At 41.0% G+C, this 57671-nt stretch carries 46 protein-coding genes and 1 pseudogene (1 of these 47 running past the window's edge); 28 read left to right on the top strand and 19 right to left on the bottom strand.

All coding sequences use genetic code 11. The features are described 5' to 3' along the window. From AC5WJX_RS16660 to AC5WJX_RS16675, 4 genes are all read right to left on the bottom strand, one after another. A partial coding sequence (locus AC5WJX_RS16660) for an IS1182 family transposase (RefSeq protein WP_494485428.1) occupies window positions 1-996 on the bottom strand: 996 nt, incomplete at its 3' end. Window positions 997-1153: 157 nt separating this feature from the next. Next, window positions 1154-2488, bottom strand: a complete 1335-nt coding sequence (locus AC5WJX_RS16665) for an OmpA family protein (RefSeq protein WP_494485429.1) — start codon at window positions 2486-2488, stop codon at window positions 1154-1156. Between the two features lie 240 nt (window positions 2489-2728). After that, window positions 2729-4123 carry an MBL fold metallo-hydrolase gene (locus tag AC5WJX_RS16670; RefSeq protein WP_494485430.1) on the bottom strand — a complete coding sequence of 465 codons (1395 nt, stop codon included), beginning with the start codon at window positions 4121-4123 and terminating at the stop codon, window positions 2729-2731. Between the two features lie 145 nt (window positions 4124-4268). Continuing rightward, complete coding sequence (locus tag AC5WJX_RS16675; protein ID WP_440432089.1) at window positions 4269-4475, bottom strand: cold-shock protein; 207 nt, start codon at window positions 4473-4475, stop codon at window positions 4269-4271. A gap of 96 nt (window positions 4476-4571) precedes the next feature. Here AC5WJX_RS16675 and AC5WJX_RS16680 point away from each other — a divergent pair, with 96 nt between their 5' ends. Both AC5WJX_RS16680 and AC5WJX_RS16685 read left to right on the top strand, forming a co-directional pair. Beyond that, window positions 4572-4829: a hypothetical protein gene (locus AC5WJX_RS16680; RefSeq protein WP_494485431.1), complete on the top strand. Its 258-nt coding sequence runs from the start codon at window positions 4572-4574 to the stop codon at window positions 4827-4829. Between the two features lie 62 nt (window positions 4830-4891). After that, window positions 4892-5374 carry a YMGG-like glycine zipper-containing protein gene (locus tag AC5WJX_RS16685; RefSeq protein WP_494485432.1) on the top strand — a complete coding sequence of 161 codons (483 nt, stop codon included), beginning with the start codon at window positions 4892-4894 and terminating at the stop codon, window positions 5372-5374. A gap of 77 nt (window positions 5375-5451) precedes the next feature. Here AC5WJX_RS16685 and AC5WJX_RS16690 read toward each other — a convergent pair whose 3' ends face one another. Then, window positions 5452-8028 carry a response regulator gene (locus tag AC5WJX_RS16690; protein ID WP_494485433.1) on the bottom strand — a complete coding sequence of 859 codons (2577 nt, stop codon included), beginning with the start codon at window positions 8026-8028 and terminating at the stop codon, window positions 5452-5454. 401 nt (window positions 8029-8429) lie between these two features. Here AC5WJX_RS16690 and AC5WJX_RS16695 point away from each other — a divergent pair, with 401 nt between their 5' ends. From AC5WJX_RS16695 to AC5WJX_RS16740, 10 genes are all read left to right on the top strand, one after another. Beyond that, on the top strand, window positions 8430-8804 hold the full coding sequence (locus AC5WJX_RS16695; protein ID WP_494485472.1) for a response regulator: 375 nt from the start codon (window positions 8430-8432) through the stop codon (window positions 8802-8804). Next, complete coding sequence (locus AC5WJX_RS16700; RefSeq protein ID WP_494485434.1) at window positions 8801-9883, top strand: sugar transferase; 1083 nt, start codon at window positions 8801-8803, stop codon at window positions 9881-9883. Before AC5WJX_RS16695 ends, AC5WJX_RS16700 begins: the two co-directional genes overlap by 4 nt. Window positions 9884-9930: 47 nt before the next feature. Beyond that, the gene (locus tag AC5WJX_RS16705) at window positions 9931-10611 is read left to right on the top strand and encodes a TolC family protein (protein WP_494485435.1); all 681 of its coding nucleotides are present in this window, start codon (window positions 9931-9933) and stop codon (window positions 10609-10611) included. Between the two features lie 7 nt (window positions 10612-10618). Continuing rightward, a complete protein-coding gene (locus tag AC5WJX_RS16710) occupies window positions 10619-12763 on the top strand; it encodes an exopolysaccharide transport family protein (protein WP_494485436.1) in 2145 nt (714 codons plus the stop codon). Between the two features lie 5 nt (window positions 12764-12768). Continuing rightward, window positions 12769-14034: an O-antigen ligase family protein gene (locus AC5WJX_RS16715; protein ID WP_494485437.1), complete on the top strand. Its 1266-nt coding sequence runs from the start codon at window positions 12769-12771 to the stop codon at window positions 14032-14034. Between the two features lie 106 nt (window positions 14035-14140). Further along, window positions 14141-14755, top strand: coding sequence for an acyltransferase (locus AC5WJX_RS16720; protein WP_494485438.1), 615 nt, complete (start codon window positions 14141-14143; stop codon window positions 14753-14755). 23 nt (window positions 14756-14778) lie between these two features. Next, on the top strand, window positions 14779-15978 hold the full coding sequence (locus AC5WJX_RS16725) for a glycosyltransferase (RefSeq protein WP_494485439.1): 1200 nt from the start codon (window positions 14779-14781) through the stop codon (window positions 15976-15978). Between the two features lie 31 nt (window positions 15979-16009). Next, a complete protein-coding gene (locus AC5WJX_RS16730) occupies window positions 16010-17179 on the top strand; it encodes a glycosyltransferase (protein WP_494485440.1) in 1170 nt (389 codons plus the stop codon). A gap of 11 nt (window positions 17180-17190) precedes the next feature. Further along, window positions 17191-18327, top strand: a complete 1137-nt coding sequence (locus AC5WJX_RS16735; RefSeq protein ID WP_494485441.1) for a glycosyltransferase family 4 protein — start codon at window positions 17191-17193, stop codon at window positions 18325-18327. 34 nt (window positions 18328-18361) lie between these two features. Further along, a complete protein-coding gene (locus tag AC5WJX_RS16740) occupies window positions 18362-19726 on the top strand; it encodes an oligosaccharide flippase family protein (protein ID WP_494485442.1) in 1365 nt (454 codons plus the stop codon). A gap of 466 nt (window positions 19727-20192) precedes the next feature. Here the strand turns inward: AC5WJX_RS16740 and AC5WJX_RS16745 are convergent, their stop codons facing one another. Next, a complete protein-coding gene (locus AC5WJX_RS16745; protein WP_494485443.1) occupies window positions 20193-21506 on the bottom strand; it encodes a hypothetical protein in 1314 nt (437 codons plus the stop codon). 170 nt (window positions 21507-21676) lie between these two features. Here AC5WJX_RS16745 and AC5WJX_RS16750 point away from each other — a divergent pair, with 170 nt between their 5' ends. The 4 genes from AC5WJX_RS16750 to AC5WJX_RS16765 are packed head-to-tail and all read left to right on the top strand — an operon-like array spanning window position 21677 to window position 26057. Further along, complete coding sequence (locus AC5WJX_RS16750; RefSeq protein WP_494485444.1) at window positions 21677-22261, top strand: gluconate 2-dehydrogenase subunit 3 family protein; 585 nt, start codon at window positions 21677-21679, stop codon at window positions 22259-22261. Between the two features lies 1 nt (window position 22262). Beyond that, window positions 22263-23960, top strand: coding sequence for a GMC oxidoreductase (locus AC5WJX_RS16755; protein ID WP_494485445.1), 1698 nt, complete (start codon window positions 22263-22265; stop codon window positions 23958-23960). A gap of 7 nt (window positions 23961-23967) precedes the next feature. Further along, entirely contained in the window at window positions 23968-24882 is a 915-nt protein-coding gene (locus AC5WJX_RS16760) for a glycosyltransferase family 2 protein (protein WP_494485446.1), read from the top strand. Between the two features lie 2 nt (window positions 24883-24884). Then, on the top strand, window positions 24885-26057 hold the full coding sequence (locus AC5WJX_RS16765; protein ID WP_494485447.1) for a glycosyltransferase family 2 protein: 1173 nt from the start codon (window positions 24885-24887) through the stop codon (window positions 26055-26057). A 4-nt stretch (window positions 26058-26061) separates the two neighbouring features. Here the strand turns inward: AC5WJX_RS16765 and AC5WJX_RS16770 are convergent, their stop codons facing one another. Beyond that, window positions 26062-27354, bottom strand: coding sequence for a glycosyltransferase (locus AC5WJX_RS16770; protein WP_494485448.1), 1293 nt, complete (start codon window positions 27352-27354; stop codon window positions 26062-26064). 91 nt (window positions 27355-27445) lie between these two features. Between AC5WJX_RS16770 and AC5WJX_RS16775 the strand changes: the two genes are divergently transcribed. Then, window positions 27446-28405: a hypothetical protein gene (locus AC5WJX_RS16775; protein WP_494485449.1), complete on the top strand. Its 960-nt coding sequence runs from the start codon at window positions 27446-27448 to the stop codon at window positions 28403-28405. 19 nt (window positions 28406-28424) lie between these two features. Here the strand turns inward: AC5WJX_RS16775 and AC5WJX_RS16780 are convergent, their stop codons facing one another. The 12 genes and pseudogenes from AC5WJX_RS16780 to AC5WJX_RS16835 all read right to left on the bottom strand — a co-directional run bounded on the left by AC5WJX_RS16780 (window position 28425) and on the right by AC5WJX_RS16835 (window position 49191). Then, window positions 28425-29276, bottom strand: coding sequence for a beta-1,6-N-acetylglucosaminyltransferase (locus AC5WJX_RS16780; RefSeq protein ID WP_494485450.1), 852 nt, complete (start codon window positions 29274-29276; stop codon window positions 28425-28427). Further along, on the bottom strand, window positions 29277-30281 hold the full coding sequence (locus tag AC5WJX_RS16785) for a UbiA family prenyltransferase (protein ID WP_494485451.1): 1005 nt from the start codon (window positions 30279-30281) through the stop codon (window positions 29277-29279). A gap of 15 nt (window positions 30282-30296) precedes the next feature. Continuing rightward, complete coding sequence (locus AC5WJX_RS16790) at window positions 30297-31265, bottom strand: glycosyltransferase family 2 protein (RefSeq protein WP_494485452.1); 969 nt, start codon at window positions 31263-31265, stop codon at window positions 30297-30299. Next, on the bottom strand, window positions 31255-32439 hold the full coding sequence (locus AC5WJX_RS16795; protein ID WP_494485453.1) for a glycosyltransferase family 4 protein: 1185 nt from the start codon (window positions 32437-32439) through the stop codon (window positions 31255-31257). Before AC5WJX_RS16795 ends, AC5WJX_RS16790 begins: the two co-directional genes overlap by 11 nt. After that, a complete protein-coding gene (locus AC5WJX_RS16800) occupies window positions 32439-34247 on the bottom strand; it encodes an ABC transporter ATP-binding protein (protein WP_494485454.1) in 1809 nt (602 codons plus the stop codon). Before AC5WJX_RS16800 ends, AC5WJX_RS16795 begins: the two co-directional genes overlap by 1 nt. 138 nt (window positions 34248-34385) lie before the next feature. After that, window positions 34386-35108, bottom strand: coding sequence for a 4'-phosphopantetheinyl transferase family protein (locus AC5WJX_RS16805; protein ID WP_494485455.1), 723 nt, complete (start codon window positions 35106-35108; stop codon window positions 34386-34388). Then, window positions 35101-40338: an amino acid adenylation domain-containing protein gene (locus tag AC5WJX_RS16810; RefSeq protein WP_494485456.1), complete on the bottom strand. Its 5238-nt coding sequence runs from the start codon at window positions 40336-40338 to the stop codon at window positions 35101-35103. The genes AC5WJX_RS16805 and AC5WJX_RS16810 overlap by 8 nt, the downstream gene beginning before the upstream one ends. A gap of 10 nt (window positions 40339-40348) precedes the next feature. Next, a complete protein-coding gene (locus tag AC5WJX_RS16815) occupies window positions 40349-45700 on the bottom strand; it encodes an aminotransferase class III-fold pyridoxal phosphate-dependent enzyme (protein ID WP_494485473.1) in 5352 nt (1783 codons plus the stop codon). 24 nt (window positions 45701-45724) lie between these two features. Continuing rightward, window positions 45725-46924: pseudogene (locus tag AC5WJX_RS16820) on the bottom strand (amino acid adenylation domain-containing protein); the annotation flags it as partial. Window positions 46925-47346: 422 nt separating this feature from the next. After that, window positions 47347-47556, bottom strand: coding sequence for a hypothetical protein (locus AC5WJX_RS16825; protein ID WP_440432034.1), 210 nt, complete (start codon window positions 47554-47556; stop codon window positions 47347-47349). Between the two features lie 437 nt (window positions 47557-47993). Next, on the bottom strand, window positions 47994-48635 hold the full coding sequence (locus AC5WJX_RS16830; RefSeq protein WP_494485457.1) for a hypothetical protein: 642 nt from the start codon (window positions 48633-48635) through the stop codon (window positions 47994-47996). Window positions 48636-48939: 304 nt separating this feature from the next. Further along, window positions 48940-49191 carry a hypothetical protein gene (locus tag AC5WJX_RS16835; protein WP_494485458.1) on the bottom strand — a complete coding sequence of 84 codons (252 nt, stop codon included), beginning with the start codon at window positions 49189-49191 and terminating at the stop codon, window positions 48940-48942. Between the two features lie 104 nt (window positions 49192-49295). On the opposite strand from AC5WJX_RS16835, the gene AC5WJX_RS16840 reads away from it, so the two are divergent. The 11 genes from AC5WJX_RS16840 to AC5WJX_RS16890 form a co-directional block, all read left to right on the top strand. Further along, the gene (locus tag AC5WJX_RS16840) at window positions 49296-49772 is read left to right on the top strand and encodes a GAF domain-containing protein (protein WP_494485459.1); all 477 of its coding nucleotides are present in this window, start codon (window positions 49296-49298) and stop codon (window positions 49770-49772) included. Further along, window positions 49765-50367: a DNA-3-methyladenine glycosylase gene (locus AC5WJX_RS16845; RefSeq protein ID WP_494485460.1), complete on the top strand. Its 603-nt coding sequence runs from the start codon at window positions 49765-49767 to the stop codon at window positions 50365-50367. Before AC5WJX_RS16840 ends, AC5WJX_RS16845 begins: the two co-directional genes overlap by 8 nt. Before the next feature lie 52 nt (window positions 50368-50419). After that, the gene (locus AC5WJX_RS16850; RefSeq protein ID WP_440429618.1) at window positions 50420-50908 is read left to right on the top strand and encodes a pyridoxamine 5'-phosphate oxidase family protein; all 489 of its coding nucleotides are present in this window, start codon (window positions 50420-50422) and stop codon (window positions 50906-50908) included. A gap of 105 nt (window positions 50909-51013) precedes the next feature. Further along, on the top strand, window positions 51014-51922 hold the full coding sequence (locus tag AC5WJX_RS16855) for a histone deacetylase family protein (protein ID WP_494485461.1): 909 nt from the start codon (window positions 51014-51016) through the stop codon (window positions 51920-51922). Next, window positions 51919-53751, top strand: coding sequence for a DNA topoisomerase III (topB, locus tag AC5WJX_RS16860; RefSeq protein ID WP_494485462.1), 1833 nt, complete (start codon window positions 51919-51921; stop codon window positions 53749-53751). Before AC5WJX_RS16855 ends, topB begins: the two co-directional genes overlap by 4 nt. A gap of 55 nt (window positions 53752-53806) precedes the next feature. Further along, entirely contained in the window at window positions 53807-54193 is a 387-nt protein-coding gene (locus tag AC5WJX_RS16865; protein ID WP_494485463.1) for a response regulator, read from the top strand. A gap of 50 nt (window positions 54194-54243) precedes the next feature. Continuing rightward, window positions 54244-54567 (top strand): hypothetical protein, encoded by a 324-nt coding sequence (locus tag AC5WJX_RS16870; protein WP_440429610.1) that lies wholly within the window; start codon window positions 54244-54246, stop codon window positions 54565-54567. Next, window positions 54558-55385 carry a hypothetical protein gene (locus AC5WJX_RS16875; RefSeq protein WP_494485464.1) on the top strand — a complete coding sequence of 276 codons (828 nt, stop codon included), beginning with the start codon at window positions 54558-54560 and terminating at the stop codon, window positions 55383-55385. The genes AC5WJX_RS16870 and AC5WJX_RS16875 overlap by 10 nt, the downstream gene beginning before the upstream one ends. Before the next feature lies 1 nt (window position 55386). After that, window positions 55387-56349, top strand: coding sequence for a tRNA (adenosine(37)-N6)-dimethylallyltransferase MiaA (gene miaA / locus AC5WJX_RS16880; protein ID WP_494485465.1), 963 nt, complete (start codon window positions 55387-55389; stop codon window positions 56347-56349). A gap of 111 nt (window positions 56350-56460) precedes the next feature. Further along, window positions 56461-56997: a hypothetical protein gene (locus AC5WJX_RS16885; RefSeq protein ID WP_494485466.1), complete on the top strand. Its 537-nt coding sequence runs from the start codon at window positions 56461-56463 to the stop codon at window positions 56995-56997. Window positions 56998-57198: 201 nt separating this feature from the next. Further along, a protein-coding gene (locus AC5WJX_RS16890; protein WP_440429602.1) for a DUF3347 domain-containing protein crosses the window boundary here: on the top strand, window positions 57199-57671 show its 5' portion. It continues 58 nt past the right edge of the window; only the first 473 of its 531 coding nucleotides appear in the window; its start codon is at window positions 57199-57201; its stop codon lies beyond the right edge, outside the window.

Raw genomic sequence — 57671 nt, forward strand, 5'->3', positions numbered from 1 at the left:
TCCAGCATCTGCGGTAAGGGTTTCAGGCGCTTTGCCGAAGCTACGCTCATGCTGCTCCAGATGGGCTTTTAAGGTTAGTGTGTCTGTAGGATTTGGATGGATGGTGTAATTAACGATATACTGATTGGAGGTGGATATCTGCACGTTGTATCCGGGCTTTAATTGGCCATTCAACATGTGGTCCTCTTTCATGCGCATGAAAGTAGCATCTGTGTCTGTCTTGCTGTAACTATTGCGTTCTCCAAGAATAGCTTCCTGTTCTTCATATTTGGCAATGTTTTCCGGGAAGGTCTTATTGATATACCTCAGCTTGGCCTTCACCTTCTTATCAACCTGGTCATTTTCTGCAAGCAGTTTATTGAGCTTTTCAACGGTGGCATTCACACTTTCCGGATTGACGGTACTAAGGTCAGGTGGTTCAGGCATCCGATCTTCATCAGCAGCGACATGCTGGGCGTAGTTCCAGATATCCTCCAGCTGCTTTTTCATTTTCTCTTTATTGCTCTGGATTGATTTCTTCCAAACAAAGGTGTATTTGTTGGCATTTGCCTCAATCTTAGTTCCATCGGTATAAACCTGATCTATGCTTAACAGCCCTTCGGTGGCCAGTAATTGAACAACTTCTTCAAACACCGAGCGAAGTGCATGCTTCAGACGAACCCCACGAAAACGGTTGATGGTATTGTGGTCAGGCTTGCTCATGCCGCTAAGCCACATAAAAGGAACCCTTTCCCGGCAGGCTTCAGCAAGCTTCCGACTGGAATAGATATTGGTTACATAACCATAAACCAGCACCTTCAAAAGCAATAAAGGATGATAATTGGATCCACCCCGAATGTGATAAGCTTTTAAAAGCGGCTCAAGATTGATCCGATTAATCACATCATTGACAACGCGGACAGAATGATCCGCAGAAATTAAGTCGTCCAGACTCGGGGGAAGCATCACCAATTGATTTTGGTGATAGGGCCTGAAAGTAGGTCTCTTAACTGCCATTTCCTGATATGTTTTATACTTAAAAATAAGAAAAACAGACCTTTTAAAGCAACTATATAGCGCCTAAAAAAACACCTGTAGAAAAAACCATTATATAAAAAAAGAGCCTGATCATGATTTATGATACAGGCCCTTTTTTGTTAGATTCGGTTCTAATTTAGAACAACGTGAACTCAACGCGTCTGTTCTGTTGGCGGCCCTCCGCAGTTGCATTGGATGCAATCGGCTGATTCGGACCGTAGCCTGTCGCTTCAATACGTGAAGCATTTGCGCCTTTATTAACCAGGTAGGCTTTAACAGCCTCAGCACGTTCCTTAGACAATCTAAGGTTCAGCGCCATTGACCCACTATTATCAGTATGGCCAGCTAACTTCAAGCTAAAGTTCTTCTCTACTAAAAGTGCGGCTACCTTATCTAGCGTCGAGAATGATTTCGAACGAATAGTTGCTTTTCCTAAGTCGAACTCAAGATTCTTGATGGCTTCGTCAACGACTTTGCGATCAGCTTCAGTTACGATAACACGCTCTCTTACAACCTGAGCAGGAGCTTTTAGCGGGCAACCTGATCCGTCAACCACAGTACCTGCGGCTGTATTTGGGCACTTGTCAAATTTGTTTGCTACGCCATCGTTATCATCATCTGCAAGATCCTGCATCAAAGCTTCTCTGTCTCTGGCTGCATTTTGTTCCTGAGTGGATAGTGCTCTTCTTAGTTCGGCGCTTTCTGCTTCAGAGGCCTCACGAAGTGCAGCTACGGCACTATAGTTAGCTAACTGAGACGAACCCTTTTTACCAAGTGCGATCTCAATACCAGCATGTGCGTAGGAGAAGTTGTCGTTACGACTTCCTGCGACATATCCATCAAAGTTATCATCTTTAACAAAGTTAACCGTATAGCCAAGATCCAGGTTCACCGCTTTGGTTAATCCAAACTTAATACCTGCACCAACCGGTACAAACCAATCTTCGGTATATCCTTTACCGCCGCCCGGTACATTTGTAGTCTCTGCATTAGAAGACATATATCCGATACCACCAGTTAGGTAAGGCGAGATCACGCTGCGCTTCTGGTTCATGCTTAAATTCGCAATTGTAAAGTTACCGCTTACGCTTGCAGCCCATTCAACATGCGATTTGAATCTTGAATCTGCAATTTCAGTTCCTGTATTTGCAGTGGTTGATGGTGTGGTGGCTCTTAGTCCTTCAACATGACCAGCGAGAAAATCTGCTTGTATACCGAATGAAGGTATTATTTGTTTTTTGATATAACCACCGTATCCCCAGTTCTCTGTAGGTGTACTGAAGTCGTTATTCTTTCCACGGAAGATTGTATGAGGGGTTAGCATACCGCCATGAAGACCAATAGACCAAGTGCGGAAATCTTTCTTAGAAAATCTATCAGTAGTTTCAGGAGTTGATTCCTGAGCGAATAATCCGGACGATAATCCAACCAAGGATAAAATCATTGCCGATTTTGTAATTTTTGAATTCATGTTTTAACAGTTAGATGTGCATTAATAATCTTTACTGTTCTGCTATATGTAATAACCCTGCCAAATAAAAAGCAAGTTTTTTTATAAAAATAACTTGCTAATATGCAGGTTGTTACCTTGTAATATTTCAAAAAGACGCAAAATCGCAGGTTTGAACTGGCATTCGGATTTGTGTATAAATTTTAGTACAATCACCTGTGGAATTTGGATTTGTCTTGAAAAAATCTTATATAAATAATACTATATACGATAAGTGGTGCCCTTAATAGCAATTGTAGCATTATACTGAAGTTCGGTAAGGGCATCACGGAGATGCTCCATGTTTTTTCTTTCACCGTGTACTAAAAAGATATTTTTCAGTTTTTCTGGATCCTGGGTGATTAAAGTATCAATCAGATCCTGGTGGTCACCATGGCCGCTTAAAAGATCTGTTTGCTTAATACTTGCATATACCATTAAATCTCTGCCCCTCAACCGTACAATTGGGTCGCCCCGTAGCAGACGATTACCTAATGTTCCTGGTGCACAGTACCCAATGAATAATATCGTGCAGTAGTAGTTCTGGATGTTGTGGAAGAGGTGATCCTGTATTCTTCCGCCTTCCAGCATACCTGCTGAGGAAATGATGATGCAGGGTTCGTGATAGTTCGATATCGTTACACTTTCCTTTTTATCTGTGACGTACGATAGAGCCTCGAAGTCAAATTCATCACCTTCGGTACGATAAAACTCCTTAGCATCATCATTGACCAGGTCATGATGTTTTCTATAGATATCGGTCGCAAAGTTAGCCATTGGACTATCGACAAATATCTGGACCCTCGGTAGCAGTCCTTTACTGAAGATCTTGTTCAACGTAAATACAAGGGCTTGGGTTCTTCCGATGCTGAATGCCGGAATAATTAGTCGGCCGGGATACTTTATACATGCTTCCTGGATGGTCTGGACGAGCTTCTCTTCAAGGGATTCATCTTTGGTGTGGAATTTCCCGCCGTATGTGGATTCAAGCACAAGATAGTCGAGTTGCGGCAATACTTCTGGGTCTACCAGTACGGGATAGTTCTTTCTGCCCACATCTCCTGAAAAGCCAATTTTCTTGATTGTACCTCCATCGTTGATTTCAAGGATTACAGCTGCTGCACCAAGAAGATGCCCAATAGGGACAAAAGTTAAAGATGCTTGTTCAAGAAACTGAAACTTCTTGTGAAAACCGATAGTAATGAATCGTTCCATGGTATCGTTCACGTGTTTCTGGAGATAGAGGGGAGGAGGACCTGAGGAATGTTGCCTGCGGCCTCTTCCTCTCCCTGATTTCTTTTGCTTGGATAGGAATATGTTAACGGCATCCATCAAAAGCAACTCCGTTAAATCCGCAGTTGCTGGCGTGCACAACACCTGGCCCTGGAATCCAAGTCTAACCAAAGTTGGCAGGTTACCAGTATGATCAATATGTGCATGGGTAAGAATAACAAGGTCTAATGTAGAAGGATCAAAGGGGAAGTTTTGATTTTCTTCCTGATAAGTGTCTCTCTCATAATCAAGTCCGCAATCTATTAAGACTTTATAATTGTCAAATGTTAGCAGGTGCATGCTGCCCGTAACCTGTTCTGCAGCACCCCAAATGGTTAATTCCATAAATCAAATATATCAGCTATTGCTATTAATGTTAACGCCTTGAATTTTTAAATAGCGTCACATACGCAAAATTGAAGGTATCTCTACTAAACAAAAAAGGGCATGCTTGCGCAAACCCTTTAAGATCTTGGATGTGTTTAACAGGTTAGAGTACTGTTACATTGGAGGCCTCCGGGCCTTTTTTTCCATCGTTTAATTCAAATTCCACATTATCTCCTTCATTAAGTTCTCTGAATGAGTCTCCTGCGATTGCTGAAAAATGCACGAAAATGTCTTTTCCTCCTTGTTCAGGAGTGATGAAACCGAAACCTTTCGCTGAATTAAACCATTTTACTTTTCCTGTTGTACGCATATTGTATTATCTATATTTCCGGTGAAAATAGAGAATTGACATCAGTAATGCAAACCTGGTGGGCGAAAGATTGTTCTGTTAATTAAAATGTTGATTATGGAAACAAAAGGATCAAATCAGGAGGAAGATAAAAACCCATCCGCTGGAGAGCAGTTGTTGCCCGACCAAGGACGGGAGTTGAGGCATGACGAGCAGGACAACTTAGGCCTGGATGCTGACCGGTCATCTGACAATCAAACGCTTTCCCGTCGGTATAATATTGATAATGATGTTATATCGCATAACCCTGACGGCGAAGATGATAATAGAGACTCAACAGAGACGCGGGGGTCGTCTCCTTTGATGGACAAATAAGACAGGTATACTTTGGCACTATATTTTCTATAATGTAAATTGCACACAATAATATTAAAATTATGAAAAATTTATTTGCCATATTGTTTATTGCCCTGGCGATGTCGTCTTGTTCCAATAAGGAAAAGGAAGAGGCCGCAAAACAAGCTGCTATTGCTGCAGTTAAGGACAGCATCAGATTAGATAGCTTTAAACGGGCGGACGCTGAAAATAAAGCCAAGCTAGCGGAGCTAGAGAAAAAGAAGGCTGAAGAGGCAAAGCAAGCAGAAGAAAAGCGCTTGATGATGTTGGCAGAAGAGCGTAGTGCGGCAAATGCGCCTGCAGTAACTTCTCAAAATTCAGCAACAACTACGACTACTACTCAGAAAAAAGGCTGGAGTTCTGCAGCTAAAGGTACTGCCATTGGCGCTGGTGCCGGAGCGCTTGGTGGAGCTTTGATTGATAAGAAAAAGGGTAGAGGTGCAATTATTGGTGGCGTAGTTGGTGCGGGTACCGGCTATATCATCGGTAGAGATAAAGATAAAAAATCAGGAAGAGCGAATTAAGCTCAGAGATTTTAGCAACTTGGTTTACTAATATTTATGCAAGAAAAGCCCAGCGGAAGCTGGGCTTTTTTAATGCCTCATTTTTTTGAATGTATACCATCCGTTTCCTTCAACCATTTCTTTAGGGAAGCCTCAATCGTGCTTGCAACAACAGGTTTTGTGATGAAATCGTTCATTCCTGATGAAAGGCATTTTTCTTTCTCCCCTTTGACATTCCCGGCGGTGAATGCGATGATTGGTATTTGTCGCTGACTAGGAATTTTGCGGATCTCTTTGGTAGCAATATAGCCATTCATGTCCGGCATTTGAACATCCATAAGGATGATGTCAATGCTTTCCTTGCTGTAAATTTCAACAGCTTCAACACCGTTAGTGGCCTCGAAAATAGTCGCATTTGGAGCAATTCTTTTGACGATGGTCTTAGCTAATAGCATATTTACAGCATTATCTTCAGCTATGATAATGTTAAAAGATTCGGCGATTGCTTCGGCGCGTTGCGATTTGATTTGTTGAATTGTCTCTGCGTTTGATATCAGGTTATTGAGCACATTATTTAAATCTTTTATTTTGATAGGCTTCAACAATCGATGCGTGATCTGAAGTCTGCCGCATTCCCGGAGAATCACCTCGTCTGAGGAGCTATGGAGCAGTATAAAAGCAGGTTCAATTCGTGGATTGCCGTAAATCTTTTTAATCCTTCTGATCGTTTCAAGACCGTCCATGTTGGGCATGTGATAGTCCATCAGAATAACATCATATTTCCCACCCTCTGCAATCAAGTTAATGGCTTCCATGCCACTACTAGCTTCTTTGGACTCAATTTGGTTAAGAAGTAGCATTCTGTTAATGATCGTTCGGTTATTTGAATTGTTATCCACGATCAGTACTTTGTTAATACCCTGATAACTCTGCACCCGGACCATCTCAGAGGATTCAGTTTTTAATTTTAAATCAAAGAAAAATAAACTGCCTTTTCCAGGAAGGCTCAAAACTTCCAGCTTGCTGCCCATCAATTCTAACAGCTTGTTGGAAATGGTTAATCCAAGACCCGTTCCCCCGTATTTTTTTGTAGTTGATGCATCTTCCTGGGAGAAAGCCTCGAAAATCTTAAGTAACTTATCAGGCTGGATCCCGATACCAGTGTCAGTTACAGAGAAGCGGTAGGTTACCTCATTAGAATCTTCGGAGGTTGTTGGATGCAGTCTCAATGAAATCTCGCCGACCTCGGTAAATTTCACTGCATTGCTGAGTAGATTTATCAGAATTTGTTTTAGTCGGATCTCGTCTACCCAAACGATTTTCGCAGCATTGGTCGATATGTCCACGATCAACTCGAGCCGTTTGCTTTGGACCTGGTACTTTACAACATCTGCTGATTCTCCGATTAATTCATGGAGGCTGCTTTTCGTTTGATGTATCTCCAGCTTTCCAGCTTCTATTTTCGAGAAATCTAAAATATCATTGATTGTGTTAAGCAGTGCATTGCTGGATTGCGCGACAATGTTCAAGTACTCTTGTTGTGTTTCATTTAGGTCAGTCTTTGTGAGCAAATCAGTAAACCCTATTATTCCATTTAAAGGTGTCCGAATTTCATGGCTCATATTTGCGAGGAATTCAGACTTAGCTTTATTAGCCAGTTCAGCTTCTTCTTTTGCTGCTACAAGTCCGGCTTCTATATTCTTGACCGCGGTAATGTCCTGGGCAGTACCGAATACTCTTTTGCAGATCCCATCCTGTATTTCTGGAATGCCGTAGGATCTTATCCAAGCATTGCTGCCATCCTTCCTTGTTATCTGTAGTTCTAAATTCCAGCTGATACCTTCTTGTATGGCAGCGTGGAAAGCGGCTATTCTTAAAGCTTTACTATGTGGGGTATAAAATGATAATTCATCTTCGATGGAGGGTTGTCTATCTTTTTCAAGCTGAAATATTTGTAGCATCATTTCAGACCATAAACATGTAGATGTGCTGAGGTCGAGAACCCAACTTCCGATGGAGGACAGGCATCTTGTTTGCTCAATGTCGCGTATTTTAGATTTCAAATACTGAACTTGCTTAATTTTTTCAGGGTTTGTAGTCAGTTCAGAACCTTGTTCAAAAGAATGTGTTTGAAAATCCTCTGGTTCGAAAATATAATCATCCGCCTGCACTCCTCTTGATGGTTGATTGAACTTTTGTTTTTTCTCGCTTGCTTCGAATAACGCAACGAGCTGGCTGCCAAGTAAGGTCATTAGTTTTCGCTGATGCCCATTTAAAGGAGGCTTTAGACTTCGGTCAAAAACGGCAAGGCTGCCGATTCTTTCACCTTTTGAGCTAAACAAGGGGACACCTGCGTAATAATTTAATGTGTCATAGAAATCATTGGGCGTTGAAGATTCAATATCGACAGCAGGTTCAAACAATTCTGTTATTGTCGGACATTCTAAGATGTGCCGGAAATATGGGTCGTCATTGTACGAGAAGGTACCGGAGGTATGAATGTTTTCAACTTTCTGCCACCTTCTTTTTTCGGGCAGTAATGTCAAACTTGCACCCGAGGTGTCGCATAAAAACGAAGCGAGCTCAAGCCCTTTCTCAAATTCTTTGTAGTTTGATCTGGTGGCTTTAGCGCAATTTTCCAGGTAAGTAATTTGTGAGAGCGTGTTATTATCCATAGAGATTTAAGATTCTGGAACCTATATATATGATACTAATGATCACCCACTGTGAAATCCTGTACATTTTTGAGAAATGTAGTGTGGAGTTTATCCTCATTGTGGGGGTGTTTCGGGCAATTTAGACATTTATATTTAAATACGAAAAACATGTCTGCCGGTAATTGGCTGTTTCAGAGCCAAATAGTACTAGAAGGATGGTTTCATCGATTCACTAATGCCTGAGGACCCATGTGTATTGACTTTTGCGAACCAGGCATGTTGGGGGATTATTCCACAGTTAGAAATAAAATTTTTCATTTTTAAAGACGAGCGTGCAAAAACGGTTAAAAATTATTCTTAAGTTTGTGAAATATTGGTAATTAACCTCTTAACACTTTTAATCACTTATGGACAATAGTATGAATTCTAGGAGTGTGATTCTAATCATAGATGACGAACCTAGTATCCTTAAATTGCTCAACTTCATTTTATCTTCGACATACGATCTGGTTATTAAGACCAGTGGGATAGAAGCAATTGCGTGGTTAGAGGAAGGAAATGATCCTGATTTGATTATTTCTGATCTTATGATGCCATATTTCGATGGCAGTTCATTAATAAAAAATCTAAAATTGAGTGGCCTTTACAGGAATACGCCGGTAATTATATTGTCCGGCGCTGACGACTTGGCTCAGAAAGTTGAATCCATGTCCTTTAATGTAGAGTGCTATCTACAAAAGCCCTTTAATCCAACAGCTCTAAAAACCTCCATTTCAGAACTTCTCGCCTCATGATTTCAACAACTACCATTCCGATGATAACCGCTAAGATCGTGTACTATGGGAATTTGTTAAAAACGACAATATTTGATGATAGGTCAAATTTCAGTCTGGAACATTTTGACCATCCCTTAAAATTTAAGGTGTATCTGGATAATAGGTCTTTGTTGTCTCTGCCAGATATTTTGATCATTGAGGTTGATGATAATAAAGATTGTTTTGAGCAGGTTGCTTACATCAAGAGCAATCCACTTCTACAAGGTTTGATCGTTGTTTTAGCTGGAATAAAAGAAGATAAGGCTTGGAGGAAAAAAGCGCTAAAGCTGAAGGTAAACGACTATTATACTTATCCTTTCCCGTTAGAAGACTTTTTTGAGCGCTTGAATTTCCTTATCAAGTTCAAGCTAATAAAGCCGCGGTTATTGGAACTGTCAAAGCAGATGGATGTCGAATATCAGGTGCCGATGGTAAAACGTGCTTTTGACGTTGTGGCATCAGGCATTGGACTTTTGGTGCTTTCTCCGTTATTACTGGTTACAGCCATTTGTGTGAAGTTAGAATCGCCAGGCCCTGTGATTTATAAAAGTAAGCGGGTAGGTGCTGGCTATAAAATCTTTGACTTTTACAAGTTTAGATCAATGCGCAGTGATGCAGACAAGATGCTGGATTCCATTTCTGATCTTAACCAGTATTCCGGTGATGTACAATCAAGCGATACAAAGGCTAAATCTGCCTTTGTAAAGTTTAAAAATGATCCTCGCGTTACCAAGGTTGGAAAATTCCTGCGAAAAACGAGTATTGACGAACTTCCTCAGCTTGTAAATGTGTTGATCGGAGATATGTCGCTGGTTGGAAACAGACCTTTACCGCTCTATGAAGCCGAGCAATTAACGACTAATGAATGGTCAACTCGCTTTTTGGGCCCTGCTGGACTTACTGGCCTTTGGCAAATTAGTAAGCGTGGTCAAAAAGATATGTCTGATCAGGAGCGCAAGGAACTTGATAATTTTTATGCAGCAAACTATTCAATCTTGCTGGATTTGAAAATCATCTTAAAGACCATACCTGCTTTGATTCAAAAGGAAAACGTTTAGTCTTTTCCGTTCTTAAATAAAACAACCATCTTAACTCTTAGTTCTCAATGAAAAAACTACTACAAATTACCTTATCTATTTTATTACTTGGAAGTGTTGAAAGTAATGCACAGGAATCAATATTGAAAGATATCAATTACTCTGATCTTCAAAAGTATATTGACCTGGCAAAAACAAACTTCCCACAGATGAAGATTGCTGAAGCGAAAAAGGAACTCGTAAAAACAGGTATCTCTATTGCACAAGCATCATATCTCGACATTTTAAATGGTTCTTATTTCTATCGACCGGAGAATAAGTCTGTTCTTGATCCCGTAAATCCATACAACTTCAATGGTATTCAGTTAGGTGTGAGTGTCAATGTCGGGAACCTTCTGGCTAAGCCATATCAGGTTAAACGAGCGAAAGCAGATTACAAGATTGCTGTTTTAGAAGCTCAACAGAATGACAAAGCTGTCGAGATGGAGGTTAAAAGAAGATATTACGATTACGTACAGCAGATTAGCCAACTTAAGATCGCGACAAAAATAGCGCAGGATAATAAAGGTGTTAGCGAAAGTCTGCGCAACAAGTTCGAAAAAGGTGAGATCACACTTGATGCTTACAACCAATCTAGGCTAAATCAGTCTGCTTCGGAGTCCGAAAAAGTAGCAACCGAGATTGAATATCTGAAAACTAAGGATTTACTTGAGGAAATTATTGGGGTGAAGCTTTCTGACGTTAAATAACACATTGATGGATTTAAAATCATTTCTAAAACTCGTTAACAGATATAAGTGGCTATTGATCATAGTGCCTATAATTGCTGCTATAGTTACTTATTTTTTAACGAAAAATTTGCCTAAGAAATATCGTTCCGAGGCTCGTATATCGACAGGTATTCTTGATCCCTCAAAGAAATTAGTTTCTAGTGAGACTACTGATTTCTTTGCAGTAAGTCTACAGTTTAATGGTATTATTGAAAAGTTAAAGGCTAAAAAGATCTCGGATCTGCTGTCCTACCACCTTATGATTCATGATCTGCAGAACTCAAAGAGCCCATTTAGAAGCTATAGTAAGCAGCTTGATTCTTTAAATCAACAACAGAAAGTAGAGCTACTAAAGATATTTAAAACGAGACTTTCAAATAAATCGCTTCTTACTCTAGCTGATAACAAGGGCAAATATCGTCTGTATGATATCGTCACTTCTATGGGGTATGGGGAGGAAGATTTAGCTGAAAAAGTTGAGATTTCCCATGTAGAAAATAGTGACTTCATCAATATAGATTTTGTGTCTGAACATGCTGAATTGTCAGCTTTCGTTGTTAATACGCTTGCTTCCGAATTCATCCTGAATCACAGTTCCGAAATGAATACTAACCAGAATGTTTCTCTTGCGGTGCTTGATTCTTTGTTAAGACGTAAGGAAATCATTATGAATGAAAAGAACAATGCGCTTTCTGAATTTAAGCGGTCGAAAGGCGTATTGAATTTAGATGAACAGTCCGCAACAGTATACACGCAAATATCGCGGTATGAAGTTGAAAGAGCACAGGCTTTGAAAGAAATCCAATCTAATTCTGGAGCAATCTCAGTGATAGAGGCGAAATTGAAGGGCAACGATCCATATGTTAGAGGAAGCAGCAGAAATGATAACCAAGAAATAGTTAGATTGAAAAGGCAATTGGAAATAGCGAATGCCAGCTACATCGACAATAATTTTAATGCGAAAGACCAAAAGAAAGTTGATTCTTTAACAAAAATCATTAGTGAAAAGAGTTCTAAAAACATTGATGAAAATATATTAGATCCGAGAACCTCAAAACAAAGCTTGGTGCAGCAAAAATTGGCTTTGGAAATTGCCTTGCAACAAGCTAAAAGCAGTATTAGAACATTGGACAATCAATTATCTATTTTGAGAGCTAGATACCAGAGTATGGTTCCTTTCGACGCCGATATACAAAACTATCAAAGGGAAGCAGAGTTAGCAACTAAAGAGTACACGGCGGCTTTGGAGATCTATAATACTAGTACCGCAAAGCAAAAATTAGGTCTTCAACTACAGATCGAGCAATATGGATTACCGGGCAGTCCTGAGCCATCCAAAGGAGGGCTATATGTCGCTGGTGCAGGTCTTTCAAGTATCTTCTTGTGTTTCTCATTTTTGGTGTTGTTGTTTATAACGAATAGGTCCGTTATAACGGCTAGCCAGCTTGAGCAGATTACCGGATCCAAGTGTATTGGAATGATTAACATGCTTGGGGGATCCGATCGAGAAATTAGAAGCATTTGGGCGAATAAAGGCGAGAATAATGATTTTAAAATTTTTAAAGATTTGTTAAGATCCCTTCGGTTTGAGATCAATACTAAGATGGATGAACGCGCCACCAAGATCCTTGGAGTGACTAGCCTTGATAATGGAGAAGGAAAGACTTTTCTTTCGTATGGCCTTGCCTATGCATTCGCAATGACCGGAAAAAAAATACTTTTGATTGCAGATGATCAGCCTATTACCTCCTCCGGGAGTAAAGAACTTTCAATAAACCAAAATTTCCAAAAGTTTCTCGTTAAAAAAGAAATTCATGTTGAAGACCTGATCACTATAATGAATAAGACAACGGAAAAAAATTCGCTCTTTGAGATTCAGAATGTAAAGAACCTAAAAGCTGGATTTGACATTCTTCGTCGTGAATTCGATCTCATCATCATTGATATCAATAGTCTAAATGAGATGAATATTACTAAAGAGTGGCTAATGTTCACTGAACAGACTCTTTGCGTATATGAGTCGGGTAGAGTTCTAAATGATGCTGATAAAAATCTCATCAAGGTAATTAGTGAACATCCTGGCTTTATAGGTTGGGTACTGAACAAGTATAAGGGTGATCAGGTAGCATAAGTTGTATGATGAGGGTCGTACTTTTATTTATCTTGCTAACTTATTGTTTTATCTATGGAATTTTTGACAGAGAGATTGGTGGATTTCAATACGGATTATTGATTGAGGGCTTGATTTTAGTTTCACTTGTAGCGGTCTTGATAAAAACTCCACCTAAAGAATATACTAGTATCAACCACGACCTACTATATTTATTGTTGCTCTGGTTTGTAATAAGTATCCTTGAAGTCCTAAACCCTGGTGCTTCTTTCATGGGTTGGATCTCTGAAATTCGTTCTACAGCCTTATATCCTCTTTTAATGGTTATGTTAGGGTTATTAATATTTCGGGATAATCGCCATTTAGATGTCTTCCTTTTAGTCATAGTTGTCCTCTCGACACTAGCATCATTAAATGGAATCAAACAACTATATTTTGGTCCCTCATCAGGGGAACAAGCGTTCTTAAATGAGGGTGGGGCAATAACACACATTTTGTTTGGCCGGTTGCGGGTATTTTCATTCTATAGTGACGCTGGGCAATTCGGTGCTTCACAGGCACAGTTGGGACTTATCTCTTTAATTTTGGGATTTGGACCTTTTAGAAGATGGATCAAAGTTGTTTTTCTATGTTGTTCGGTTTTAATGCTATATGGAATGCTCATATCAGGTACGCGGGGGGCACTATTCGCCTTAGTTGTTGGGGGATTTGTTGCACTAATCTTAAGTAAGAATCTTAAGGTACTCCTTTTAGGGGGATTGATTGGCCTACTCTTTTTGTCGTTCCTGAAATTCACTTATATTGGAAATAGTAATTATCAGATTTATAGGCTGAGATCAGCCGTAAACCCTGACGACCCTTCATTGAACGTTAGGTTTAATACTCAGAAGCTTTTACGTGAATATATGAGTACTCGACCATTTGGGGGTGGCTTAGGGGTAACAGGGCATAATGGAATTTTGTATAACTCCGATAAATTTTTGTCAACAGTCCCTCCTGACAGCTATTTTGTGAAAGTCTGGGCGATGTATGGCATTGTAGGATTTACAATTTGGCTGTCAATTATGTTGTATATCTTCGGCAAGTGTTGTGGAATTGTTTGGCGACTAGAAAATAAGAGCGTTAAGATAAAGATGATTGCACTAACCTCCGGATTTGCTGGTATATTATTTTGTAGTTATGGCAACGAGGTGATTAATTCGATGCCTTCTTCAATTGTCGTATACCTATCATGGGTATTCATCTATAAAAGCCCGGAACTAGAAAAGAAAGAGGAAGGATTAATTTTTTAAACTACTTATGCCATTTGAAGTATTTGCCTTACCAGTGTTAATTTGCTTTATTATCGGTTTGAGAAGCGGATTGAAACGTAAACCTGACTAGCACGAAATTAAGAATATGTCGATTATTTCTAAAATAAAGGCCGATCCACGCTTGAAGCGACTTGCCTTAAGGTTACTAATTCCTGAAAATGAACATAGTCCAAGAATTTGGGTCAGGTTGTTCTTGAATCCCTTTAAGCATAAAAAGGGTAGAAACTCAGTTATCCGGAATAGTTCCAGAATGGATGTGTTCCCATTTAATGCGTTTTTACTGGGAGACAGATCGATAATAGAGGATTTTGCTACAATTAACAACGGTGTCGGGAATGTTATTATCGGTAAAAATACAATTGTAGGCCTTGGCTGCGTAGTAATTGGGCCGGTAAGCATTGGGAACGATGTTATGTTGGCCCAAAATATAGTGGTCTCAGGTTTAAATCATGGTTATGAGGATGTAAGTATTCCAACCTCGAAGCAACCTGTTACCTGTAAAGAAATAATCATCGAAGACGAGGTCTGGATCGGTGCAAATTGCGTGATAACTGCTGGAGTGAGGCTTGGACGCCACTGTGTAATTGGTGCAGGCAGTGTAGTTACGAAAGATGTTCCCGAATTTACTGTTGCAGTTGGTAATCCCGCAAGAGTGATTAAAAAATACAACATTAATGATGGTCGATGGGAATTAGCTTAGGTCATATTACGGTAACTTAGATTATGAACGAACTTATTACCACACTTGATATTTTGATAATTGGTCAGCAATCTTGGGATACTGGTATAGGTAGCAATTGCAAAAACATTGCACTAGAACTAAGTAAAACTAACCGCGTGCTTTATGTGAATTCCCCTTTAGATAGAATTACAAGATTGAAAGGAAGAGGTGATGTTGATGTAATTAGACGTCTTAGAGTGATCAATCACAAGGAAGAAGGGCTTGTTGAAGTTCAACATAATCTCTGGATTTACTATCCTGATTGTATGGTAGAATCAATCAATTGGATTAACAGTGATATTATATTTGATTTTTTTAACAAAAGAAACAATAGGAAGTTTGCAAAATCGATAGCAACAGCTTTATCAGTTCTAAATTTCGAAAAATATGTTTTGTTTAATGATGGTGAAATCTTTAAGGGTTTTTATGTGGCCAAACTTCTAAAACCAACAATAAGTATTTACTATCTAAGGGACTTTTTAATTGGGGTGCCATATTGGAAAAAACATGGATCAAGGCTTGAACCATTGTTGATTCAGAACTCTGATCTCTGTCTTTGCAATTCTCAATACTTGACACTTTATTGTCGAAAATACAATCCGAATTCATACAATATTGGGCAAGGGGCCGAAATTGATGATCAACCCTCCTTAAAACCCAGTAAGCCTGAAGATCTTGAACATATTACCGGTAAAATAATCGGTTATGTTGGTGCCTTGAGTAGTGCACGACTCGACATCGATATTATTGTGCATATTGCTTTAAGTTTTCCTTCGTACTCGTTAGTACTTGTAGGTTATGAAGACAATGAATTCAGAAATAGTAGGCTTCATAGTATCTCCAATGTTTTCTTTTTAGGGCAAAAGCCAACCTATCTTATTCCGACATATATCAGATACTTCGATGTCTGTATAAATCCCCAACTAGTTAACGAAATTACTCTTGGAAATTATCCTCGGAAGATAGATGAATATCTGCTTTTTGGAAAACCTGTCATAGCCACTAAGACGGTGTCAATGGAAATTTTCAAAGATTACGTGTTCCTGGCCGAAACTAAGGAGGAGTATGTCGAATTAATAAGCAAAGCTATATCGTCAGATGATCAAAACCTACAAGAGCAGCGAATAATATTCGCACGGACACATACCTGGGAGAAATCAGTTGGGGAAATGTTTACCCATATCAAACATACTTTATCTTAAATTAAATTTGCATTACCTAGTAGAACTCTCCATGAGTATTATAGATTTCATCTTAGTTTTCTTCCATTTATACGTTGTTGGTTTTTGTATTTATCCAGCAGTATTAACTGTATTACTTTTGTTTAAGTCTAAAAGGCATGTATTAAAAGATGAGGTGGTGGAAGAGGCTGATTATGCTGTAGTCGTGACAGCTTACGAGCAAGTACAATTGATCCCTGACGTAGTTAACTCGATTTTGGAGTGTAGTTATAGTAACTTTTGCATTTACGTTGTGGCTGACAACTGTGACATTTCATCTCTAGTGTTTGAAGACCCGAGGGTATATGTCCTTAGACCGGAAATGGTACTCGCTAATAACATAAGGTCGCACTTTTATGCAATTCAGAACTTTAAACGAAATCATGATAGAATAACTATAATTGACAGTGATAATATAGTTGATCCAGAATATTTTCGTGAATTAAATAGATATTTTGATGCCGGATTTGATGCAGTCCAGGGCGTAAGGAAGGCCAAGAACTTGAATTCGGAATTGGCATGCCTTGATGAGGCTGGAGACATTTACTATCGTTATATAGATAGGTTTTTGCTATTTGAAGTTGGGTCTTCGGCTTCTTTAGCTGGTTCAGGGATGGCGTTTTCCACCCAGCTATACGTCACAGCGCTTGGTGGGCAAGTAATTAGCGGTGCGGGGTTTGATAAACTTTTACAGTATCAATTAGTTGACTCTGAAACGAGAATTGCCTTTGCTAAAAATGCCGTGGTATATGACACCAAAACAAGCAAGTCAAAACAATTAGTAGAACAGCGCGCCCGCTGGATAAATACATGGTTCAAATACGCTTCTTGGGGAGCGAAGATGATGGCATCTTCCGTATTTTATCGAAGCTGGAACAAGTTCATATTTAGTATTATGTTGTTGCGTCCGCCTTTGTTCTTACTCTTTCTATTTGCATTTATGATTGGTATTGTGGATGTGATCTATTATCCGGAATTTCTTTTGCTTTTAGTGTTCGCTGGAATACTGTTTCTATTTGTTTTTTTTAGATCATTATTCTTTTTTACGGCAGATAAAAGCATTTATCGCGCGCTTATATCGATTCCTAAGTTCGTTTTATTACAAATATTTGCTCTGGTGAATGCCAAGAGAGCCAATAAGCTCTCTGTTGCTACAAGACATGACCGCACTAACGCGATATAACATACAGATACATGAAAAACAAGATTAAGGTTCTGCATACAATCCGACAGGGGAAAATTGGCGGTGGTGAAACGCATGTAATAAATTTAATAGAACAATTGAACAGTGAACATTTTGAAAGTCTCTTGTTAGCATTCACCGAAGGACCTATGGTAGACAAGATGCGGGCTAGAGGTATCAAAACTTATGTATTGAAAACAGAAAAGCCGTTTGATTTTACAAAGTGGGGTCAGGTAGAAAAGATCCTAGTAGACAACAAAATTGATATTGTTCATGCACACGGAACTCGTGCTAACTCGAACTCCTTCTATGCCGCACGAAGATGTGGAATTCCACTGATATACACTGTACACGGTTGGTCATTCCATCCTGATCAGAGTTTCTTTGTCAAAAAAATTCGCTTGCTTAGTGAATCGCAATTAATAAAGAAATCTGACTTTACTATCTGTGTTTCAAACAACAATCTTTTGGATGGACGAAGCCACTTTAAGATTGCAGCAGCGAAAGTAATACGGTCAGGGATTGATCTTGAAAAGTTTAACTATCGACTGGGGGTTTCTGACCTTAGGGGCGAATTCGGTATTGGTGAGAGAGACATCCTCGTGGGGTACGTTGTTAGAATAACGAAACAAAAGGATCCATTTACCTTAATTAAGGCGATAAGTTTGATACCTGAAGACCTCAAGATTAAGTTTTTGTTTGTTGGAGAAGGGGATCTGAAAGAACAATCTATAGCTTTGGCGACGCAGTTGAAAGTTCATGATAGAATTATATTCACACCGTTTAGGGAAGATGTTCCTGTTGTTTTAAAGGCAATAGACATCTACTGTCTGCCATCTCTATGGGAGGGTCTTCCTATTGGATTATTAGAAGCTATGGCTATGAAGAAAGCTGTAATTGCTACTGCAATTGATGGGACCAAAGAAGTAATAGAACACATGAAAAATGGAATTCTAGTTCCGGTGTCGTCACCGCAAGTACTAGCTGATTCCATTATGATGCTTGCTGGCAACGTGGAACTGTTAAACAGTTTAGGTGCAAATGCTTTAGAAACAATTAAAAGAGACTACGATAACGAGAGAATGACCAAGCAAATCGAGAATATATACATTGAATTGAGCCGACGGAATGGTCATCTTAAATTATAGCCTCTAAGTTCTTGACTACCGAATATTATTCCCCATGCAGCTCATAAGAAATATTCTACTATCGCTAAAAAACATCCATTTACAATCATTAATTGGAAATGGTGTAATGGCAGCTTTTGGTATGTTAACGATGGCACTACTTTACCGTGCATTATCGTTGAAGGAAATCGGTATATACGTATTCTTTATGGCCATTTTTGGCTTGATTGATACTTTAAGATCCGGCTTCTTGACAACATCATTCATAAAGTTTTACTCGGGTACCAATGAAATGAGGGCACGCGAAGTTGCAGGATCAGCTTGGGCTATAGCTCTGGTAATAACAGCGATATTAATCTTGATTAATGGAATTGTTTATATTTTACCATTGGAAATAACAGATGAGGGTATCTTTTTGTTAATAAAGTACTTTTCACTTATTTCCTTGGCGACATTGCCGACGTTTATGTCAAGTTTGGTCTTACAAGCTGATAAAAGATTTGACCGGTATCTTTGGGTAAGGTTAATCAACCAAATTCTATTTACTGGCACGGTGATCGTGCTAATGACCTTAAAGGCCGCCAACTTGCAGTCGATTATTTTGACCTACATTATGTGTAATCTAAGCGCAAGTATTATCATTATGATATTCGGTTGGTCTAGAATTAACTCTTTGAGGTTCACAACCAAAAATTCGATTAAACAGTTATTTGACTTTGGAAAGTACAGCGTGGGCACTTATGTCAGTTCTAATTTGTTTAAAGTTATTGATACGTTCTTCATCAGTTATTTCCTCGGACCGGCTGCACTGGCCATCTATAATTTATCTGGAAAATTAATCCAACTTGTTGAAATGCCACTACTTAGCTTTGCATCTTCCGGCATGCCGAGCTTATCAGGGTATTTCAATAATGATGACAAGGATAACATGATGTTTGTAATGAAAAAGATGATCGGGATAGTTTCCATTTTAATATTCGGTATAGCATTGCTTTCAATAGTCTTTGCGGAACCTATTATATTGGCCATCGGTGGCGAAAAGTATTTGAATACAGAAGCTGTAAATCTGCTAAGAATTTTTATGGTAATGACTGTCCTGTATCCCGCTGACCGGTATTTTGGTTTAACACTTGACGTAATCCACATGCCCAAAATTAACTTTTATAAGATTTTGTGTATGCTGGCGGTAAATTTACTTGCCGACTACATCGGAATAATGTTATTTAAATCTGTCTACGCTATCGGAATTGCTAGCATTTTCCCGATAGTACTTTCTATATTCATAGCATATGTACCATTAAATAGATACAATGCCTTTAATTTTTGGAATATGTATGTTATTGGATATAGAGAACTCAAAGGAATTATAATAAAGAGCTATAATTCGCTGTTTCCAAAAGAAAATGGTACGACTAGGTAGTGATCTAAGCTATTCCTAAATATGAGTTGAAGTAAATTGAACTTGTTGCGGGTGTTGGGTTATTGCAAGTACTGTAGCCTCAAGCTCGTGGTAAGGAACATCAAATTACGGTATCTACAACCCTGGGCAGACCAATGCAGAAAGTTAGAGAACGGCTTAATTATGCCGTTTGTAAGAAAGTTTCAGATCGTTACTTGTTTAAAGATAATGTAGGTGCAGGTATTGGCTGAAGAATAGATGCAGATACAACTACACTAGGAGACACAAATTAATAAAGGGAGCTAATGGATTGACGTGCTCTGCTGGCGGCGTGTAGCAGCAGGTGAACTTTATAAGATTCATCCTGCCACTGTAGATTATGTAAATTTGAAAAGCTCGCAATTGAAAAGTTCGACTTTGGAAGCGTTAAGAAATCCGTCGTACACAGCGTACCCGCTCAGTTTGGGGCAAATATTATAACCAAACCTTATAACGCTCCAATCCCCGGAACCTTGGATTTAAAGTTAACGTTATCGTAAACGGCATCATTTAAGGTTTTGTAATAAAGATTATTTTTGTCCACTAGGGGTTTTACCCCGCTTATGTTGTGAATCATATTAGAAGGCTGTGCTGTGTTACTTACAAGTTCAAAGCCTAGGTTATTGTAAAATTCTAAACTCCCCCCAGTGTTATAAAGATCTAAAATTTGACCGTCCCAATCTTTTGAAGTGTTCATTCTGCCAACGGTATTGTTAAAGACCTTGGCGTTAACGAATGTGGTTTTTCCGGGAGCGATCTGTCGCTCAAAAGCTTGAAGTTCAAATGCACCATACTTTCTGGTATTATAGCAAATATTGTTGTAAATCATGTTCGTTTCGGGAACGTTTCCTCTAGAGTAAAGCCACATTCGAATTGCATTTCCTTGATAATTAGTTAGCTTGTTGTCGTGGAAACTGCCGCTCCCTTCCATAAAGAAAATACCATTATGATTATTATTTGTGAAATTTACATTATTTACCACGTTATGGTGTATGTTGTAATTTTGCACATTAGTAAACGAACACACACTGCCAGCATCTGTGTTTTGAAATGTATTGTATGCAATTTCAACATCCTGAAAAAAGCCGGTATCTTCACCCTTATTCTTATCAAAGCTACCTCCGAATGATATTGTCCCGGCATTTTCAAATATACAATTTAGGATCTTGAATTTTTGGGTCCTTGTTTCTGGCGTGCCTAGATAGCGGAAGTCTTGTCCATTGCTCCGTTCACCAGCTATAACATAATTACTTACGTTCTTAAATTGCAAGTTTTTGAGGGTAACGCCAGTAAGACTTCCATTCATTAAAATAGCGCGATATTTAATATCTTGAAATTTAAATCCCTGCTTTATGTCATCGTTAATCTCACCAGAGAGAGTCACATTTTTAAGATTTTCTGTGTACATTGATTCCGTTACGCTAACTACGCCAGAGCCTTTTACGTAAATTCTATAACCATCCTGTGCAATCAAATTCTTCAATGTAACGGTCTGATATGCCCCTTCCATTATCAAAATCTTCGCATTCCCTGTGATATTTAAAGTATTGCCATCAATCATTAGATTTCCATATCCAACTCCAACATTGATCAATTTAGCGTCTGCAGGAATACTGTCCTTGACTTGTTGCTTGACATCTTCGGGCTGTTCGTACCCAGGCTTCGGTTGTGTCTCAACTGAGATTGGACTTTTCTTACATGATGCACAGGAAATAAAAAGAAATATACTAAGCGTGAGAAGGATTTTGGAGAGGGGTACCATAGTTTTTAGTAGCTAATTTAAAGATAGTAGTTAAACACCGATAATCTACGAAAATCTTTTGAGTCAAGGAATTTCAACGATAATTAAAAGTTTTACAAAAATAGCGGAAGTTATGCATATTTAATTTAAAACTTGAAGGTACATGACTATCTTTGGGGAAATCGCACTCAATGGATAGAAGGAACTATTTAAAATCAATTTTGGCACTTACCGGCCTAGGCATTGGTTCCTATTCAGTCTTTAACTTGTTAAAAGTATCAGAACCTCACGCATATATAACATTACATGACTGGCAGATAAAAAGCTCTTTAATATCAGAACTATCTGAAGTCATTATTCCGGAAACCGATACTCCAGGAGCCAAAGAAGCGGGAGTGGCGAACTACATCATTTCTGTAATGAATAAATGTCATAACCAACAAGATCAAAAAAGTTTTTTATCCGGACTTGAAGAAGTGGAAGAGTTTGCTAGGAGCAATTTTGGTAAGACGTTTTTAGAATGTGATCCCCCTTCAAAGCAGGAAATTGTAAAGCATTTTTCATACAGCTTGATTGAGTCTTCAGATCTTCTACTGAAGATTAAAAATAAGTTTATTGGAAAGTCATTCTTTTATAAACTTCGTGAGCTTACCGTTCAAGGATATTGTATATCTCACCTGGGAGCTACAAAAGGTCTTGCTTATGACCCCATACCTGGAATTTACAAGGCCTGCATACCATTATCTTCCAATCAAAAATCTTGGGCTACGAAATAACATGTACATCAATAACCAAGCAAAAAAACAGCACTCATACGATGCTATAGTTGTAGGATCAGGGATAAGCGGTGGATGGGCTGCAATGGAACTATGTAAAAAAGGTCTCAAGACTTTACTTCTTGAAAGAGGGAGAGATGTCAAGCACATCGATGATTACCCGACTGCTACCATGAATCCCTGGGACTTCAAAAATGGCTTAAATAATACGTTAGAGGATCGACTCGCTGACCCTATACAAAGTAATGGATACAGCCCCGCAGACAAGCATTTTTATGTGAGCGATTTGGAGCACCCGTACATTCAAGAACAGCCATTTCATTGGTTTAGGGGATACCAGATTGGTGGAAGGTCGTTAACATGGGGCCGTCAGTGTTATCGATTAAGCGATTTAGATTTCGAAGCGAATGCAAGAGAGGGAGTGGGGGTTGACTGGCCAATACGATACAAGGACTTATCAACATGGTATGATTATGTAGAGTCTTTTGTAGGTGTAAGTGGGCGTAAGGAAAATCTGAAACATTTGCCTGACGGGGAATTCCTGACTCCTATGGAACTTAACTGTATCGAGCAGCATTTGGGAGATAGTATTAAGCGAAACGATGAAACCCGATTATTGACAATTGCAAGAATAGCCAACTTAACTCGAGGCTGGCAAAATCGCGGGCCGTGTTTGAATCGAAATCTTTGTTCAAGAGGATGCCCCTACGGTGGCTATTTCAGTAGTAACAGTTCAACAATACCTACAGCTGTTGCCACCGGCAATTTAACACTTAGGCCATTTTCCATTGTAACTGAAATTCTTCTCAATCAAGACACAGGAAAAGCTAAAGGCGTAAGAATTATAGATTCTGAAACAAATGAAGTCATTGATTTCAGCTCCCGAATCATTTTCGTAAACGCCTCAACGATCGCAACCGCGGGAATCTTATTGAACTCTAAATCAGATTTGTTTCCCGACGGTTTTGGAAACAACAGTGGCGAGGTAGGACATAATTTAATGGATCATCATTCGTCCGCGGGCGCCCAGGGTATACACCACGAATTTAATGATCGATACTATAAAGGGCGCCGTCCTTGTGGATTTTTGATTCCAAGATATCGGAATTTGAGTGCTGATGAAGATCATGGGTTTATTAGGGGGTACAATATACAGGGTCGGGGTGAGCGAATGGAATGGGCCGATATGTCTCGTAAGACTCAGGGTTTTGGAAGAGACTTTAAAAATCAGATTACGGTCCCTGGACCTTGGAGTGTTTGGATGGGGGGCTGGGGTGAGTGCTTACCATATCACGAAAATAAAGTGACTTTAGACCTTGTAAAAAAAGACAAATGGGGGATTCCTCAGTTACGAATTGACTTCTCCTTCAAAGATAATGAAGAAAAAATGATGAATGATATCAGGGAAACATCAGGTGAGATGCTTGATCAAGCAGGCTTTAAAGAGGTGCAAACCTTCATTTATGACAAACCTGGAGGATCTACTGTCCATGAAATGGGTACTGCGCGGATGGGGTTAGATCCGAAGACCTCTGTTTTAAACAAATATAATCAGATTCACGATGTCAAAAACGTATTTATTACGGATGGCAGTTGCATGACATCTTCTGGATGTCAAAGTCCATCGTTGACTTATATGGCATTGACAGCCCGCGCTTGTGCATATGCATACCTAGAATTAAAACGTGGAAATTTGTAAGTCAAATATGATCAAGACATCTATTATAACTGTCAACTATAATCAGCCTTCAGTAACAGTTGAATTTCTAAAGTCCGTCGTGGCTAATACTAACCAGAATGAGACAGAAGTTATCTTAGTCGACAATGGCTGTGATGAAGATCATAGTCAGCTTTTCAAATCCATTTACCCCCAATTAAAATATGTAAGCTCCCCGATTAACTTGGGATTTGCCGGGGGTAACAATCTCGGTGTTAAAATTGCTCGTGGTACGTTTTTATTATTCTTGAATAATGATACTGAAATAACGCCATCTATGTTAGATGTCCTTACCTCTGAGCTTGACTCGAATATTGAAATTGGAATAATCTCTCCGTTAATCGCGTATTTCGATGATCCCAAAATAATTCAATATGCAGGCTTTACACCAATGAACTACTTAACCTGCCGTAATGAAGGTATTGGAAACATGGTAGAAAATGTAGGTCAATACGACAAGGAAAGTAGAGAAACAGCCTATTGCCATGGAGCAGCAATGATGTGTCGTAGGGATGATTTATCTAGCGTGGGTTTGATGGAAGAGTCGTATTTTCTATATTACGAGGAACTAGATTGGTGTGAGAAGTTTAAGAAAGCAGGGAAAAAGATTTGGTTCACTGGCAAAGCAGTCGTATTCCATAAGGAATCAATAAGCGTAGGGAAGGAGAGTCCAATCAAAACATACTTTATGACACGTAATAGAATGTTGTTTATCAGGAGGAATACTGCTTTGCTAACAACCATTTTGTTTAGCCTATATTATGTACCCTTTGTTTCAGCCATAAATATTACCTCTTACTTACTTCGGGGACGCATTGACCTCGCAAAACAAGTTCTTGCAGGTGTGCTTTGGAATTTCCAAAATAAAAAAGATAGTGGAGTTCTTGGCTTTAAAATAAAATAAATATGATCATTGCATTCTGGATTGGACTTTTAATAATTGTGTACACCTACATCGGTTACGGCCTATTGTTATACATACTTGTGCGGTTAAAACGTCTGTTCAAGCGTCGCGTTGCTTTTGTTGAAAACCACACAGACCCGAGCGTTTCTATATTGATTGCGGCTTATAATGAAGAATATTTGATAGAAGACAAGATCGTTAATACACTCGGATTAGACTATCCCAAAGATAAGGTTCAAATCATTGTAGTTACAGACGGGTCAACTGATTCGACCGCTTCAAAGGTCAGGAAATATCAGGATGTACTTCTTCTCCATCAAGTTCAACGCGCCGGCAAAATGGCTGCAATTAAAAGAACAATCCCCTATATTACGGGCGAAATCCTATTATTTACTGATGCCAACACATTTCTAAACTCATGCGCTGTTAGAGAGTTGGTTAAGCATTATCAGAATGCACGAGTAGGTGCCGTTGCCGGTGAAAAACGTATAATTGTAGAGGAAGCAGCAGATGCTAGCTCGGCAGGTGAGGGATTCTATTGGAAATACGAATCCTTTCTGAAAAAACTTGATTATGAGTTGTATTCTAATGTTGGGGCTGCTGGAGAACTATTTAGTATTAGGACAGAGCTTTATGAGCCAGTTGAGGCTGACACAATTATTGATGATCATATGATCGCCATGCGTATTGCGGAAAAGGGGTACATAATTGCATATGAACCGAATGCATTTGCCATTGAAACTGCCTCCGCAAACGTAAAAGAAGAATTAAAGCGTAAGATAAGAATAGCCGCTGGTGGAATTCAGTCGATATTGCGCCTAAAGAAGGCTGCTAACCCATTTATTTATCCTGCATTAACCTTCCAATACTTAAGTCATAGAGTACTAAGATGGACGCTTACACCTGTCTTACTCCCAGTCATTTTTATAATTAATGTGATAATCGTGTTTAAAAATAACGACTCGCTTTATATTGTGCTACTCTTTGCACAATTCGCATTTTATTTATTAAGCGTACTCGGATTATACTTTGAACGACGAAATATTAGAATCAAGGCCTTATTTATTCCGTTCTATTTTTGCATGATGAACTATGCAGTGATTGCAGGCATTGTTCGGTACTTTCGAAATGCCCAAAGTGCAGCCTGGGAGAAATCAGCAAGAAAGTTATCTTAGAATACTACTGAACTTTAGCGTTCAAGTGGGAGTTAAGAATTTCCGCAAACTGGGCGGCTCTTACCTCCCATGTATTCTTTTTGGCAAGTTGCCTACGCTGTTCTCTTTTGTCTTCATTGTCGTTCTGCAAAGCGTCGTTCAATGCAGCACTGAAGTTAATCGGCGTTTCACAATATGCCACAAAATCATCTGTATAGTCCCTTAGATCTTCGTTGAAGTCTGTTGCCACTACGGCTTTGCCCGCGCTTAAATATTCAAATAGCTTTATCGGAAAGATCGTTTTGCTCACCTGATCTTTTTTGAAAGGTATGATCGCCACATCAAAATTGTCTATAATTTGTTGCACTTCTTGATGGGGAATTGACCCTAGAAAGTGCACGTTTTGCAATTGATAAAGTGCATCTGGCACGAACCCTTCCGAAATGGGGCCCGCGAATACAAAGGATTTATCAGAATTAAGCAAAATTACATCGATGATAAGCTCATAGTTAATTCTGCGCTCGATTGTTCCTAAATATCCTATCAATGGACCCGGTACGTCTCTCAATTTTTCGTGCAAGATACTTGATGTACTCAATGTGCTTTTCGGGTTCAAGTTGGTTCCATTTGGAACGAAGTATGTATTACGGTTTTGACTTGTCTTTTCGAGGTAAAGGGCTTTGCTGGTACAAATCACCAAGTCGCTCTTTCTTACAAGTTGATTTTCCGAATAGATGCCGTGCTTCATATCGTATGGAACAATCATAGGATCTACGCATTGATAGACAGTCAAGGTTGGTTTTATTCTCTCAGCTATGCCTGGATAGTGGAAATTGAAGGCATTAACATAAATGAAATCTGTGATTTTCTCTTTTGAAATGATTTTTTTCAGCCTTTGTGCTACAATAAATTGATTAATGTTTAGCAATCTTCGAAAGACTATCCCTTCCGGGATGAAGTTAATTGGGAGTACCGGCGGCGTGACAATGATCTCTAAATTATCCGTGTCGGTTTTAAGTCTTCCATCTGAAAAATAGGAAAACTTTCGCTTTCTTAATTTAAGCTCCTTTGTATTAAATGATGTTTTAAGGTAATCCTTAAGGGTAAATGGATAATCAATAAAAAACACCTTGTTGTGTTTTGCTAGGTTTTTAGCAATAAAAAACGATGTCGATTGTATGTTTCCATCAAAACGAGCATTTCCTAGGAATATAATTACTTTGTCTTTTAAGAGCATTGTATCAGTGGGCGTCAGTAGTTGAGAAAGGCTTGACGCTTCTAAGATAATATATTTTTTATTATCCTTGTCAGCTAACAAGTACAAAGACTCCGATGTGAGTGCTAATTAACATGCATGTGCATTGTATTGGGAATTTTTGTTATCTTTCTCAAAATTTCATAGCAAATACATGCCCTCAATATTTACCAATAAACTGTTCAGTTTATATACACGAATCAAACATCCGAAAGTTCCTCCTGAACTAAGATATTTTTACAGAGACACATATAATTCTAGATTTGCTCAGGCAAAGTATCTGCTTAAAGACTACATATTCAAGAAGAAGTACAAAGAAATAAGTTTTCACGGCGAGTTTGGGCCGGAGTTACAGTTTGTATTGCCTTTTGCTTATTGGCATCACAAAAATGGTACACTGCTGAGTACAAAATCTTCTAAGTTTACGAAGGAATTCTATTTCTTTTCGGAGAATCATGCTGAAGTATTTGAAAATAGAACTAATGAAGGGAACTATAATTTTGAGGTCCCACGTGTCTTGTATAGTCATGATTATGACATGAGCAAATGGCTTGCAGTTCCGTTGAAAAAACAATATCAAAACGACATCTATGTTTACCCAAAACCATTGTTGATTATTGCCAATAGGTACAACATGGAATGGAATGGACCTCCAATTAGTTACTTTGATATACCGACCTTGGACTTTATTGTCAGTAATCTCAAGGATCAATTCACGATAGTCTATAATCGTCCCCGGCCGGAAAATATCACTGAAGATAACAGCGAGACTTATGACCTCAATGAATTCGAATGGTTCAAAGACACTCATCCGGAAGTGCTATTTCTGCAAGAACTTTACGAAGAGAATAGAGGAAACGCCAATAATTTCAACCATCTTCAATTAATGGTTTATGCAAATGCAAGCCACTTTGTGTCAATACATGGTGGAACCTCAGTACTTGCCAGCTATTTTGGAGGTATTAATTTGATCTTATCAAAGCAAGGACCTGAACACCACTTTAATTGTTATAATTCGTTGTATCCGAAACTTTCAAAAGCAAAAATTTTACATGCTAAAAATGAAGAGGAAGTAAGAAAGTACATCTTAGAAGATTTTCTGGTGTCAAACTAGATCGCTACCCGTTGGGTTATTACACCTCTAGATCTATCATATCTAGTATACGTACATCAACCTTGATGTCAAACTTTCTAGCAAATACCATATTAGAAGCTTTCATTGGAGCTAGATCTTCAAAGGTAAGCGTTTTTGGACTTGCCTTTTGTTCGGACCAATCTATATACCTAAGATTATTGTTTTCTGTTTTGTGTCTGAATGGAGAATTCATTATAATAGTAGCTACAATAAATTCGTCAGTGCACCATGCATACTTTAGAAAACTGTTAAGCTTCCTATTTTCCTCCAGAGTTGACACTAGATACAAGGCACAATCGCCTGTGATTGTCCACCAAGTTGATTTACTTCCACCATAAAGTGTTTTAAAAAATGGAAATTTTCTTTTTGGTAATAGAGTGTTCACTATGTTCTGAAGTAAATACTTCCCAGGAACGTTCAGGTCAGTAAAGTGATATTTTTCATATCGATTCCGTGCAAGTTGCCACCATTGGGAATCGGAAGCATGATCATATGAAATAAAGCTTGTTCCTAGATTCGACTGAAAAAAAGCTAACATTTTTTCAGTCGACATCAAAGGGTAATCCTGACCACTAATTACATTGATAAAATCATATTTTTTACCTGAATCAAGAATTTCACGAACCGATTTGATGATGCTCATAAGAACACTGTTTCCTCCCCAGTTACAAGCTGTTCTGTTTTTTACAAATAAGAATTTGGCATCACGCATAATGTGACTAAACTGCTCAATCGGGATTTTCTTATCTATATGTACGAACAAGTCAAAGTTCGGATGTTGCAGTCGTTTTAATAGCCTTAGCAACTGCTCTGGGTTTTTATGAGCTACTATTAAATGTGCAATTTGCATTTAGAATCTATTTACAATAATGCATTTTAAACCTATAAAACAATCCCTAACAGCACTAAATATGTTCATTGGGAAGATCAGAATATGAGCGCAAAGAATAAGCCACGCGAAAGGTTCCGTTAAACAAATTTGAATTAACAAGGCTATCGGAAGAAACACTATATAAAATTCATTAAGCACCAGCTGATATCCCTCAGACGCTTTGGTCAGGATAATGCGGAGTTTACGTTTAAAAATCAGCAGGCGCAATGCTGCTAAACCCACGTAGATGAATACACTCCATAGAATTGTTCCATCCATAACGAAACTAATGAAGGTTAAAAAAGCGACAAGTTCGATGATGAACAGCACAAGTTCAACGGGCTTAAAGCCCGCTGGATCTGTAGCGGTTGCAAACGTCATTGTGCCAGACTTCAGATCATTATCCCGATCATGAAACTGGTGCCACAATATCCCACGGATTCCATAAATGAACGACCAGAACGCAATTGCCAAATACCACAACAGCTGGGCTTCAACCTCCATAAAATAGATCAAACTAGCTGTCATCAGCAGTGCCGGAAAAAGATGAGCACCCATTGCATCACATGCCACCCCTAATAAGCCACGCTCCTTAAAACGAAAAGGTCTGATGGAATACAGGCTGAATGCCAGGTAAGCCATATTATAGAAAAATATACTTTTTATATCAGGATAGAGCAACCAGCTGAAAAATAAGCTACCTGCAAGTATAGCGGCTAAAAGAACAACTCGAATAGGAGTTGGAACCTTTGCCATGCTATTTCGTTTACCAGCGGCCAAGTCATCCTTGATGTCTGTTACATCATTTACAACACTCACATAAACTGCTCCCACAATGACCGCAATCAGTAACAGTAAAATCTGCGTTATTGCGCTTTGCAGTGGATAGTTATAGTAGATTACAGTAGCATAGGCTACAGAAAGAAGCGGAGGGAGCTTGTATTCCCACCATTCAACATACCGCGTGAATTTGAGTAAATTCATATCGAGGACTGCGTTCTACGCTCTACTGGAAAGTGCATCACATTTGCCTTTTAACCCCCGCATAAACACGTCGGGAATCATTTTTAGGGTAAAAGGTACATTTACATTAAATGAATCTTTCAATAGCTTCAAACACTCTTTGATATTATACTCTCTGATCAGTTCATGTTTAGCGAGTTCTACCAGACTCGCCATATATCTCCGTTTGAAGATATACATTTCAGACCGGGTTAGCAATTTCTTGAACTTGTCCATCATGGTCAGGGTATCGGAGATGTAAAGATGTCTTAAAACCTCATTTCGCTTACGCCCATCATAGATGTTGATCTCATCGATGCATTTTTTCCATAATTTATCAAGCGTAAAAGCGGCCCTGCATTCCTTTGAAAGGATCACTTCCAGATACATACACCAATCATCGGCGATGTTGATTCTGTTGTCCCAACCAGACACAATGCTCGATTTTCTAATCACTACAGATGAAGATGGTGAGGGACAAGCCTCCATATAAACTCTGCGCAGTTCTGAATATTCAAGCACAACCCAGGAATCTACAACTTTCTCGAAATAAGGTATCAGAAAAGGATCTCCATTTAAAAAGTCCCAATCGTTCCCAACCTTGGCCTGTTGTGACCAATTAGCAAATACAAAATCCAACTTGTCGTCTTCCAACTTCTCAACACATCTCGTTAAGAAATCTGGATGCCAGTAGTCATCTGAATCCAAAGAAGCGATAACTGTTCCGGTTGAATTCTGCAGTCCATTGTTTCTGGCAGCTGCTTGCCCTCCATGTTGTTGTCTGATAAACACCGCATCAGGATACCTTTCTAGAACTTCAGCGGTATTGTCACTAGAGCCGTCATCTACAACAATCAACTCAATATTATCATAATACTGATTGTACACACTGTCAATCGCAACAGACAGTTTATCGCCTCTATTATACGTCGGAATAATTACAGAAACTAATGGCTTACCGTTCATTTAAAGTGTTCATTATAAAGTGTGCAAATTCTGTCTCTGGATGCTGGGGTATGGTGCTGTCAATGTGAGAAGCAGCGGCTCTGCCCATCGACTCCCAATTACTTCTATTGTGCCAAGCAGCTTCCATAGCTTCATCAAAGTCTTTCTCTGAAGCATCGCCGATAAACCCAGTCACCCCATTTTCCACAATCTCATTCGTTCCTCCTGCATTAGTAGCAATAACAACTCTTCCAAGTGACATGGCTTCGATCACAGTTAATGGAAGACCTTCACTCCTGGACGGCAGGATTAAGGCATGATGAGTAGACCAGATCTCATGTATATCGCTGGTAAACTCAGAAAAGATAACACTGTTAACATTTAGCAATGCTGCCATTTCCTTCAGTCCTTCTTTGTCTGGCCCACTTCCAAAAAACGTCACTGAAATATTCCGTTCTCTCCATTTATCCTGTGCCAGTATCCTTAGCAAGATATCCTGACCCTTATCAATAACAAAAAGCCTGCCCACACATGCAAGTTTAAGACCATCAACCGTATGTGGATAGGGTAGTGGTTTAGGTTGAGTTTTTACCGGATTTAATATGATGCTACCGTTCTTTAGCCGCATTCCAAACTGTTCCTCTGTCAAATTCTGATTATGTTTGGATACGAAAAAACACTGTTTAGCCTCAAGAAGTGTTCTCTTCATATAAGGCCTTTCTTCATGATTAGGCCAGTAGAAGCTCACTGCTTTGTGTGCTACAATTATATATGGAATGTTCAGCTTTAAACATTGATACGCATATACCAGTCCGTCAAAATTGATACCCTGTGAAATTACAACAAGATGAGGTCGGTTGGTTTTTAGAAGCTTATAAAGACGCAGTGCAGTTTTGTCCCAGTAGTATTCCATGAGTCCAAGTCGAGCTCCAAAGCGTCTGGCAAGAAAACGTGATTTGGATAACACGCGTCCGAGACCCTTCAAATTTGGATTTAACTCCTGGAAAGTAATGTTTTCATGCTGCAGCTTCTTGAACTCTGGATGATTCAAGTTCACCTTATTCTTAAATAAGGTTATATCCTGAATATCCGATTTGTTCAGGTAAGTAAGGCTCCTGGACCAAAGTTCTTCACTTCCACCCCAATCATCTTGGCAGCATGTTACAATAGCTAATTTTTTACCTTTTACCTTCATTAAGCTTCTACATTTTCTTTGAAGAGTCTTGCATAGTCACCTTCCATGTTCAACAACTCGCTGTCAGTCCCTTCCTGTAGTATCTGGCCACCAGACAGGACATATATGTAATCTGCGTGCTTCACTGCAGAATGGCGGTGACTGATAATTATGGCAGCTCTGTTTCCAATGTGTTTTCTGAAGGAATCGAAAAGCTCTTTTTCTGCCAAGGCATCCAATGCACTTGTGGCTTCATCTAAAATAAGAAAACGAGCTTCACTATAAAGTGCTCTCGCAATAGCTAACTTTTGCCATTGTCCAATACTTACCTCATGCCCCTCTTCAAATAACTTTCCCATCATCGTTTTGTACTGGTTTGGAAGCTTTTCAACAAATGTGCTTGCACCCGCGTTTTTTGATGCTGTTACGATTTCATCATACACAACCTCTTTGTTAATGTTCCCAAAACGTATGTTATCTTCAGCACTGAAATTGTAACGGGAAAAGTCCTGAAAAACAGCGCTCACCTGTCGTCGGTAAGCTGACACGTCAAATTCATTGATATTGATGTTTCCTAATGAAATTTCGCCTGAGTCAACTTTATACAAGCCACATAGGAGCTTAATCAAGGTAGATTTTCCTGCGCCATTAAGTCCAACGACTGCGATGATCTTGCCCGATGGAATGCGGAGGGAGATGTTCTTCAAAGTTGTACGCTCACTACCAGGATAGGTGAAGTTCAAGCCTTTAACTTCAAGATCCAGGTTCATACGCGAGGGTATCTCTCTTGTAGGCGTATCATCAGCTTGCGAACGTTTTAAGTCGAAAAGTTCAAAAATGGAGTTTATGAAAATGTTGTTGGTATAAAGAATTGAAATTCCGGAAGATATATACTGAACTAAGTTAAACGACTGAGGAAAAATCATTAAAAACAATACGATATCACCGACACTATTAGTTCCTTTTACTGTTCCTAAAGCGATGTACGCAATACAAGTGAAAAAACCGATACTCCCAATGCCCGTGGTGATTATTTCTTTTGAAGTCCGCTTATAGCTCAGGTTAAGTTTTTCCTGTAAAATTTCCATTCTGCAGCTTAGATATAGCTGCTTGAAGTAGTCCCCAAGGCTATAGCTTCTTATTTCTTTAGCTGAAGTGTCTGATGTGAGGAGATTACTCAAATACCCTGACTTACGTTCAAGTGGGGTGTGCTTGATACGCCATTCATTCTGTTTATTCGAAAAATATATACGAACAAAAAGGGTGGGCAAAGCAAATACAAATAAAAGCGGAAGCAGTAGCCAGTTAATTGCAATGAAAAGCGATCCGATTGCGCAAAGATTAAGTACGTTTTTAGTAATCTCCAAGAGCGTCGTAATTACAAGGTTAGGACGATCAGCTCCAGCATCCTTAGCTCGTTTCAGTATGTCATAATAGGAGGGACTCTCATAATAGGAAAGGTCCATTTGAATTGCAGTCTGATGTATTTTGTCGTCGATAAAGTTAGCTACCTTGGCAGCCTGTACTTCTATTGCATATGCCGAGACAAATCGTGCAATGGAGTATAAAATGGAGAATACACCGGCAATAATTACATGTTTTATAATTAGATATTCAGCATTTGGATCCTGAATGTCCAGGTTCGAAATCGCGTCTACCAATAATTTCAGCGCATAAAGCGACCCAAGAAAAAGAGCGGTTTCCACGATGATCATACCCACCGAAAATACCATCCAGCCTTTGGCAGCCGACCATACCAGTTTGATCGTTCTTTTAAGCTTTAAGTTGGTTTGTAAGTTTTTGAATTTCCGAGCGATAATTGCAATCATGCAGTTTACAATTGATGTAAAATTACGTCGCAAATTACACATTATTTCTCGATAACTAAAAAGCTTTCTCAGACTTTTAGTATAAAGATGTAAAGTAATGCCTTGAAGATCAATCCTTGTCCTTAGCTACTTGAGGTGCTATGTGTATGTTGTCAAACTACAAACGTCCCAGTATCTATAGTGCACTGGGCCATCAAGCGCAGCTAGGCTCAGCAGATACTGTTCATCAAAGTAAAAACTATTCACGTTGCACAAATGATCATGCCTTCTAATGCGATTGTCTAAACAATTGATCGAGCGTAAGTCGTTTGTTAAACCCTCCCCAGTAGCCTTCAAAACAGCCTCTTTTCTAGTCCATAAACTATAGAAGTTAATTCGCTGGTTTCCCTCATTCACAAATGCTTGTTCTTCATCATTGAAGCATTGTTCTAGCACCAGGTCAAAATCAAATCGAGGGTCAATATACTCTAGATCGACACCAATCGGCCTTGAATTTACCACGATCACTACATACCCTTGGCTATGGCTTACATTGAAATGGATGTTTTCCAGTGCTGGCTTTTTATTCCCAATTCTGGAGAACTGAAGCGCTTCGGGAGCTTCAGGTACAAAACAGGACAAAATCCGACGCACATAATACGCCCGGACTAAATAGTTAATCCTATCCTTGATATGAAGGAACCTCGATGCACGATTTAACTCATTCGCAGATAGTACCCTTGTATAATCTCTTTCAATACCCGGATAGCAAGCTTCAGTGGCTATCCGGAATATGTGGATTAGATCAGCTGGCATTTTGCATCCAAAATCCGAAAAGTGCAGCCAGTTCGGTGATTCCTGAAGCATTATTTTCTTATGCAATGACCTGTTTTCGAGAATTTTCACCTGAATGGTTGATCGAGTTAATAGCAGACTGCAACACCCTAACCAACTCCTCATCATGTGGCGGATATAAAAACGTCTTATGATCCCCGGGAACTTCCCAGATCTTAACGCCCTTTTTTGCATATAACTTCCAGCCTAAATACTGGTTATCATCCAAATAATATAGCCTTTTCTTAGCTCTGAATAGCGTAACTTCAATATCATCGGCTGCCAATTTGTATTTTGACAAAGCAGTGCTATATCGCTCATAGATTTCCGCCTCATAATCAGAAAGCTCAAATTGCCTGTCCGTCGTTTCTGCCTTCAATGCGCCTTTCAGCTTTCTCTTTAGAATTGTCTTTTGATAAGAAAGTGTCTCAGCCGGGTAATTCAAAAATGATTTTGTGAAGAAAGGCACCTTATTAAACTGACGGGTCACCTTTTTCAGTAACTGTTTGGTGTCAGTCAAATCCTCACCAGTGCTCGCGTAGGTGTCGATTACACCGACCATCGAAACTTCCTTACCCAATGCGCTCAGCTGTCGAGCCATTTCATACACTAAGATTCCACCCAAAGAATATCCTACAAGCATGAACGGACCATCCGCTTGTACCGTCAGCATTTCCTCCAGATATTTTTCTACAATTTTTTCAATCGAATCTGGAACATCCATCTCGTAATTTAACCCAAGCGCCTGGATACCATAGATTGGCTGGTCTTTATCGAAATAGGAGCTAAGTGATTTGAAGACCAGGATATTCATCCCACCTCCATGAACAAGGAATAATGGCCTTTTGCTGCCAGAAGTACGGATGGGTACTAGAGCACTCCAGGCCATCTTTGGTTTGTCTTCTTCCAGTTGAAGCGCCATTTTGCCGAGTGTAGAGTTGTCAAACAGTGTCGCTAATGGCAAACGCTTCCCGGTACGCTTCTCTATGGCAACCATGACCTTCATGGCCAGAAGAGAATGTCCTCCAAGCTCGAAAAAGTCGTCAGTAACCTTCAGGTTCTCCAAGCCCAGAGCCTCTGCCCAGATAGCAGCCACCAAAAGCTCATTTTCTGTTGAAGGGAGCTCACCCGTTGATTCTGCTTCCATACGTTTAGACTCTACTTTGGGAAGCATCTTCCGGTCTATCTTACCATTTGGTGTTAATGGGAATTTTTTCAGCCCGACAAATTGTTCTGGAACCATAAACGGCGGAAGCAACTCACCGGCATACCTCTTCCATTCTAAGATCTGTGCTTTTGAGATTGTAATCCGCTCCTTCGAAAAGGGCGTTCTGATATGACTGGCTAAATCGATTGCGCGCCCACTTATATATGGAGCATCTGGCAACACCGCTCCAAAAGAAGATGGAATAAATACAACGTCGAATAGACCATCTGTCCCATCTGAACTCCAACGAACGTGTGCCTTAAAGCCGAGCCTTTCTGCTGTAGCCCAAAACAGATCCGGATGCATACCTTCAGTCACGGCATTTACCGCTGCTTTGATGTCAGCAAGCAACGTTTCCTCATTAGCCGTATGCATCAATTTCAGCAAATGACAATCCTTTGCTGTTCGGCTGTTGTAAATACCTTTTAACTCCACAACTGAAGATGGGTTATCGCCAAGAACTTGCTCTACATCTGAAAGTTTAGTATCGGAATGCCAGGTTAGACTGATCGCTGGCGTAACATATGGCTTTTCAGCGCCTACATATATCCAGACGTCGTAATGGTATTTCGTGATTTCGTTGATGGACTTCCCTTTCCTTAATTGGATATCGACTGCTTTGATTTCTGGAAAAGTAGCCCTAAGTCCATAGAAAAACGCTGGGTCAGCAACCAGTTCATCCTCAATCCTTACGCGGTTCTCTATAATTTCTTTGAAAAAAGCTAAGGTGTTCTTTTCTGGCGCTTTCGGAAGATGATCCATCGCATGGCACATCTCTAAAGAGTTTTGTCCCTGCATGTCACCAATGAATATACACCCGGTCCCATCAATAGCGCCTAATGCTTTTTTGATCACATCAATCAGGTAGTCGGCACCAGGAAAGTACTGCGCCACACTGTGTAATAGAACAAGGTCAAATTTCCGGTTTCCGACGGCACTGAAATCGTCAGCACTGGCTACTTTTGCTTCAACATGACCCCATTTCTCCGGGTTTGAGCAAAGCGTCTCATTAAGTTTGTCAATTGCAGTCTGCGCATAATCGGTAGCCAGATAATAGTCTACATCGTCCGTAAGTTCATATAAAATCTGCCCGGCGCCGCTTCCAATCTCATATACGCTGCGTGGATGCAGGGCTTTGATTCGCTCGACTGAGCTCCGGAGCCATTCTTCAGACTGCGCGGCAAGTTCTTTGCCGTTTTCATAATATTCCAGCAACGTCCCGTCCAGGTTCTGGTCGGGCAGGGCCTCATTCTTGTTCGTCTCTGCACCAATATTGTACAATGTTTCCCAACGATCCTTCCAGGATAAAGCTTGTTCTTGCTCCATCTCCTGATCAAGTGTCACGTATGCTACAAGGCTCTTTTCCTTTTTATCGTTTTCACTTACCGCAACAACGGTTTGTTTTATGCCAGGTGCAGTGGAGAGTATCGATTCAATCTCACCGAGTTCAATCCGGTGGCCTCGAATTTTTACCTGCTGGTCCATTCTCCCCCGGCATTGTAGTTCTCCATTGGGAAGTATGGTACCTAGATCACCTGTTCTGTACATCCGTTTACCCGATGCTGATTTTCCTGGTTCAATAATGAACTTCTCCTGGGTAAGTTCTGGCCGGCGCAAATAGCCCTGACTTACGCCATCGCCGGCAATGCAAACCTCGCCAACGATCCCTTCCGGTACCTCACGGCCGTGTTCATCAAGAATGAATATCCCTGTGTTTCGAATTGGATGACCAACTGTAATGGTCCGATCATCTTGTCTTATCTGTTTTAAAGTGGACCATATCGTCGTCTCGGTAGGGCCGTACATGTTCCATAATTCCGAACTGCGCGGAAGTAAGTGTTTAGCCATTTGGTCGGTTAAAGCTTCACCTCCTGCCAAAATCTTTAAGGATGATGATCCGCTCCAGCCTGAGTCGATCAACATCTGCCAGGTTGATGGGGTAGCCTGCATCATCGTGATGCCGCTTTCAGTGATCATATCTGCGAGAATTCGACCATCTTTCGTGGAGGCTGCGTCAGCAATTATGACTTCTGCACCCGCGATAAGGGGTAAAAAAAGCTCTAAACCAGCGATATCAAAAGATATGGTTGTAATCGCTAAAAGTTTATCGTCCTTATTGATGCCAGGTTGATCGAGCATGCTCAATAAGAAATTGGACAAGTTGCCATGACTGATCTTTACACCTTTTGGCTTCCCGGTGGATCCGGATGTGTAAAGAACATACGCAAGATCAGACCCTGATACCGGTATAAAATCAGGCAAGGGAAGGGAGAGATCGGTTTGGTCTTCAATCTCTGCTATTATTTCAGTTGTACGATCTTGGTAGTACCCTTGATATTTTCTTGAGATTAACAGAAAGTTTGCACCTGAATCTTCAAGCATGAATTCAATTCTGTCCTTAGGGTAGGATGGGTCTAAGGGGATGTAAACGGCACTTGCTTTAAGTATTGCTAAAAGCGAAACCAACATATCCGCAGATCTATCTATGAAGACAGCAACGAAATCACCTGGCTTTACGCCCTGAACAATTAACTTGTTTGCAAGTTGATTAACTTTTGTGTTTAACGCATTGTAGCTTAAGTGCTGACCATTGAAGGAAACTGCAGTTTTAGCAGGGTAGTGTCTATAAACCTGTTCCAAAAGGTCATTTATCGAACTGAATTCCAACCCACTCTGCTCATCCGATATCGCAAGCTCATGCTCCTCATGCTGCGCCAGGGATGAAATGATAACATCGCTATTTAGCACAATCTTCTCCAGGATCGCGGTAAAATCCCGGTGGAAAATCTCTATAGTTTCAGGCTTGAAAAGGCCTGTATTAAAAGACCATTCTAATACCAGCTTGTTTTTTGACCCTGTAGCGTTCAGAAAAATATCAAATGTTTCATACGCTCTGGGATTACTGATCAGGCTATGTTTAAGGCCATCAAAAGAAACCGCCTGATCCATTCCCATATCAATATTAAAGATTACAGGAACTAAGGTTATGCGAGCGCCATCCCTGGGGATATAAAGCTTTTTAATCAGTTCTCCGAAGGTTAGTCGTTGATGTTCATAGGCATCTAGTATGGCACTCTTTCGAATCTTAAGGTGCTGTTTAAACGACAGCATCGGATCAATAACCGTCTTTATAGGCAGCAGGTTCACACAGTGCCCCACAACATCATTCAAACCGGATGCAGCCTGCCCGGAAGCGGGTAGTCCAACAACAAGCTCATGCTGCCGCGTTTTTGAATGAAGGAAAACTTCAAACGCCGTGAGCAATGTTGTTACCAGGCTTGCACCTGATTTACCAGCCAATACTTTCAGCTGGTCTAAAAGACCCTTACCAAGTTCAAAGTCTAACCGCATGCCTTTATATCCGCGAGGTGATACCCTCGGGTAATCTGTAGGCAGGTCAACAACCGGGACTTTCCCCTGATAAAGATCTAACCAGTAGCTTTCCGTGGTTTGATAGTCCGCGCTAGTTTTAAACAAACGCTCATTCTTAGCGTAGTCACTCATCTGCCAGGCTTTACCCATAGCAACAGAAGAACCCTTTGTATAGGCATTATACATCTTGCTTATATCTTCCAGAATGATACCCGAAGACCAGCCGTCGCATACCGCGTGGTGCTTGATAATCGTAAATACGTGAAGATTAGCGGCAAGTTTGTGAAGGTATACCTTAAACAATGGCCCTTCTTGTAGATTGAGCGCAATGGCAAGTTCCTTGTTTATTGATTCAGTCAGTGCTCCGCGCGCTGAGGCTCCCAAAGGAGACAGGTCTTCCAGAACAAAGTCGACTGGAAAATCTTTGTAGGTAAAAATCCACTCCCCATCTGCACTGAAAGTTGACCTTAGTGCCTCATGGCGAAGAATGAGCCCCCTAACAGCACGCTTAAAATCATCGACCTGGAGATTTCCTTCGAAGTCAAGTGAAATGGACTCGTTGTAAGCGAGGTTAGCTTCCTCGCCGCCGAACATACAGGCAAGCCAGATCTCTTTTTGCGAATCGTTTGTAGGCGTAATTCTCTCAATTTCCTTTGTTTCGCCAAAGGGGTCAAAATCAACTGGAATATATTTGGTCATTCTGAAAAGGTTAATTGCTTACTTGCAGGTATTTACCAGGGTTGTTTTCATCTTTTACAAACCATGCTGGGTTTCCCATCTGATCTTTCCCCAACTTTGCGTTTGGTACCGGCATTGTACTCATGAAATCCTCTGTGACATCCACTGTTTGCTTTGGGTGCTCGTAATGCGGGATCAGGCCAACGGATTTCAATTCCAGCAGGCTCTCTTCGAAACACCGGATGATCTGCTGAATATCAGCTGTCGAGTGGGCGGCAGTCAGAAAGCATGCGAAGCCTTCGAGGATATGAATACCCTTAAGGCGCATCAAAGTAAAAAATAGTTCTGCATAAGGGTACTCTTCAATGAACTTTATACGCCATAGTGAGCCGTATTGTGCAATGAACATCGGAACATTTAATCTTCGGCAAAGGGCGTTAATTGTGCGTGCAATATAATCTCCATTGGCATTCAACCTTTCCTGTAGCTGTGGACCGGCTTCCTTCAGATATAATAAAGAAGCTTTGGCGGTGGCAAGTGCCAGGGGATGGCGAACAAAAGTTCCCGCGAAATAAGTCACGCCCACTTCAGGTATCGATTGATCTCCAAATTGCCAGAATCCACCATCTAATGCATCCATGTACTTCTTTTTGCCTGCAATGATACCGATAGAAATACCGCCGCCGGCAACTTTTCCGTAGGTGCCAATATCAGCCTTAATGCCGAATATGGCTTGAACTCCACCGGGATGGAATCTAAATCCGGATATAACCTCATCGAAGATCAACACCGTTTCGGCGTCGGCTGTGATTTTTCGAAGTTTTTTCAGGAAATCTATTGGTTGGAAGTCTGCCCGACGACTTTGTATTGGCTCCACAAGTACGGCCGCAATATCCGAGGCACGTTCTTCTATGATCCGCAGTGACTCTTCCGTTCCGTAATCCAGAATCAGCATGTTCTGCACCGCATCCGGTAGAATGCCCGGCGCAGCAGGGAAGGTTCTTAACTTCTTGCTTCCACGTACAATAACTTCATCAGCAATACCATGGTAAGAGCCGGTAAAGGCTACAATAGTCGTACGACCTGTCACGGTTCTGGCAATACGCATTGCTCCGAGTACTGCCTCTGAACCGGTGTTACAAAGGGCAACGCGATCGAAGTCAGTAAACTCAGCAATTAGTTTTGATACTTCACCCGAAAGCTCATGTTGGGGCCCGATTTCATAACCTTGTTCAATCTGATTGATCAAGGCCTCTTTGATAAAATCCGGTTGATAACCCAACATGTTCGATCCAAATCCGTTTAATGCATCTATGTATTCATTTCCATCTATATCCCATAAACGGCTACCTTTCGACTTGTTTATTACAATAGAATAAACCAGCTCTTTCGTCGCAGGCTTAAATCCTGAAACCACCCTCGGGTCAGCCATGTGCGCCCGGTTTGATTGTGTATATGCTTTACTTTTGCTGGTTTTCGCATTATAACGTAAGATCAAATCCGAAAGATATTCCTGCTGTTTTGAATTCAGGCTGGCCGAATGCTTCTCAATTCGTGCAGCGGCGCCAAATGGTTTGCTGATCTCCGCACGTTCTTCCGCGCTAAGTTGAGCACTTGGATCTGCCGCTACGACCAGGGGCTTCGCCGGAGCAGTTGGCTGTCGGTGTTCTGATGCTGCCGCCATAACTGCCGGTGCTGCAACGGCCGGCATGCTGATCTGTCCACCTTGCAATAGCGAAAGCTGCTTGGCCAATAGTTGTAACTGTTGACTAATAAGATCAATTGCTACATTGCTTCCCTGCACTGAGGGTTGCGGCATTTGCGATGGATAAACATTGTTTATTGTAGGAGGCGCTACAGCTACCTGCTCAGCAGGCTGGGGTAATGCCGCCGGAGCCTCCTCAGGCAATTGCTGAATCAAATAATCTACCAACGAGTCCAGGGTGCCATATTCTTCATTGAGCTGCCGGAATGTTAAAGGAACAGCAAATTGCTTTTTTAAGATTAAGGCTACCTGGGTCAATAATAAAGAATCGAGCCCCATTTCGATGAAGCTCATGTCTGAGGAAACGTCTGCCAACTCAATGCCGGAAGCGTTCTCTAAAATTTCTTTGACTTGATTGATGAGTAAATTTTTCCTCATATAAATTGATGTATGATTTTGAACTGGAGTAGATTGAATTCCTTGCTGGGCTATAACCGCTGAAAGGCGATTTATTTTAGGTTCTACCCAGAAGCGCTTTTTGTTATAGGCGTAGCCTGGCAGGTCCATTACCTTTGCATGGCTTTCAGCTTCGTAAAAGGAGGCCCAGTCTGGCGTTATACCATCAAGCCAGAGTTCAGCAAGACCATTTAAGAGCGGGTAATAAGAAGAACTATTCGCATCTCTGCCGAGTGAGGAGAGAACTGTAACCGGCATTTTCCCCGCCTGCTGTCTGGTCAGTGTAGCTGTGGTGTTACCAGGCCCAACTTCCAGAAATATCTCGTATGAGCTAGAAAGCAGCTGCTTTATTGCTCCGCCAAAGTTTACAGTGGATCGCAGGTGTCCTGCCCAATAGTCGGGGTTCTTGGCTTCATCAGCCGTTAACCAGCTTCCGGTTACCGTAGATAGGATTGGGATAACAGGTTCATTCAGCGTAATATTTTCAACGATCTTCCTGAATGGTTCAACAACAGGATCCATCATATGGGAGTGGAAAGCGTGGCTGGTGGCTAGTGCTCGGTTGAGGATGCCTTCCGAATCAAGCTGTGCGCTTAAATGATTGATCGCCTCGTTAGTTCCCGCCAGTACGCAAAGATTATCGCTGTTTGCCGCTGCAAGATCAATTTCTGCGGAAAGAAAGGCCTTCGCTGCTTCTGCCGAGCAACGTACCGACAGCATCTTGCCAGCCGGTAAGTCACTCATCATTTTACCCCTGGTGGCAATCAATTTAACAGCACTCCTCAATGAGAAAATTCCAGAGAAGTAGGCAGCAACAAATTCTCCAATACTATGGCCTATAAATGCCGTTGGGTAAATTCCCCAGCTCATCCACAACTTCGTCAGTGCGTAGCCAATGCAAAACAACGCTGGCTGGCTGTACTTTGTATTCCGCAGCACTTGTTCTGCTTCCTCATCAGTGCTGGTAGGATAGATGATGTGGAGCAAATGCGCTCCGGTTTCTTCTAAAAACAGGTCAGCAACTTCATCCATAGCTTGTCTGAACACATGCTCGGATTCGTAAAGATCTTTCCCCATATGAAGAAACTGCGCTCCCTGTCCAGGATACATAAATACCAGCTCAGCGGTCTGGCCCTTCTTCATCTTTCGGGTATGTTTTGACCAAGGGTGCTGCTGAAATTGGCCTCCAAAGTCTTGCTTTCCGGAAGCGATATAGAAACGTCTGAAATCGAACTCTTGACGGTTGGTGTTCAATGTATACGATACATCAGCTAGATTAAATTCTTCATTGCGATCAATATATCGTCTCAAGCGCTCACCATAAAGGTCGAGACTTTCCTGTGCCTTAGCAGACCAGCACAGCAGTTGAACCGGTCGGCTTTTCGTACTTTGTACGATGAGATTTTCTGCTTCCTCAACAATCAAATGGACGTTTGTACCGCCTACGCCAAATGAACTTACCCCGGCTATTCTCTTTTTATTGGACGTCCATGGTAACAAAGTATCATTTACATAGAAGGGGCTGTTGGCGAAATCGATGTGCCGGTTTGCACGTTCGTAATGTATTGTTGGTGGAATTTGCTTGTGGTATAAGGCAAGGCAGGTTTTGATGAAACCAACAACACCGGAAGCTGCAGTTAAGTGCCCAAGGTTGCTCTTCACAGAGCCAATTGCACAATACTGCTTCTTTTCCTGCTTTCCAAAAGCAAGGCTTAAGCCTTCAATCTCAATTGGATCGCCGATAGGTGTCGCTGTTCCGTGAGCTTCGATATAGGAGAGGTCAGCAGGATCAATCCCGGCATCCTGAATGGCCATACTTATGGCATGCGCCTGACCTTCTGCACTGGGCGCAGTAAAGCTGCTTTTTTCCGCGCCGTCATTACTCAGACCAACTCCTTTTACTATCCCGAAGATGATGTCTCCATCTTCCTCAGCCAATTTCCTGTCTTTAAGTACAACCACACCCGCGCCGTCGCTGAATACAGTTCCGGTCGCCTGGTCGTCGAATGTGCGACAATGGCCATCTCGACTGAGAATAGCCCCTTCTTGGTATAGGTGCCCGCTTTTCACCGGCACCAGGACAGATGAACCACCCGCAAGTGCAACGTCACAGTGTCCATTACGAATTGCTTCTACCGCCTGTGCAATTGCCAGGAGGGAAGTGGAACATGCGGATTGTACATTTACAGCAGGACCTTTTAGATTTAGGGCATATGCAGTTCGGGAAGCGATATAATCTTTGTCGCTCACGGTGCCTACCTGAAAAGAACCCACCTGCTCAATGAGGTTATCATTGGAAGCGACATTGTTGCTGTAGTAGGTGTTAAACCGGCAGCCAGCATATACGCCTATCGTACCTTTGAATTTGTCTGGCACATGTCCGCAACTTTCAAGTGCTTCCCAAGCAACTTCCAGGAACAAACGCTGCTGAGGGTCCATCAGCTCCGCTTGCTTGTAATTGATGCCAAAAAACGCAGGATCAAACTGGTCCACGTCGTTAATTATCCCCCGAGCCTTTACATAGTCGGGATTAGACTTCAGCGAAGCTGATATGGAAGGGTGTAGTTCTTCATCTGAAAAAAAGCTGATACCTTCTTTTCCATTCTTTAGGTTGTCCCAGAATGTAGCGATATCATCAGCTCCGGGGAATCTGCCGGACATTCCAATCACTGCCACTTCCGCTGTTCGTGATTGCGGTTTACGCGTTTTCACTAGCTGCGGCTGTAAGCTCCTGCCGTCTAAATATGCAGCAAGGGCCGCAACAGTTGGGTTGCCATACAGTTTGGTCACTGGGAGCTGCAGCCCATGTGTTTTCAGGCTGGTCACCAGCTTCTGCGCAAGCAGCGAGGTGCCACCGAGTTCAAAAAAGTTATCTTCAATACCCACCCGGTTCACGCCAAGTACTGACTTCCATATGGTCACTAGCGTCTTTTCAGTATCATGCTTAGGCGCAACGAAAGTATTCGATAGTAGCTCAGAGGCGTCCGGATGCGGCAGCGCTTTTCGGTCTACCTTTAAATTTGGGGTGAGTGGTATTTGATCTAAGGTTACGAACAGCTGCGGAACCATATAGTCCGGCAATTTCGAGCGGAGAAAGCTTCGTACCTCATCCTTTTTGAAAACATCCTCTGGTACTACATAAGCAACCAGCCGGGATCCATGTATATAAGTTTTGTCTGCAACAATCACGCATTGGGAAATTCCAGGTGCTTCTATCAACACATTTTCAATTTCGCCAATTTCTATACGGTATCCGCTGATCTTAATCTGATCATCCATCCTTCCCAGAAATGTCACGTTTCCATCTGGTAAATACCGCGCAAGGTCCCCCGTTTTGTATAGCCGATCCGAGGGATCAAAAGGGCTTGGAATAAATTTCTCCGCTGTTAATGCTGGTTGGTTGAGATACCCGCGGGAAACCTGCGCACCGCTCACATGAATTTCGCCAGTTTCCCCAACCGCGACTTCTTGAAGTTTTTCGTTGAGCAGATAAACCCTAGTGTCTCCAATAGGTTTTCCAATGGGAAGCACTTTCGAAGAAATAACTTCATCGCGGCTACAAGCATACTCCAGGACCGAAATTGTTGATTCAGTCGGCCCATATTTGTTATAGAAGTCAAGTTTACCAGCCCACTTCATAAAAAGCTGCTTCTTGCAGAGATCGCCAGCTGAAATAATTCTTTTTAAACCGGGGTATTCGCCTGCAGGCAGGTTATCTAAAAATCCAGGTGTGGCATGTAGGTGTGTGATTTGCTTCTCCTTGATGTACTTCGAGAACAAAACCGCGTCTTGTAAATGTTCTTCGTTCATGAGTACAAGACAGGCTCCGTTTAGCAGTGCCAAAAAGATTTGTTCAATGGAAGCATCAAAGCAGTAGTTGGAAAACTGCAGTATTTTTTCGTTCTCCGTGATCTTGAAGTATTCTGATTGTGCTTCAATGTAAGCTACAAGTGAATGATGCTCAACCATAACGCCTTTTGGCAATCCTGTAGATCCAGAGGTATAAATTACATACAGCAGGTCGGAAGGCTTAGACTGATGTTTTTTAAATTCAGCAGAGGTCGTGATAAGTTGATCTAAGAGAAACACTTCGCCATGTATTTTATGACAGCAATTACGCTTACTAATCGTAAACGGAGCGTGAAGGTCATCGAGTATGTATTGTATTCTTGCCTGCGGATAGTTGGGGTCTATCGGTGCATATGCCGCGCCAGACTTGATTATTCCGAGTATTGCGACAATCATATCAAATGATCTGTCTAGGCAGATGGGAATGATCATATCAGCATGCACACCTTTGTCGGACAAAAAGCTTGCAACCCGGTCCGACAGCTCGTCGAGCTGTTTATAACTCAACGTTTGATCTTTAAGTTCTAACGCAATGCTATCGGGAGTGCTGGTTACCCGAATCGAAAACAGGTCTGCAATCGTTGCGCAATCTTCCATAATTTAAGAGACGTTATACTAAATTTAGGCTGCGAGAATGAAGTTGTGCTGAATTAGTCAGGTTGCAAAGGAAACTGATGCTCATATTTAGCACGTTTTTCTACACAGTTTAGCTAAGGTAAAACTTTTTTCTATAATCGAGTAACTAATAGAAAGAGCTTTGAACGCAGTGCTAACCTGCTTAAAACACACTTTTATCGTTCGTAGTTCTACCTTTTGTGCTGAAGTTCAGGTTTATCCTGCATAGATCGCCTGAATAAAAATCAGGACAGACGCTATAACCAAGCACCGGAACATGCGAGGTACAACGCTTCACAGCTGCTTGCACATGATGTAATTTGAGGAATAGTTATCGCGTTAATAATGGGCTGAAAAGCTCAGGAAAATAAAAGCCCTGAACTTTGCAGTCAGGGCAGGTATCTTTATTTGTCCTCCGGTGGAGTGGTAGGTTTCTTTTCTGGCGGTGTAGAAACGATTTCGCCGAATTCGTTAACGTATGCTAACATGCTTTCTAGATCGCTTCCGCCTGGGTTTTGCTTACGCTCTTCTTTTCTTTGCAACTTGTCTTCTTTCTTTTTCTGTCTGTTTTTTTCGAGTTGCTTCTTCATGAAGGTTGCTTGAGACTTAGCCATATATACGTAGTTTAAGTAAAAAAATAACTGCTCTCTGCGGTTCCCGTAAAAGTCAATCTTAATAGATGAGCACTTGAGTATGCGACTGACCTGAATAAAATTTATAATCTCAGTTGGAAATGTTTTCCGGGAGAATGAAAGCCAATTAAAATTGGTTAACAAGATTGTGCCAGAGAGTAGCCTAATGTTTCACAAAGGTACGTAAAAAATATCGTTTTTGAAAGCTTGCTGGCGATATCATGGTTAAGCAGCGCCTGTTTACGTCAAAACCTGTTATCAGACTTGTCAGCTCGTGCATAACTATTGGCCTGGTGTTAACAGGGGGTTGACAAGGGGTTGACAAGGCCTTGACAAGGCTAAAGGCGAAGAAGCACCTTGTCAACCCCTTGTGTAGGGTGGGTGAACAGCTTGTCTACTTACAAGCCAGCCTAAACACGTTATTTATAAAATATTCTGGTGATATTAGTTCTGACTCCGAAACTAAGCGGTATAGCTCTGTATCGCTGTTGCTCTAATTTGTTTAAACCGTGTGTATAGCTCGCTTCAGCAAAAACTAATACATTTCCAAAACTATAGTCTGCGCCAACACCCGCTTCCAGAAGCATTACAAGGTTGCTGGTGTTGTACATCCTAATGACGTCGGCTTCGGGATCACTGATCTTTGGCAGTAGAATAATCCCGCCACCGCCGCCGCCAAATCCGTAAAATCCAAAATGTTTGATGGTTCGTCGGTAACCTAAATCCATACTCAATAGGTAAGTGGTAGACCGTCCATGCATTACACGGTTGTTTGCACCTGCATCTAAGTTTAGTTGGTCGTAACCATATGCGTTTAGTCCAATCTTAGGATAAAAGAAAAAGTTTTTAGGTCCAAGGAATACCAGGCCTCCTAAGGAGGTGGAAAACTTTGCATCCAAAAAGCCTCTACTTTCTGCAACTGGCAAGGAAAGACCAAAGCCACTTCGAAAATAGATCTTGTCTTTTCGAATCTGGTTCTCCTGAGCAACAGTAGGGGTTTGGCTCATCGAAAACATGAGTCCTGACAAAATAAGGCTGAGGGGAAAAAAGCGTCTGAGCATACCGCGGGAGTTTACCGCAATATACAACCAATCTGTTGCCAGAAAAGTTAATTTCTCGTGACGATTTAAAAGCCGGCTAATTACGCAATTAAAGAGACCTTCCAAACTAAATTTGGCAATTAAGGCTCAAAAATAATATTTTGCACGGCTATAGAAGATACTATATTTCAGTGATATAGGCGCTACCATGTCATGTATTGCTTAATATAAGTGGTACAGGGGCTAGGTTAAAGCTAGCAATATCTAAAATAAAATTTTGATTATGCATTGAACTTGCTTTGCCTTAGTGGGTTATGCCGCTTATTTAATACTGCTGTCTATTATATGCCGCTGCAAAATCGCTGCGCATCAACTTGAACCTTTCGACCACAGTAGCAACAAAAGCATCGTCGATAATTTGAAATATCTCGTTTACTCCACCACCACTAAGATCCAGTTCAGAGAGCTTGTAGCTTTGCTCGAGGGTTCCCTGTTCGAATTTAATAATGTACTTCTGGTTCATGTTAAAGATGCTAATCTTGCAATCTGGGTGGGGTAGTTCCGCTATGATTCTCATGTTGTGCGTTTAGGTAAAATCCAAATCTAATAATTATCTCCTTTTCACAAAAACTGCAAGTTTGAACGTAGCGAATTCTTAAATTTGGAATTTAATTGAGCATTATGGCAGAAGACTTAAACATCATTACCAGCGTAGATAAAGCAGAACGGTATCAATCCTTGATTCCTCAAATTAAGGGATTGGTGACGGGTGAGCCCGATCTTATCGCTAATCTGGCAAACATTTCTGCAGCCTTAAAAGAACAGTTTGGCTGGCTATGGATTGGTTTCTATTTGGTGAAAGGGGATGAATTGGTGCTTGGGCCGTTCCAGGGGCCAGTTGCTTGTACGAGAATCAGAAAAGGTAAAGGCGTTTGTGGAACCGCATGGCAGAATGGCGAGACGATCATCGTACCAGATGTTGACGCGTTTCCAGGGCACATTGCTTGTAGTTCAGCCTCCCGGTCCGAAATCGTTTTGCCTCTATTCAAGAACGGGGAAGTTGCGGGGATATTAGACGTTGATTCTGCATCTTTAAACGAATTTGACGAAGTAGATGCCAAATATCTTGCGGAAATCACCTCCTTAATATATGGCTAAGCTAAGCTATGCATTTTATCAAGATCTTGATGTAAATAGCCTGGCAAAGCAGTTGCTGGGTAAGCAGCTGTTTACAAACATCGAGGGCGTTATTACAGGTGGCGTTATTGTGGAAACCGAAGCATATGCGGGTGTTGAGGATAAGGCTTCTCACGCCTATGGCGGGCGACTCACAGTTCGAACCAAGACGATGTACCTTGCTGGTGGCGTGTCATACGTTTACTTGTGCTATGGCATTCACCACTTGTTTAATGTGGTAACAGGGCCACTGAATACGCCACATGCCGTACTAATCAGAGGTTTAGAACCAACTATTGGACTTGAAGAAATGCTGCAACGTAGGGGGATGCCGGTTTTGAAGCCTAATCTGACCGCCGGCCCTGGGGCATTATCCAAAGCAATGGGGATAGATCGGGCCCTAAATGGCCAGGATCTGCTTGGTGAACAAATTTGGATTGAAGATGGTCCGTTAATACCCGACGAGCGTATAGCAGCTGTACCAAGAGTCGGCGTGGGCTATGCTGCGGAACATGCCTTATTGCCTTGGAGGTGCTACATTAAAGGCAATAGATTTGTCAGTAAACCCAATCGTTAAAACAATTTCTTTTTCTGTACTGTTCAGATGGTATTACCTTAAAAATGATACCATGGAAAACGAAAAAAACATAAAAGAACTAAAGGATAAGATTGAAGAGGTCCGCATTTGCATGCTCACCACCTTAGATGCTGAAGGTCGGTTTTCAAGTCGCCCGATGGGAACGGCTCATGTCGAAGAGGATGGCAGTATTTGGTTCTTTACGAATGAATATTCATTGAAATCAAAGGAGATATCCAGGGACAACGAAGTCTCCTTGGCTTACAGTAGCCCTTCAAACAATACCTATCTGTATGTTAACGGTAAAGCAGAGCTTGTTGATGATCAGGAAAGGAAGAAAGCGTATTTTATGCCGCCTGTGAAGGTGTGGTTCCCTGATGGAGTTGAAGATCCAAACTTGATACTGATCAAAGTAACACCTGCTTTTGCAGAGTATTGGGATAGCAGTTCCTCTAAGATGGTAGTCGCTTTCAACATGCTTAAAGCAATTGTAACAGGTCAAAAGTCTGATGTGGGCGATCATGGCGAGATGAAGTTTTAAAATCAATCGATTTATAATGAAAAGGCAGGTAATCAATTATCTGCCTTTTTTTTGATCTTTGTGTGATGATGGTCCTGAACGTTGCAGACATTCCAAAAGAGTTTAATGATTAAAATAGCCTACTGCGACATTTATGCGCATCCACTTCCAGAAGGGCATCGCTTCCCAATGTTAAAGTATGAACTTATCCCACTTCAGCTGCTTCATACCGGAAAGATCGTGCCTGAACAACTTTTCTGTCCAGTGCCTGCCGCGGAAGCGGTCATTTTGGCTACCCACGATCAGCAATACTGGGAACAACTTAGAGATCTGACCTTGCCTTACAAGGAACAGCGTCGTATTGGTTTCCCTTTGAATGCACTACTGGTAGAGCGGGAGATACGTATTGTACAGGGCACAATCGATGGCGCCTTGCATGCAATTGCGAATGGTATCGCATTCAATGTAGCTGGTGGAACCCATCACGCCGGATCCAATTGGGGCGAGGGATTTTGCTTGTTGAATGATCAGGCGATTGCCGCTAATTACCTGCTTGATAATGGTATATGTGAACGTATATTAATAATTGATTTAGATGTTCATCAAGGCAATGGTACTGCCGAGATCTTCTATGATGAGCCACGGGTGTTTACTTTTTCCATGCATGGTGATAAAAATTTCCCATTCCGAAAGGAAAAATCTGACCTCGACCTTCCACTTGAAAATGGTATTACAGGGGAAACCTACCTGAAATTACTTAGGGAGCAGCTGCCAACATTGGTAAAAAGTTTTCAACCGGATTTTGTCTTCTATCTTGCCGGTGTTGATGTATTAAGTTCTGACAAGTTGGGCAAATTAAAACTCTCAAAATCAGACACGGCCGAACGGGACAGGATTGTTTTTGAGCTTTGTAAAGCACACAATTTGCCGGTTCAGGTGAGTATGGGTGGAGGTTATTCTGCCGATATAAAAGATATTGTTGATGCGCATTGTAACACTTTTATAGCTGGATTTGATATTTTTGAGCTATTATGAAGATCGTTATTGCGGAAAAGCCATCTGTAGCAAGGGAGTTGGCAAAAGTCTTTGGAGCTACAACAAAAAGAGATGGCTATATAGAGGGTAAAGGATATTCGTTCACCTGGGCATTTGGGCATCTATTACAATTGGCACCGCCCCAGGAATATGGCTTCATCGGCTGGCGCCGACAACATTTGCCAATGCTGCCTAAAAAATTCAAGCTGTCAGTACGTAAGATCAAAACGAAGGATGGTCTGATTGAGGACCCCTCTGTGCGGAAGCAGCTCGATATCATAAAGAAGCTATTCGACGAGGCTACAGAAATTATCGTTGCAACTGATGCCGGACGGGAGGGTGAATTAATTTTCCGTTATATCTATTATTATCTTAAATGTAAAAAGCCTTTCAAGCGGTTATGGATTTCTTCCCAAACTGATGAGGCGATTAAAGAGGGATTCAGGAATCTGAAACCAGGTACTGATTACGACACACTTTTCAATTCGGCACATTGTCGCTCTGAATCGGACTGGCTGGTTGGTATGAATGCAACGCAAGCATTAAGTATTGCTGCGGGTAATAGAACGGTGCTCTCACTCGGTAGGGTGCAAACACCCACGCTGGCGATGATTTGTGCCCGATATATCGAATCCAAGAACTTTGTGCCAAAACTATTCTATCAGTTGAGCATTTTGCTGGATAAAGACGGACAGCAGTTTAAAGCAATGTCGGTCGCTAGTTTTGACAAAAAAGAAGATGCTGAGGCATTGTTTGAGAAAATTCAGGATGTAAATAGTGGATTTCCCCTGGGTGCTTTGATTAAAGATGTAGAGTCGAAGCCGAGAAAGGAGCCACCTCCCTTATTGCATGATCTAAGCAGTATTCAGCAGGAAGCCAATAAGAAAAAGGGCTACACGGCCGATCAGACACTAAGCATTCTGCAGGGCTTATATGAAGGTAAGTTGATTTCTTATCCAAGAACAGGCAGCCGTTACATAGGGGATGATGTATTCGCTGGAATACCAAAACTGATTGATCAATTAAAAGGGCATCCGGATTTCGGTAAGAGTGCAGAATTCCTTTCTACTGTTCCTTTGAACAAAAGGAGTGTGAATGCAAAGAAAGTAACTGATCACCATGCTATCTTGCCAACTGGTGAAGTGCCTTATCACCTCAGTAGCGACAAACAAGCTGTTTATGATATGATCGTCGGCCGTATGCTGGAGGCATTTCATAAGGAGTGTATCAAAGAATTAACAAAAATCACTATTGAATCGGGCTCCGAATTCGTGGCTAACGGTACGGTCATCCGCGCCGCTGGCTGGCGTTCGGTTTTGAACGACCCTGAGGAAGACAGTAAAAGTGAGGAAAGCCTTTCCCTTCCAAAAGTGAAAAAAGAGGAATTGTTACCCATTCTGGAGAAAGCATTGGTGGAGAAACAAACGAAGCCCAAACCCCTATATAATGAGGCGTCCCTTTTAAAAGCGCTGGAGACCTCGGGCAAGGAGATCGAAGATGAGGAGCTACGCTATGCCATGAAAGACAGTGGACTTGGTACGCCAGCAACAAGAGCTTCGATTATTGAGACCTTGATTACAAGAGAATATATCAGGCGTGAGAAGCGTAATCTTGTTCCATCTGACAAAGGCTTAGCAGTTTATGAGGTGGTAAAAGATCAGATGATTGCCCAGGCCGAGCTTACCGGACAGTGGGAAAAGCGATTGGAGGAAATCCGGTCGGGAGCATCAGTGTCTGAATTCAAAGAAGAGATTACAACCTATACGAAAACCATCACGGAGCAGCTCTTGGCCTGCGGGGTGAGCATCATGGAAAAGTCACCGGCTTAGTACATCATTTAGTGGTATCGTTTTTGCGAATTTTGCGTACACAACGAAACTTTGAATGGATAGACCAAAACGAGTAATGATTGCTGATGACGATAAGGCGATTGTAGATGCAGTGCAAGCGATGCTTGAATTTGGAGGTTATGAGGTGAGTTATACTTATGATGGTGCAACACTCTTAGACTTGAACGAGAATTTTCCTGACTTAATATTATTAGACATTTGGATGTCTGGAACCGATGGCAGGGATGTTTGTAAAGCTTTGAAGCTTAAGGAACTCACTAGGGACATACCAGTCATCATGATTTCAGCAAGTCCGGATCTGGAGAACTCAGCTAAAGAGGCCGGGGCAGAAGATTTTCTGGAAAAACCTTTCGATATGGATGATCTTTTAGACAAGATTGGTGTTCAGCTTAAGGCTTCTTCTGAAAGCAGCATCTGTTAAACAATTGCAAACCTTCTCTGTTAATCATTAAATATTAAGAACAGAATAGCATGAAAACAGATTTTATAGAGATATTTCAAACCATCCGTGCCGAACTACAACCTTATGCTGCCCTTGGATTCACGAACCGGATAAACAGTGAGGAGGAGTATGATTTGTGGAGTGAAAAGAACATAAAAGCAGATAATGTAACCGAGCGATTCTTTGCAAGTATTAAGATAGAAGCTGATCATGTTTGTTTTCGCTATTCCACTTTAACAGGGGATGGCGAATTACAAGAGCGAATTACGAAACTTGATGATGTACTTAAAATGAAGATCGACGATATCTTATCTGCAACCTACAAGACCTTCAAAGAGACGGAGTGGGTGTAAAGCAAAGTTGGCATCTTGATCTCCTGCAGCTGTTAGCTGATTACGGCATTGCGGCTGAACTTGTTCCTAATGACCGGATGATATTAATTCGCTTGCTGAGCCATGATGTTGTAATAAACTGCATATCAATAAGCAACCAACTTGAAGCGGATGAAGTTATTGCCGCCCAAAAGCATCATTTTGACCTGGGGATACAATTTGTGAGCCTTTGGGAAGATGTTTGGTGCTCCAGGCAAATGCAGGTGCTGAATAGAATTCAATCCTTAACCGGCCGGAATACACGAATACACGGGCGGAAAACAACGGTAATTCCATTAGACAAACAGCAGGCGGATACATTCTTATCCGCCTTTCATATTCAAGGGCCTGCGATGGCTCGTTACAAGCTGGGTCTGCAATACCAGAATGAGCTGGTGGCTGTAGCTACTTTTAGCGGCACACGTTTAATGCGGCAGCATGCTGAAGGCTATCGCTCAGCGGAGTTGATTCGTTTTGCAACTAAGTCTGGTTTTACCGTCACAGGTGGTCTAACCAAATTGATTAAGCATTTTGCCTCATCCGTTAAAACAAACGATATCATGAGCTATGCAGACCGGGACTGGTCGATGGGCAAAGGTTATGAAGCTGCTGGCTTCACATTTCACAGTTTAATGCCTCCAGCTTCGCTCTGGTTGGACGTCTGCACCAACAAAAGGTATTTTCAACATCGGTTGCCGAGCATGCCTCAGGATCTTGGCGCATCCGAAAAAGGTGACCACAGTTCAAGATTTGTGAAGATTTTCAATACTGGAAACCTTAAATACATCCTATACTTGTAAGATGTTACCGGTAGAATCAAAGATTGCTAATCCGCTAGTCGTTATTTTAGGTCCCACTGCATCCGGCAAAACGAAGCTTGCCGTGTCCGTTTCTGCCGCATTAGACGCAGAGATCATCAGTGCAGATAGCAGACAGGTTTTTAGAGGGATGGACATTGGAACCGGGAAAGACTTGACTGAATATAATTATCAGGGAATCAACATACCATATCATCTTATCAATATCAAAGATGCAGGTGAAAGATACCACGTGGATGAATTTAAAAATGATTTCTTTGAGGTATTTCAACAACTAACCCGGCGAAAGAAGCTGCCGCTTCTGTGCGGCGGTACCGGGATGTACATTCATAGTGTGCTTCAAAATCATGCTTATACTTCAATACCAGTCGACCTAGACTTACGTGCGACATTAATGGTTAAAACGCAGCAGGAACTGAATACCGTGTTAGATCAATTCGCGCTTGAGAATACCGAGCACGTTGATCGCTCCACTCGCAAACGGCTTATACGCGCTATTGAAGTCGCAACATTTCTAGCTTCAAACAAACTTGAACTGGTACCAAGACCCGAGATCAGCCCTTATGTAATCGGCCTCTATGACGACGTTGGCACCAGACGGGAGAAAATCCACAAGCGACTGGAAAGGCGTTTAGACGAAGGTATGATTGAAGAGGTGGCAGGCTTGCTTGAATCTGGTGTGTCGGCAGAAATGCTCTGCTTTTACGGTTTAGAATACAAAATTGTCGTTTCCTACCTTAAACATCAGGTTTCTTATACTGACATGAAAACACAGCTTTATAATGGAATTTGCCAGTATGCAAAACGTCAAATGACCTTTTTCAGAAAGATGGAGAAGGATGGGGTTAACATCCATTGGTATCAGGCAGATATAAATTCTGAAAACTTGCGTGAGCAGGTTTTAAATGACATTAAAAGTAACTTTTTCGATATTAAAACGACTTAATTGAACTGCAGAGGCAGGCAGATATGCTTGCTGTGGCATACCTTTTGATTATGGGCAATTGTCAAACAAGAATATATTTAATGACGTTTGATTAAACTAAATAATTATAAAATGAAAAGATTTACTAAAATTTTAGCTTCTGCAGCAGCTGTAGTTGCTTTATTCTTCAGTACTAATGTAAATGCACAGACTCCAAACTTCGGTATTGGCGCAAACGTGGGTGTACCAACAAATAACGACTTCCATAATCTTACTTTAGGTGTTGATGCTCGTATCCAATTTAATGTGGTAAAACAGTTATCTGTTCCTGTGACTGTTGGTTATACGCATTTTTTTGGTAAAGATTATGATGTAGCCGGCGTAAATGTTGAGGCTCCTGATTATGCATTCATTCCAGTAAAGGCTGGTTTAAAGTATTTCTTTAGTCCAACAGGTTCTGGTTTGTATGCTTTAGGTGAAGTTGGTGCCGCATTCGGTGTTTCTGAATTCTCGAAAACAGGCTTTATTTACTCTCCAGCAATAGGCTATTCTTGGAGCAGTGGATTAGACCTTGGAGTTAAATATGAAGGCATCTCGAAAGGGGTTAAATACACGAATGATAACATGGGACATGTTGCGATTCGTGTAGCTTATGGCTTCAAGTTATAATTTATGTTTTTGATAAAAACCCCACTTGCGTTGCAGGTGGGGTTTTTTGTTTGATAGGTTTCGCAATTGATTATAATTTGAATTACATAAGTTGGGAAACCAAACTTGATTTTCAATCAATCTTTCCAAATTTAAAATTTTAGTGCTAATTTGACCAAAATAGAGCCCAGGCTCATAAGCCGAATATCAAAACGTAAAAGAATGAGAAACTATGCCGGAATTGTGCTGATGCTTGTTTTAGCTGCTTGCTCAAATGCTCAAAATCCCAAAGAATCAAAAGATACAGAAACCACGGCCGTGGTTGATGCTACAGGTGGAGTAGAGTTGGAAAACCCAAAACTCCAGTCAATTTACGACAACTATGTGATACTCAAAGATGCGCTGGTATCATCTGAATATGAGGTGGCCAAGACAGCTGCATCGTCCCTTCAAAACAACCTGGCCGTTTTTGAAGGTTGTGAAAATACCGCATTAATTGCCAAGAAGATTTCTGAATCAAAGGATATTGCTGCACAGCGTAAGGAGTTCACCTATCTGAGCTCAGATGTTATCGCATTGTTTAGCCACGCAACTTTGAAAAAAGGCACCATTTATGTCGAACACTGCCCAATGGCAAACAAGGGCGATGGTGGTTCATGGCTTTCGTCGGAAAAAAAGATACAAAATCCTTATTA

Source organism: Pedobacter sp. NEAU-ZC8, from assembly GCF_059278965.1.

What these genes read in the sequence shown, in the direction of transcription:
- AC5WJX_RS16665 (WP_494485429.1), bottom strand. Translation starts at nt 2,488, where the DNA reads ATGAATTCAAAAATTACAAAATCGGCAATGATTTTATCCTTGGTTGGA.
- AC5WJX_RS16670 (WP_494485430.1), bottom strand. Translation starts at nt 4,123, where the DNA reads ATGGAATTAACCATTTGGGGTGCTGCAGAACAGGTTACGGGCAGCATG.
- AC5WJX_RS16675 (WP_440432089.1), bottom strand. Translation starts at nt 4,475, where the DNA reads ATGCGTACAACAGGAAAAGTAAAATGGTTTAATTCAGCGAAAGGTTTC.
- AC5WJX_RS16680 (WP_494485431.1), top strand. Translation starts at nt 4,572, where the DNA reads ATGGAAACAAAAGGATCAAATCAGGAGGAAGATAAAAACCCATCCGCT.
- AC5WJX_RS16685 (WP_494485432.1), top strand. Translation starts at nt 4,892, where the DNA reads ATGAAAAATTTATTTGCCATATTGTTTATTGCCCTGGCGATGTCGTCT.
- AC5WJX_RS16690 (WP_494485433.1), bottom strand. Translation starts at nt 8,028, where the DNA reads ATGGATAATAACACGCTCTCACAAATTACTTACCTGGAAAATTGCGCT.
- AC5WJX_RS16695 (WP_494485472.1), top strand. Translation starts at nt 8,430, where the DNA reads ATGAATTCTAGGAGTGTGATTCTAATCATAGATGACGAACCTAGTATC.
- AC5WJX_RS16700 (WP_494485434.1), top strand. Translation starts at nt 8,801, where the DNA reads ATGATTTCAACAACTACCATTCCGATGATAACCGCTAAGATCGTGTAC.
- AC5WJX_RS16705 (WP_494485435.1), top strand. Translation starts at nt 9,931, where the DNA reads ATGAAAAAACTACTACAAATTACCTTATCTATTTTATTACTTGGAAGT.
- AC5WJX_RS16710 (WP_494485436.1), top strand. Translation starts at nt 10,619, where the DNA reads ATGGATTTAAAATCATTTCTAAAACTCGTTAACAGATATAAGTGGCTA.
- AC5WJX_RS16715 (WP_494485437.1), top strand. Translation starts at nt 12,769, where the DNA reads ATGATGAGGGTCGTACTTTTATTTATCTTGCTAACTTATTGTTTTATC.
- AC5WJX_RS16720 (WP_494485438.1), top strand. Translation starts at nt 14,141, where the DNA reads ATGTCGATTATTTCTAAAATAAAGGCCGATCCACGCTTGAAGCGACTT.
- AC5WJX_RS16725 (WP_494485439.1), top strand. Translation starts at nt 14,779, where the DNA reads ATGAACGAACTTATTACCACACTTGATATTTTGATAATTGGTCAGCAA.
- AC5WJX_RS16730 (WP_494485440.1), top strand. Translation starts at nt 16,010, where the DNA reads ATGAGTATTATAGATTTCATCTTAGTTTTCTTCCATTTATACGTTGTT.
- AC5WJX_RS16735 (WP_494485441.1), top strand. Translation starts at nt 17,191, where the DNA reads ATGAAAAACAAGATTAAGGTTCTGCATACAATCCGACAGGGGAAAATT.
- AC5WJX_RS16740 (WP_494485442.1), top strand. Translation starts at nt 18,362, where the DNA reads ATGCAGCTCATAAGAAATATTCTACTATCGCTAAAAAACATCCATTTA.
- AC5WJX_RS16745 (WP_494485443.1), bottom strand. Translation starts at nt 21,506, where the DNA reads ATGGTACCCCTCTCCAAAATCCTTCTCACGCTTAGTATATTTCTTTTT.
- AC5WJX_RS16750 (WP_494485444.1), top strand. Translation starts at nt 21,677, where the DNA reads ATGGATAGAAGGAACTATTTAAAATCAATTTTGGCACTTACCGGCCTA.
- AC5WJX_RS16755 (WP_494485445.1), top strand. Translation starts at nt 22,263, where the DNA reads ATGTACATCAATAACCAAGCAAAAAAACAGCACTCATACGATGCTATA.
- AC5WJX_RS16760 (WP_494485446.1), top strand. Translation starts at nt 23,968, where the DNA reads ATGATCAAGACATCTATTATAACTGTCAACTATAATCAGCCTTCAGTA.
- AC5WJX_RS16765 (WP_494485447.1), top strand. Translation starts at nt 24,885, where the DNA reads ATGATCATTGCATTCTGGATTGGACTTTTAATAATTGTGTACACCTAC.
- AC5WJX_RS16775 (WP_494485449.1), top strand. Translation starts at nt 27,446, where the DNA reads ATGCCCTCAATATTTACCAATAAACTGTTCAGTTTATATACACGAATC.
- AC5WJX_RS16780 (WP_494485450.1), bottom strand. Translation starts at nt 29,276, where the DNA reads ATGCAAATTGCACATTTAATAGTAGCTCATAAAAACCCAGAGCAGTTG.
- AC5WJX_RS16785 (WP_494485451.1), bottom strand. Translation starts at nt 30,281, where the DNA reads ATGAATTTACTCAAATTCACGCGGTATGTTGAATGGTGGGAATACAAG.
- AC5WJX_RS16790 (WP_494485452.1), bottom strand. Translation starts at nt 31,265, where the DNA reads ATGAACGGTAAGCCATTAGTTTCTGTAATTATTCCGACGTATAATAGA.
- AC5WJX_RS16795 (WP_494485453.1), bottom strand. Translation starts at nt 32,439, where the DNA reads ATGAAGGTAAAAGGTAAAAAATTAGCTATTGTAACATGCTGCCAAGAT.
- AC5WJX_RS16800 (WP_494485454.1), bottom strand. Translation starts at nt 34,247, where the DNA reads ATGATTGCAATTATCGCTCGGAAATTCAAAAACTTACAAACCAACTTA.
- AC5WJX_RS16810 (WP_494485456.1), bottom strand. Translation starts at nt 40,338, where the DNA reads ATGACCAAATATATTCCAGTTGATTTTGACCCCTTTGGCGAAACAAAG.
- AC5WJX_RS16825 (WP_440432034.1), bottom strand. Translation starts at nt 47,556, where the DNA reads ATGGCTAAGTCTCAAGCAACCTTCATGAAGAAGCAACTCGAAAAAAAC.
- AC5WJX_RS16830 (WP_494485457.1), bottom strand. Translation starts at nt 48,635, where the DNA reads ATGCTCAGACGCTTTTTTCCCCTCAGCCTTATTTTGTCAGGACTCATG.
- AC5WJX_RS16835 (WP_494485458.1), bottom strand. Translation starts at nt 49,191, where the DNA reads ATGAGAATCATAGCGGAACTACCCCACCCAGATTGCAAGATTAGCATC.
- AC5WJX_RS16840 (WP_494485459.1), top strand. Translation starts at nt 49,296, where the DNA reads ATGGCAGAAGACTTAAACATCATTACCAGCGTAGATAAAGCAGAACGG.
- AC5WJX_RS16845 (WP_494485460.1), top strand. Translation starts at nt 49,765, where the DNA reads ATGGCTAAGCTAAGCTATGCATTTTATCAAGATCTTGATGTAAATAGC.
- AC5WJX_RS16850 (WP_440429618.1), top strand. Translation starts at nt 50,420, where the DNA reads ATGGAAAACGAAAAAAACATAAAAGAACTAAAGGATAAGATTGAAGAG.
- AC5WJX_RS16855 (WP_494485461.1), top strand. Translation starts at nt 51,014, where the DNA reads ATGATTAAAATAGCCTACTGCGACATTTATGCGCATCCACTTCCAGAA.
- topB (WP_494485462.1), top strand. Translation starts at nt 51,919, where the DNA reads ATGAAGATCGTTATTGCGGAAAAGCCATCTGTAGCAAGGGAGTTGGCA.
- AC5WJX_RS16865 (WP_494485463.1), top strand. Translation starts at nt 53,807, where the DNA reads ATGGATAGACCAAAACGAGTAATGATTGCTGATGACGATAAGGCGATT.
- AC5WJX_RS16870 (WP_440429610.1), top strand. Translation starts at nt 54,244, where the DNA reads ATGAAAACAGATTTTATAGAGATATTTCAAACCATCCGTGCCGAACTA.
- miaA (WP_494485465.1), top strand. Translation starts at nt 55,387, where the DNA reads ATGTTACCGGTAGAATCAAAGATTGCTAATCCGCTAGTCGTTATTTTA.
- AC5WJX_RS16885 (WP_494485466.1), top strand. Translation starts at nt 56,461, where the DNA reads ATGAAAAGATTTACTAAAATTTTAGCTTCTGCAGCAGCTGTAGTTGCT.